Here is a 56,853-nt window from a genome sequence, read left to right as displayed (position 1 = left end):
AAGGGCTGAGCCGCCAGTTCGGATATGGCTTGTTCGATCTCGACAGCGTTCATGCGCCGACACTAGGCCGGGTGCTGGCAATACCGCAAGATTGCGCTGAGGTGAGCTGGGCTGCGATTGCGGAACCTTGGCCGGAGTTCTTTCCGATCAACGGCCGATATCGTGGGCGAACGGGAGCCAGATCACGGTCAGGACTGGCTAATTGGGCAATCGGCAAAGGTCTTGCACTACAGTCCGCCGAAGTAACGACACGCGAAGCCGCCGATAATCTGCGAAATGGCTCGACAGTTTGCGGATACTCGGCCTAGATTTGGATCAGTTCTCAGCGGGAGCTTTGATGGGGCACTACGAGGATTTCAAGCGCTTGCTTGCCGCCATTGAAGCATATCGCGCGGATGCCAGCATTCCCGTCGATGCTGCACAGATCGATGCGGCTTGCGCGCGAATTCTGACCCATGATCCCTTTGATGAAACTGCCATAGAATGGAAGCGGATTGCTGAACTGGTGAAGGAGCTCAACGGCGGCGAATGGCCGGCAAGCGGTTGATGATCCACCCTTCGCTGCTATCCTTTCGGCTATGCCTCAAGGAATCGACCAGCTCTATCGGACCGCGATCGAGAAGCTCGCCAAGAGCGCTGATGCCAATATCGAGCATCTGCGCCGCGCGGTGATCCGGGGCGACGGTGTACCCCTTGAGCCCGACCCACGCCTTCTCGCCGAGGGTTCAGGGAAAGGCGCGGATTGGGGCGAATATGCGTTCGGCGAGCTTCGCGCATTTGGCTTCATTGTGGCCGATGTGGCGAGGTTTGTGTGGTATCGGCCGACAAAGAACGAGATGTGGGAGCGGCAAGCAGTTCTGGCCGGGATTGAGGCAACGGCTATCGTCAGACTGGTCTCGATGGACCGTTCCCCTGCCGTCCCTGAGATCCTCAAGCGGCTAGAAGCCTTCGAGCGGACTGCGGCGTCCGGCAAAGCGCTTGCCTCACTCCTCGCGCACCAGAAGCTGATGGTCAGCGTCGTCGCAGCAACAGGCGAGGTCCCCACGCTTGAGGAATATGCAAAGCGCGCTAGCGTTGCACAGGTCTATGCCCGGGCGGCGACCCTTGAACTGACCGATATCGAGGGCATGACCACGTCAGCCCGAACCATGGTCCAGTTGCTTTGTGAGGGCGCTTCGCGCGATTGCGCTGCCGCTGCGACTGCCATGCGGATCCACCCGCGGCAGCCCGCCTTTGCGAGCTGACAGGTGAGCACTCCTACAATGGATGCGCGGCTGCGCCGGCATCGCTCAAGGGACCAAGCAGCGGCCGTCCCGCCTTCGTGCTCCCCGTATACGTCGGCAGCCCGCTGACCTGAGGCTCGATGGCCTGCAGCGCGTGATATTGGGCACCCTTTGGAAATTCTTTGCGCTCCATCTGCTCGATCAACTTGTGGAGCGCCGGCGCGGTTGCGTCGAAGAAGAAGCGGCTCGCTTTCCGTACGCCATCAAGATCACCCGCACGCGCCGCGACCAGATAGCTGTCCGCAGCTTCAACCAGGAAACCCGTGCGCTCGGCATAGATGTCCGAGAGCCAGAGCAACCTGAAAAAGGCCTGCGGGATGAACTGCTCGACCAGCTCGGACAAGGTGCTCTGCGGTCCTCCCAGAATGATCGTGGCGAAAGACATGGCCCCCAGAAAGAACGCCTCATCCTCCACGGCATGGCTGCGGACGTCCTTCTCAAGGCTCTCGGCGACCGCCTGCAACCGCGCACCGCCTGCCAATGCCAGACGAAGAGCACCGATCTCGACAATTGCTCCCAGCGCAAGGCGCCATTCTTCGATCTGCTCTCTCGTGAAGGTCGAGACGACGTAGGCACGGCCACGCTTGGTGAGATAGCCACCCACGCCCAACGACACGAGCAAATGGCGCGCCATCGTCAACGACACGCCGGTATGCGCGACAATGTCGTCGGCGGTCATCGAAGTGCCGGGCGGCAAGTCGCCCAGCATGATCCGCTCACGCAGCTCGATATAGGTCGCGTCTATCTTCGACAGCATGACTTCCCCACGGCCCGCCAGCGATGGCGCTTGCCGCTCTCTATGGGTTTCAACTTAGCATAACGCCTGCAGATTGCAGCAATGCACAGCGCCAGCACTTGCCATTTTTCGCTCCCGATCCTTTTCTCCATTCGTTGCCATTGGGTTCGCCCAGTGGTATGTAAAGTTTGGAGAAATACGATGGATGAGCAAGATCAGTGGCGATTTGCTGACTTTTCAAAGCGGGCTTATCCTGACGATCCCACCGGTACTGGCGATCCCGATTTTACGAGATCAAACACCCCTGCGTTCGAGCCGCATTCATTAGATCCTGGGGGTGCGGGTGGTCGCTTTGGAGCCTGGATCATCATCCTGGTATCGATCGTTTTTGTCGTCATTGGGGCACTTAGCTGGTAGCCCTTCGGTGCAATTCGACCCTGAGTTTCTCCGTGACACAGCCTTCTAGCGTTGATCGCGATCATAGAAGCGCTCGTCAAAGCGTTCATCAGCTCCACCCTGACCTGAACGCCCCTTGTCAAAGTCTCTGCGTCGATCGCCAAAGCGATCGCCATTAGCCTCGTAACGCTCCCTCAAGCTCGTCTCCCCTTCGGCTATGCGAGCACCAATCGAACCATCTGCTGACCCATCAGTGAGATTGCGCGGGCCTGGCGCGGAGCGCTGCGGCGTTCTGGCTCGGAGGTCTGCTTCACTGAAACTTCCCGGTCCAGCAACGTTGCCCGTCAGCGTGCCTCTGTCCGGGATCAGATCGTTGAATGGTGCGACCCTCTGATCGTAATAGTCAGAGATGATCTCGCGCGCGACAAGCTCATAGGCGGCCTGCTCTTGCGGACTGTAGTCGGTGCGAGCAAGGCTGGGAGCAGTGATCCCGAGTTCGGCTGCTTTTTCCTGATAACGGCTTGCCACGATCTGGCTCATGTCGAAGGCGAGATTGGCGCCATACCCCTCCCGTGTTGAGGTGCTGTCGGTGAGTGACGTCACCAGCTCATCAATTTGGGCGATCCGCTGATCGATGCGCCGGATCTCTTCGAGTGCGCGCTCACGTGAGTAGGCGTTCTCGGAATAGCCCTCGCTCCGGCTGAAGTTTCCACTTTGCGCATAGCTGCCACTGTCTTGCGTGGCATTTGAACCATTCGAGCGGTTGTCCGATGTCGAGGAATCAAAACCTTGTGCTTCGCTCCGCTCGTTACTCCGATTGACCAGGTCAGAACGCTGGCGGCTACCGCTGATGCCCGCCTGGACCCCTCCATTTGCACCCACACTACCCTTGCCTCCAGGTCCGCCATCGCCACCTCGAGTGCCGGCAACGCTGCCGGACAGCCCAACGCTGCCGCTGCGGCTTGTCTCGAGACGATCAATGTTGGTTTGCTGATCTCCCCTCGACCGCGTGACACGGTCGCTTTCGCTGACGGTGTCTCTGGCATCCAGCGACTGATTGTCGAACCGCTGCAGGTTCTCGCCCGAGCGATACCCGACGAGCTCTCGCTTCCGCTGGAATTGCGCACCCCGCTTGTTTGCCGCGTCGACGCGCGGTCAAGGAAGGCAACCGCACGCGACCGTTCTTCTGAAAGCGTATTCCGCGCCGTCTCGAGTTCAGAGAGGGTCTGCTGCCGTTCGGCATTGGCGAACTGGCTCAGCGATGCGCCGAACGCCAGGCGACTCATGCCCGGCGACGTGTCGAAGACGCTTGCGCCATCCGTCATGGTCTTCGTCGTCGTCCCGTTCGCATTGACCGTGGAGACGACCGGTGCCCCGCCGGTGAAGGATGGCGCGGCATTCCATTGTTCGGACTGCCGGTTGAAGCTCGACAGGTTCATGAAGCTCTCATTCCCGTAGGAATAGTTGCCGGTCGTCCGCTCGACCGCAGCAGCTTCGGCTGCCGCCTGCGCCGGTGCCAACATCGAGGTCGCCTGCGACGACACCGCCATCGCCCCTTTCGCCATCCCGGCCGCAAGGAAGGGGATCGACATCATCAGGAAGCCCGCGATCGTCGCGGTATCGGCGTTGACCGCATCGACCCCCGCCATGCCGGCCATCGTTATGCCGCCGGGCGCGGTCGCGTTCAGGGAGTCGGATGCGCGGTCCATGATGAACATGTGCAGGACGACATAGAGGGGGCCCCACGCCGCAAGATAGAAGAACCCCGTGAAGTAGCCTTTGAGCGCCATCGTCCCGGTCCGCGGCATGAGAAACAACGGAAAGATGACCGGAAACATGGCGTAGAAGACCACCGTCAGGACGATGTTGAGCAGCGGCACCCATGTCATCGCCTGCTGCGCGATCGAGGTATAGGTGTTGCGTGCCTGCTCCTCCGCCCGAAGCATTGCAAACGTATCGCCATCGGCCGCTCCAAGGTTGGCACGCGCCTCAAGAAAGGCGTTCACCAACGAACGCTGCTGAAAGATCTGCTGGGCAGTCTGCGAGCTGCCGTGGAACTGGTTTGCTATGACGGGCAGGTCAGAGACCAGCTTCGCCCTTGCCAGCGCCGGGGTAAGGCCCGGGAACAGCTTACGCCCCTCCTGTTGCAGACCCAGCTCGGTGTAAGCTGCGATGCCCGTCTGCAGCTCGGTGTAGGCATTCTGGCATGTGACGATGGTGGGCGGCCCGCCCGCAGGCAGAAACTTCATGGCGCGCGCAGGAGACCCCGGCCCCATGTCCGCAAGAATGTTGTTCGAGTTGGCGATGGTGTCGAACGAGGTGTGCCCCAACAGAATGTCGTAGAACAGGCACTGCTTGAAAATACTCACCGAGGTTCGCGCTGATGCGCGGATCCCGGATGTGGAAGTCGCGGGTGCGGTCCCAAAGCCGGGCCCCGTAGATCGTCCCGTTGGTCGACATCTGCAAGGCATTAGGCATCACGAAGACCGTCTCGGCCGTGCGTGTCAGCCAGTCACCGGCCTGGCTGCTGACCGAGGCAATCATGGCCAGACCAATGGGCACGTTGGCAACGGTCGCCGGCGCAAGCGAAGGGTTGAGCCGATCGGTGATCCGGACCGAAGTCACAGGAACGACCAGCACGCCATAGATCAGCGTCGCGCCTAGGAACCAGTTGAACCAGGCACGCCAGTCGAGACTGAAGGCCACGATCAAGAGAGTGTAGATGAGCCCGATCACCATCACGACGCGCAGCAGGGCGCGAAAGCCCCCTCCCCGGTCCAGGCGCTGACTGCGTTGAAGACATTGACGAGATACTCGCCCCCGCCGATCGTGAAGATCTCCATCATCTCTCGCCCCTCCTGCCCCGCGCCGGACCTATTGCAGGCCCTGATTGGAGAGGGACGTGCTGAACCGCAGCGCAGCCGACATCTGGGGTGAAAGGTTGTTGCGGAGCGTACCCTCAAGGAAGACCGCGCGCTGGACGACGTGCTGGGTCCGCTCAAGGCGGAGGTTCATGCCTTGCGAATAGGTATCGAGCACCTGACGGACCGAGACGATCTGCGCCCGCCACTGTGACAACGCTTCCTCATTGGCGTTCTGGAAAGAGCCGACACCGCGCGAGGCGTAGCCGTAGTATTGCTGCGCCAACGCATCGAGCAGGTCCATCGCGACGATCTCGGCAAGATCATTCATGTCGTTGGCGGTCATGCCGCCGAGCGTTGCGGCCGCGTTGACGGAGATGATCTTGTAGAGAGGGATGGTGGTGGCCCCGAGCAAACCGATCTCATCAGGCGTGAGAGCAGCGTTACTGCGCACTTTGCCGTTCATGCTCTCGATCATCGCCCGCACCCGCGGCTTGAGGGCCTGCGAGGCAGATACAGACATGCTCTGCGTGGTGGGGTTGAGGCACTTGTCGCTCGTGTCGCACTTCAGCATCGTGACCGAGCCCCCGCCATCGAGCAGCGCCGTCAGCAGTGCCCGGTCTCCCTGCCCGACGAACTGGTAGCCGCGTTTGCCGCTGGCATCGCCGTCCTGGTAGAAGATGACCGTGCCCACGAAGGTCATCAGGTATTCGCGGAAGTTCACCGAGAAACTGGGGTAGCTCTGCTTCAGCATCTCCCAGGTGAAATTGTAGCTCGCCGCAGGAATGCTGGGGTCCTTGTTGGCCCTGAGCGTCGCCTCGCGCTGGCCGCCGGTGCCGCATTCATGCCGGCCCTTTGCCCAGTCCGAAAAAAGCCCCTGACTGTTTCCGATGGACTTGCAGATCTCCGAGGACATGCGATCGGACTTGCCCCACAGGCCGCCGACGAGGTTTTGCGCGGTCTCGCAGCTGTTCATGTTGAACTGGTTCATCTGCTGCGCCTTCTGGGCCATTTCCTCGATCGTGGCGGAGATCTGCGGACTGATCGACTTGATCGCGAGCTGGAACGCGAACCCCAGCGCATTGTTGGCTGTCGCCTTGAGCATCGCCACAATCTCGTCCGAGTTGATGAACGAGAAGGAGCCCGAGAAGACATCGATGCCGCCACAGCCGGCCTTGACCGAGGGCAACTGGAGATTGACCGGGTTGACGCTTCTTTGCGGGAAGCGGGTCCAAATGTTGCCGCCGAATAGTAGCCAGCAGACTGACCCTGGTAGGCGACCGGCCCGGTGGCGTTCGCAGCTGCCCCCATGTCATTGAAGAAGCTGTTGAGCTCCGAACCTACATTCGCGTGAACGGGGCCAGCGGCCATGCTGGCAACGGCCAGCGCCGATAAGGCAATGCCCGCACGCCTTAGGATCGGCGCGAGCAGTCGGGTCCCTAAGGCTTTTGTGGGCTTGTGTGCCATCAGTAGTCGCTCCCCGGCTCGATCTTGGTCAGATAGAAGATGCGCTGCATGACCTCGTCGGCCGCCATCACGCCGTAACCGATAGGAATGGGCTGCTTTGTCTGGGTGTCGAACAGAACGAGAGCAGGGACGGTCCCGCCCTGCAGGCCCATGCGCTGGTACTGGCCGCTGTCGACCACGAAGTTGGGAAACGCTTCATTAGGCCCGCCGTCCATTGAGACTGCCAGAACCTCGAGGCCGTAGCTGTCGGACAGGGCCCGCATAACCGGCGAGAATGTCCGGCAGGCAGAGCACGACGAGGAGTAGAAATAGAAAACGCCGTAACGCTCGGTGAGCGCGGCCATCGAGCCCTCGCGCTGCTGGCGCCGATCGGTCAGCCAGGTCTGTTTGGCGAGGGTCGAGACCGGGCGCTCGAGCGTGTAATCGAGCTCGGGGTTCTGCCAGATTGCCCGGCTCCAGACGTCGGCAAAGGTTGAAGCACGATCGAGCTGCTCGCGCTGGAAGCGGATGTAGTTGACGATGTTCTCCGAGGTCGGCTCGAGGATCGCACGCGCCTTGAGCTCATCGAGCTGCCGGGTAATGGTCGCCATCCGGTCGACAGCAGCCGGGCTTTGCGCAGGCTGCTGCTGTGTCCGCTCCCGTTCCTTGCGCTTCGCCTCTTCCGAGTTGCAGTAGAACCAGGTGCCAAGCTTGCGCTCATCGCAATAGAAGGCGTCGCGTTCCGCTGTCGGTGCGCTTTGCGCCAACAGAGGAGCGCCAACCGCCAGGCCAAGCGCAGTCAGGACCTGGGTTGTCAGGACAAGGGCAGCGGGTTTTGTCATGGGCATTGTCCTTTCCCAAGTTCGAGCATCTGGAGAAGGAAAGCGGTCTTGAAGAGACCGCGGCCGCAGTCGATCATGCGGATCATTCCGCCCGACAACGTTGTGGTTGCCGCAATCCCGGCTGCAGTCAGGCAGAAGGTGAACTCACCCCGGCCAGACCGGCGCAACCAGTTCTTGTCGAGCAGCCTGGCGATCGAACCTGCGACCTCGCTGCGGGTTGCTGGACGCAGGAACCAGTCCTCAATCCGCTCGAGCAGTTCCGCCTCGGTGCGCGCAAGATCGCGACCTATCGCGACAGCAATCGCCAGATCGAGGACTTGGGCGGGCGGGAATGAATGTTCTCTCCCAAATGGCAGGACCGTGGCACCCGTCATGATCAGGTTCCTCCGTGAGCGGTGTAGTAGCTCTCTATTTTTTGCTGGATCTGGATCGACAGGTCGATCTCGCTGGGCAACTTCGCCGCATCAGTGAACTCGGCATAAACCTCCCGGAAGTCCATCCGGCTGAGATCAAGCTGCTGGAACTGCGCGACCAGGAAACCCTCGCAGTCAGGCTCCTTTGGCGTTCCCCACTGCATCCCGAGCTGGGCCTTGCCCTGCTCATTGAGAATCCTGACGAGCTTGCTCCCGTAGCAGCAGTAGGACTGCTTGCGGGTCACGCAGACGCCGAGCACGCGGGCTGAACAATATGTGCCGACATAGTGGCACAGACCTGCATCATCACGCTTGTCGACCTCGCGGTCCTCGCGGCCGCACACGAATGGTGTAAGAAGCGGTACCCCTTTGCCGCTGCAGCAGTTCGAGAGGCCAAAAATCTTCCGGGTGCAGCGCAGATGCTCACCGCTGAAGATCTTCAGTCGGTCGGGATCGAACCCGTCGCGAAGCTCGCCCAAGACATTCATGGCGACCATGGCGTCCTTGAACTCGGTCGACGCCTCGCGCGTCACCTGCGTGCATTCACCGTCGATGCAATAGAGATCCCCGGCGCAGACATAGGCAGATGGCGCCGGGGTTCCTGCTCCAGGAATAGCGCATTGGTACCAACGATCATGGACGTTGCAGGTGACGCCATCGGGATCGAAGCTCAGGCACTCGTCATGGCTGAACGTACAATCAGCGCGCGCCTCGAGCGCACCGCAGTCATTGGCAGGGGCCACACCCTGACATTGATAGGTCCGCTGCCACTCCCAGCAGCTTCGCGTCACCGAAAGACCGTTGATCACGCGCGTCTCGCCAGGCGCTGTGCAAACCTCGCTTGCAAGCGTGCATGTGGCATCACTTGTCGCACTCTGGCAGGCGCCATCATCGATGGTTTCGCTGACAATTCGAGCGCTGCTGCGTTCAATCCCGCCGGGTACGCCGCTCAAAGGGGCGGGGCATTGCCAGAACTGCCTGAAGATTGGCTCCCCCGGTTCCGCGCACCACTTGCGGCCATTGTCTTCTGCCACCCATTGCAGGCACCTCTGACCGATACGAACGCTTCGGTCGAACGTGCAGGCACTGGAACCAGGGGCTTGGACAAGCGCTGCACACATCTGATCACGACCGGCGAACTCGTCCGTCTCGCAGCCGTACTCCCAGTAGCGCCGTCCCTCGGTCTGAACCCGTAGCGATGCATTGCAGGTACGGGGCTGGTCGAAGGGCTGTGAACCGGTGTTGCAGCTTTCAAGATATGAGGTCGTGCCGGTCCCGCCCCCAGGCAGGGGCGTGCAGGTTTTAGTCTCCCCGCCGACCCCCGATCCAGCGCCGAGATATTTGTCCGGGTTGCCTTCGATCGCCGAGGCAGAAGACAGATCAATGGTTGCAGGATCAAAGACCTTCCGATGCGGGGCAACGACCGTCCGGTACTGCTCCTGATAGCGCTGGGCTTCACCGGCTGCCGTCAGGCCAATCGGATCATCCGAATAGCGCTGCGCTGGAATGTCCGTGCCGCCAAAGCCCGGGACATTGGCTTCGTTGCCAGCTTTCAGAATGCTTGTCGAAGTCCTGTCGCGCACACTGCGTGCCATCGCCTCGGCATCGCCGCGCGCTTCGCCCGATGTCATCTGAGCATGGGCCAAATGGCCGGAAACGGCCAAAGCGAGACAGACAAGCCAGAGGCGAGACGCGCTCACTGCGCCGATCTCATGTTCGCGAGCGCGACGCGCGACACCGCCGCGCCTGGGCCATTGGCCGCAGCAAAAGTCTCGAGCACATAAGCTACGCTCACATTCCCGGCTATCCGGTCATGCGGCGGCGGCGCGGCAACACAGTCAAGCTGATCACAAGGCTCGAAGTCGGTCGAGAGCGCCACGAAAGTCGGCACCCGTTCGACTGCCAGCGAGCGGAACAGCCTCGGGTCAATTGCCACATTGCTGGCCCGGCCTGATCGACGACCTTGCGGATACCGCTGACAAAACCCTGAGGATTGCCAGTGGAAAAGCCTCGGAAAACCACAACACCGCCGGCCTTGGTCGTGTCCTCGATGAGCCGCGCCAGCGCATCTTCGGGCATCGAAAGGCTGACAAAGGCAACAAACAGCGGCGCGCCCTTTGGCTGCGCATTCCCGGCCTTTGCGCCTGTCACGATCGCGTCGAAATCGATCGGCCCCTTGACCCCGGCGACACCCGAGACATCAAGATCCTGAACGGCCGCATTGGCTCCATCTATGACGCTTTGCGCCTCGCGCGTATGCACCTCGCTCCTGGCGGTGGCGAAGTCGAACAACCCTTGCGCATCATTTTGGAAAGCTTGCCCCCGGGCCTCAATCGCCTGAATGTCGAGCCCATCGACGCTCTGGGCGAAGACCGCCATGGCACAGCCTGCCAAACCAAGGCCTGCAAGAACGAAGATGAGCTTGGCGCGCACGGTCTCTTCCCCGCTAGAGTAGAGTAAGACGTGGGCGCGGCGCGGTGTCTCCACCGCCCGTTTCCCACGCCTTCTCTCCGAACCGGACTTGCACCTTTCGTTGTGCATCCGGCTCTCCAGAAGCCTTGGCGAACTCGGGTTTCTTCATCCATTTGAGATCGAACCTCCGAACAGGCACGTAGCTCATCAAGAACTGCTCTGTGCCGCCTTCGGCCCAGACCGAGTTGCCCGGATGAGCGGTGCTCGGTCTGCGCCACGATGCGATTTTCCGTCCGGGGACACGCTTGTGTTTGGCCCGCAGCCACAGCCAGAGGCGTTGGCGCACATGCCAGTCGAGACTGGCAAGAATGCGCTTGGCCCCCACGCAGTAGCGGTAATAGGCGGACCATCCCCGGAGGTATGGATTGAGTTCCTGAAGCATGGCCGTGAGTGAACGCCGAAGCGTCTGCCGCCGGGCCAGTTGATTTACCCGTATGCGGAAGCCGTTGATCGGCTCGCGCGGGATTTCGATGCGGGCATGAAGCCCGTACCGCTTGTCCCACTTGAGCCGCACGCGGCATCCCAAGAACCGACAGCCCTTGGTCAGCGCAGTGATGCGCGTCTTTTCGGGCGAGAGCGTCAGACCCATCGCCTCGTGCAGGTAAGTCGCCAGCGCCTGCTTTTCGGCAAGAGCGTCAGCTTCCGTCCCCGACACGAAGATAAGGAAGTCGTCGGCATAGCGGACAGGGTAGAAGACCGTTCGACCGGCCTTGCGATCCTTGTCGCGCTTGATCGCCGCGAGCCTGATCCCATCGGATTTCAGCTCCGGGCTTTCGGGGCGGCGCACCCAGTCCCGATACCGTTCCTCGATCACGCTGAGCGCGATGTTGGCCAGTAGCGGTGAGAGCACGCCGCCTTGAGGCGTGCCGGTGTCGGTGGGGCTGTACGTGACATGCTCCAAGACTCCGGCCTTGAGGAACTGCACGATCAACCGGTTCACCTTGGGGTCCGCGACGCCGTGGCGAACGCGTTCCATCAGGGGATGATGACCGATGTTGTCAAAGCAGGCCTCAATGTCGCCTTCGATTACCCATTGGTACGGCGCATTGTGTCGGTAGCCATCTGCCGCAGGCTTACCCCGCGACTGGATGGTCACACGGATATGTTCGAGACAGGCCTGACTGCCGCGTCCGGGCCGGAACCCGTATGAGACAGGCCAGAACCGGGCCTCGAAGATCGGCTCCAGAACTTGTTTGACCGCGCACTGCACCACGCGATCCCTGACCGTAGGGATACCAAGGGGTCGGAACTTCCCCGGTTTGCCCGGCTTTGGAATCCACTTCCTTCGTGCAGGAGACGGACGATAATCGCCCGCCCGGAGCTCCTCGCGGAGTTCATGAAGGAATCTGTCGACACCAATCCCGGCGGCAATTTTCTCTACGGTCGCCCCGTCGATCCCCGGAGTGCGCTTGCCGCGATTACCGGCAATCGTCCTCCAGGCCATGTACAAGTTGCGGGGATCGGTCACCCAATTCCACAAGTCGCAGTATGGTTCTTCGGGGTTTTCCCGACTCCACTGGTAGAGCTTTCTCTGAACGCCGAGGAGCCAAGCCTGTGGGGCTTGATTACCAGAGTCCACTGGTAGTTCCTCCGTCATGACAGCCCACCGACTTCCTGCCCGCCTTCGCCATGTGGACGGCTTTCCCGTCCTCGGACTACTACGCAGGCTCCGCCCCACCAGCGCCCATCCCCGGTCTCCGCGGCTAGCCTACTCCGAAGCAGGCGGACGATGATGGTTCCCGTGTTCCGGCGATCAACCTTGGACCCGTAGGTGCGACGCTTAACCCCTTGCGGCTCGGGCGTGCGGGCAAGAAAGGACGACCCGCACACGAATGCTTTGCAAGCATTCACCAGAAGGCAGCACAACAAACCAACCGGTTCACACCGCGATCTCCCCACCCGTCAGGTGATCGGGAGTTCAACTGTAAATAAAGAGGCTTTAGACACGTCATTCGCTTGTATCTCACCTTAGGCCCTGTGGTAGCCCGACCTGCGGCTGACGGGCCGCATCCGGTACATTTCAGGTCTCCTGCTCTGAGGCCGACCGCCGGAACGTGGCAAACCTTGGAGACCCCCTTCCGCCCCGACTCCTTCCGCCGGGTGGGGTGGCATCGCAGCCACCGGTCGATCGTCAGCAAGACGATCGAAAGGAACATGATGCTGAATTACATACATATTTCCTTTCTGCGCCGTCACGGCGCTCGCACGCAGCAGTTGCGCTTGCGCCAAAGGAGGAAGCCGACGTCCTCTCCTTTGACCGGATAGACCTGGCCTGCCTTGGGCAGCAGCGTAGTCGCGCCGATGGGCGAACAGGCCTCGCGCCCGCTCACCATTGCCGTGGGATTCACCTGCTGCAGGCGATACTGGCTCTTCTTGAGGATCGGCATGATGTACTTCGAGCACAGCGCCTTTGGCCCGCTTGTGCCCCAGGCGAGGCCCTGCCGATGCATCTTGTAGACCATCCGCTCGGCAGCAAGCCGGGCAGATTGCTTGATGCCGATATTGGCACCGATGTTGCCGTTCATGGGGTACATCGGACCCTGACAGCCAGAGCACCAGAACAGCTCGTCCATCGGCAGCTTTGCACTTGCTGAAATGCAATCGGCCGAGCAGGCGGCCTGCGCCAACGGCGAGGTGAAAAGGGCGGCTTCGGGGTTCAGCAGCGTGGTGAGTTCATCATCCTGCCAAAGCGGGTCGATCTCGCTCATATAGGCGACATCGAACGAACTCGCCTCAAGGCAGAGGAAATCGGTGACCACCTCAAGCCAGTAAAGCAGCGGATAGATGTAGTAGTGAACGTGGTATTTGGCGCTGTTCTGCGCCTGACCGCCGACCTGCGAGGAATCGGAGGCGTAGCCATTGCCAATCGAAAAGCCGGGATCAAGTTTGATTCCTCCCAGATTTGGGAAGCACCAGGGCTTGGTCGACACATCCACAAGCCGCACCGGCTCCCAGAAACCAACCGCCAGACCGATGCGAGGGACAGGCGTGCCGCAAGCACAGATAGGAAGAGCGGGGTTTTTCGTGTCGGCGCGGGAAGATGGCCAAATCTTGAGCGAACCAAGCGAAAGCGGGAACATGCAACCCCAGCAGACATCGGTGACGGGATTGACGAAACTGCCCGAACATCGGCCCGAGCCCGCGGCGAGCCCCTGAGCAGCTGCAGGCGGTGTCAGCGCAAGAGCGCAGAGCGCCGCAAGAGGGGCAAGGAGGCTACGCAGCATCATCGTCCGCCCTGCCCCGCATGAGCCAGGCATCGTCTGCCGCATTCTTCGCCTTCAACCAGAGCCAGCCCTGAACGATGACAAAGGTGAAGGTGGCGCCCAGCCAGGGAAACGCCAGGGGTCGTGCCAGCGTGCGAAGTTCGCCAAAAAAGAGCACTGTTGCGGCGAGCACCGCGCAGCCCATGATCACCCGAACGCGAGCGCCGCGCAGCGTCGGGGTTTCGGGGGCCGCGAGCGGCACAGGCAAAAGATCACGCCACCCGGTCATGTCGGCTGACCCTTGCGGCGGATCACATGCTCGGTGACGAGCAGCAAATCGCCCTTGCGCTCGACAACGGCGGGCGTGTGGAGGATCCCGAAATGCGTCGTCAGACGCCCGTCTTGGTCGAAGTAGAAGCGCCGGCGATGCGTTTGCATCTGGGTGAACGGCGAGCCGTCGACGAAGATGATCTTGGCCGCTTCTTCGCCTCCCCGCTGCATGGCCCATGCGAGCTCTGCAGAATCGTTGCCGTTGATGAAGACGAGCTTCTTCGAAAGGCCCGACAGGGCCAGCGGATTGACGCGCTGACCTGCAACCGCAATGAGATTGCCCCTGTGGTCACGAATGTCGTTCTCCACCACGATGGCTGGATCGAATTCCCAACTGCGAACTTCGGTTGCAGCTGCAATGCCGGCAACCGGCACAGGCTGCATCACCCGCTGCTTGACCTTGTCCGCGAACTGCCGGTTGAGCGCGTCGAGCTTGCCACTCGCTTGCGCGGCATCGAGGCGGGTCTTGATCACGGCCAGGAGGTCAGGCTCGATGACGGGCCAGGTCTGACCCATCTGACCGTGATCGACGCCCGCGCGAATGGGCGACAGGGGCGTGCCTGCACCGATCGCGAACGGCGCCAGCAGCGCAAGAAGAACCCCACGCTTCACAGGATTGCCCTTCCGGTGCCGACCAGTCGGTCGCGGCAGACAAAGCCGATATGCGCGTAGCGGCTGTCGAACCCGTCCATGTGCGGGGTCGCGGCAAAAATGCACCCCTTTGGCACTATACCCAGCGGGCCTTTCTGGAGCGGGTCGCCGCGCTTGGTTGCCGGCTTCAACGATGCGACCCGCTGACCATTGACGAGGACGTCTGCACCGTGCCGCGTCACGACATCTCCCGGCAGACCGACCGCGATCTTCGCAAAGGGAGGAGGGTTGGTGCCGAAGTACTTGGCCGTCATCCAGTCATGGCCTGGATGAAAGATCACGTAGTCACCACGCTTCGGAAAGCTGCCGCTTTCGACGAGGAAGGCCCAGTTCGGAAGTGAGTCCGAAGCATTGATCATCAGGGCGTGCGTTCCGCTCCACCGGGCAAGTGCGCTGAACCCCATCGCGAGGGCGCTCAGCGCGGCGATGGCTGCGAGCTTCTGCGCCAGCGACAGGCGCTTGGACTCAGTGCGCTCCACCGCCCTGCCCTCCGCCATTCGCGGCCATGAAGGCCTGCATCTCGGATTCGACCCGGGCGGCATTCGCTGCGGAGCCCTTTGGTCTCACTCCCGATCCCATGCCTTGCATCGCTTGGGCAGGCGTCGGCCGCGGGACCTTGGCATAGACGGCAGCCTTCACGCTTTGCGTCACGTCCGGCACGTTGCCGCCAACGATGGCCTCGTGAACCAGCACGACCTTGCCGCTTTTGGAGAGGCTGGCGACCGTTTCATCAAGTGCAGCCATGAAGACGGCCGTCTCACGTGCAGCCGTGGTTTCGTCCGCACTCGAACGGGACTGCGCCTGAAGATATTCGCCGATGATCCCCTGAAGCTGCAGCTGGACGAACTCCTGCCTCGAGTCCGGCGACGATGCGATATTCCGTGTCACCCAGGCGCCCCAGATGAACATGGTGATGCCGGCTGCAAGCAAGACCAGTTCCCGCGGCGACATGCCAGCAAACCGGCGTTGCAGTAGCGAACCGGCCGGCTTTCGTGCCGGGGCCGCTGCCGGAGGCAGCTCATCAAACAGGTCTCTCATTGGTCTTCTCCCGTGAGGTCCGTGATGGGGATGAAGGCAGCGCGAAGGCTCGCGCGGCGAAAGAAGGCGGTCAGCGCAAGAACGATGACGAAGATCGCCAGCACGATGGCTTCGAACTCACCCCGGCGGGCGGCGCCCGCAGCGGAAAACCGGGATGCAAGATTGCCGAGTTGCAACATCAAGCCTGCGAAGGTGAAGCCGCCGAGGGCCAAGAACACGAGCAGCCCTGCACCGATCGCCGCAAGCAGGGTTGTTGCGCCCCACCCTGCAAGGCGTAAGGCCACAAACAGCGCATCCTGGCCGCGCTGGACAAAATCGGCCCTTTGTTGGGGACGAGACAACGCCATCATTCCGCCGCCTCCGCCTGCTGGTACCCTTCGGGAAATGCGACGGCCTCGATCGCGTCGTGCATCGGCAGCCCGCGCTCGATGTAAGCCTCGATCCGCGCGAAGACGTCAGGGCTCGATGAGTAGAGTGCTGCGGAATAGCGGTCGAGGACGAGCCGTCCGATGCTTTCGGTATCGGGTCCGCGGATGAAGATGTCCGAATAATCGGTGCCATTGCGCTTTAATGAGCGCAGGAGCGCCTCTGTGAGATTGTCCATCTCGAAGCGATCCGAATTGCGGAAGTCCGAGATGGTCTCGCCCTTCTGCTGGAGGATCAGGAACCAGTCAGAGTTTTCGAGCGCCGCTCGCGACCCTTCTGACTTGTAGTAATCGTGGATCGACTGCGTGGCCGTAATCAGCGCGCCGCCATATTTGCGGCACGTGCGCGAATAGGTCTCGACGAAGTCGGCCATCGCCCCACCCTTGAGCATCTGCCAGGCCTCATCGATGATCAAAGGCTTCGGCGTCGCGCGGTCCATCCGGCGCATGACCTGCGAGGCAATGAACATGATCGACGTGAGCACAACGCCGCGCAGCTCCTCGCGGGTCGCAAGGTCAGAGAGCTCGAAAACCGTCAGATCAGCGGACAGGTCGAGATTGGCATCGCCCAGAAAGAAGCGGCCGAAAGTGCCCTTTGCCGCGAATGGCAGGAGAGAGGTCGCCAGATCATAGGCACAAGGGTGCTGGGCCTGCCCGAGCGCGGCAATCACATGGTCGACAGTCCCGTCACGGCCATGCTCTTCCCAAACGAGATTGACCGCCTGGTCGATAAGCCCCCGCTCGGTGTCGTTGAGCCGGGTCTCGTTGCGCGCCATCTGCGCGATGATTGATTTGAGCATCGCGAGGCAATCGACCAGATAGTCGTCGTCTTCGCGCGCCAGATGCTCATCGATCATCCGGAACGGGTTGATCGAGATCCCGGAGGACAGTTTGAACTCGGTGAACGTGCCGCCTAGAGCCTTCGCCATATGCTCGAAGCTACGGCCATCATCGATCACGATGGTCTTGGCCCCAACCCCTGCAAAGCTCGCGGTCAGATCCTGAAGGAGGACCGACTTGCCAGAACCGGACTTGCCCGCGATCGCAACATTGTGGTTGCCAGCGGTGTTCTGGAACGGCGACCAGAACTGTGGCTGACCGCGCCTTCCGATGAACAGCAGATGGGGAATGTTGCCCCCGACATACTCTCCCTGGATCGGCGCGATGGCTGCGACATTGGCCGAGCGCATCGTCCGCAGGCGCTTCATGCGCTTCAGATCATGGTCGAGCCCGTCGGCAAGCAGCAGCGGGAAGTGCGCCATGAAAGCGGGCAACTGAATATGGGTCTCGTCGATCAGATCCCATCCTGTGGCCTTGTAGAGCGCTTTGAGTGTGCGCTCGCAGGGCTCGCCCCGGCCCTTGGGCGCAATGATCGAGACGGCGTAGTAGCAGGATACCAGCTTCTCGCCCTGCTTGACCCTGTCGGCCACGAACTGCCATTCGGCGGCCTCGGTCCGCAGCTTAGGAACGAGCTTGACGCCCTTGCCATCAGCCAGCGACGTCGTTCGTGCGAACTTGTATCCCGCCCTTGCTTCGGAGGATTCCGGGCCCGGGATGATCCCGCAGACCGTCTGGAGCACTGGACAGGGAAGACTGAGCTTGGGATTGAAAATGTCGCCAATGATCTTCTGGGTATCCCAGGGTGCCCAGCGATCGGGGAAGCCTCGCACTGTCATGGTACGGACGTCGAACCTCTCGGGCACAAAGTCCTTCAGCTCCGGGACACCCGATGCGACGGCGCCCGTCGGCCTCAGCGATTGGGCATGGAGGACAAGGCGGTCCTTCTCGACGTGCGTGACCAGATCGCGCCGGACACATTGCTCGTTGATCGGATCGAACCGGTTGTAGTCGGGGACCTCGTCGCCCGCACCGTTCGACGGCGCAAGGATCTCGTCGAACAGGCGGATGAGATCGATCGGCGCGAACTGCCGGACCGGGACATTGATCGATTCCAGCGCCGAAATGATCCCGTCTTGCATCGTAACGAGGTCATCATTGGTGAGATTGGACCCCTGCCCAATGCCCACCGACATCACGACACGGAAATTGCGCACGAAAAACGGTCCGTCGCTCGCAAGCGTTGACCAGGCACCACCGAGCAGTTTGTCGAGGCGGTGGCGCGCAAGTGTCCGGAAGACGCCCGAAGCCGTGAAGCGGGGCAGCGCCCAGGCCTGCAGCATCTCAGCTACCCTGGGACTTGAGAAATTGGTCACGCTGAACCGCGTTCCGGGCTGAAGAATATCGGAGAAGATCGTGCCGATGATCTCACTGACCCGGTCATTCGCGCCCACAAGCGGTGCGAGCCCGAGAATGAAGCCTTTCGAACGGACCTGGTGAAATATGCGCTTCTCCTCGTCGAAAGAGCGATAACCCAGAAAGTGCGACAGCATCGGAACATCGGGCGCGCGGGCGCTGCGCTCCGGCTTGCGGCTGTCTCCCACGACGAGATCGACGATCGAGCCGAACATCGCGCCTCACTCCACCACGCCGCTAAAGGCGGCAGGCTTGGACCGAGCGCGGGATCCCTTGGCAGAAAGCCGCTGCGCAACCTCCGCCTGAATCTGGGCGATCGGATTCTCCGCGTCGGCCGCGGCAACCTCAGTCTCAACCGCACCCTTGCCAGGATCGGCCTTTGCCTCGCGCCCTTCCGACAAGACCGCCAGCACGGGTGGAGCGCTTTCGGCTGCGGCAAGAAGGCCGCGACTGCGCGCAGCCTTGGGACCCCGCCGGGCAATCTGCTCCATCGCATCCCCGCGCCCGGGAAGCAGCGCTTCGGTGCTCACGACCCGGCGCGCATGCGCCGTCCCGCTCGCATCGGTAAAACCAGGGAAGACGACAGAGAGCTGATAGCGCGGCGCGCTGCGAGCCACAGGCGCTGTGCTCACCAGATGCGTGTCATGGACAGGTGCATCGATCCCGTCGTCCATCCGGAAGGGTCCGGCAGGATTGAGAAGGTCGGTCGAGCTGGTTTCCTCGATCCGCGCAAGCGCACTATCGTCGATCACGGACGATGGCGCGCAGATGCCGTCGGGCGCGTTGCAGCGGAAATTCGCACTGACATTGGTGCCAAGCGTCGAGCAACCCGACAGAAGGCCCCCGAAAGCGGCAACGACCACAGCAGCGTGCGGGCGCAGATTCTTGTGCGTCATGATGCTTTCCCTTCGATCCAGCTCAGCAGGAAGTCGCGCGGGCGGTAGCCATGGAGCACCGCACCATCTTCGCGGACGATGACAGGCGTGCCGCTGAAACCGTGCTGCCTTGCGAAGGCCTCGTTGGCATCAAGCCCGCTGGTGTCACACGACCCTGCCGAGGTGACCGCCCCGCCCTCGTAGGCCTGGGTTACTGCCCGGCGCCGGTCGGGCGCGCAGATCACGGCTTCTGAGATCGGCCTTGTGCCGAGAACCGAGATCGGACGCTCGATCACCTTGACGTTGAGGGTCCCGAGCGTCTCATGAAGACGCTTGCAGTAGCCGCAGCGAAAGTCGCTGAAGACCGTGATGGTTCTGGTTCCCCGGCCCATCGCGATGCTGCCGTTCTTCGGCAGGGAAGCAAGGGCTGCAGGATCGACCCGGGAGTCGCCTTGGGCCGGTGCTGCAGACGGCGAACCACTTGCGCCTGCCTTGGGCGCGGCCTCGGTTTCGTCGCCTGCCCCGGCACCACCGACAAGCATGTCAGGATTCATCTCGAGGAGACGAGCGGCCGTAAGGTCCTGCTTGGTCTCCATGTCGTAGACGCGTCCGATAATAAGGTAGCGCGCGCTATGGTCGATATAGAACAGGTTTTGGCGCGCCTGAACCTCGCAGACGCCGTCGATGGACTTGCAGTCAATTGATGTGATCTCGGTTTTGGGCAAACGCTTCGTGAGCGCCGCCTGGATCGACGCCGGGTCACTCGCGGCCGAGGCATGAGCAACGGCCGCGATCGCAGCAAGACCACTGGCAGCCAGACCCGCAGCTGACGCGATCTGCCAGTTTTTCCATTTGCGCTCCATGGTGATCCCCTCAGTTTCTGATGAAGGTGCCGTCGAGGAAGACGACCTCGACCGCTGCCCCGGTGGGCATTTCGACAACCGGCTGATATTGCTCGGCGCGCTCGATGAGATATTCGGAGACCGTCATGCCGGCCTGTTGGCCGCCACCGCCCAGGGCGCGCAGCCCGATTTCGCCGGCACCCGGAGTCTGACGTCCATCGCCTGCGATGATCGGCTGATTGAACCCTTCATTGAGCGCGTTACCGACGCCGCTCACGAGACCCGCCAAGAAGGCCTGGGTGGTCAGTGAGCCTTCGCGGCTGACAACGCGGCCGCGCACGCCCACTTTGCCGCCGAACGCGATGAACCCCTTGACCTCCGATACCGCGAAGCGGCCGCCCGGCTGTGCGCAGGTCATGCGCTGTAGTTTCACATAGACCTTCTCCGAGGAGAGGTCCCCGTAGGCTGCGCCGTTGACCATGCAGCCCTGCACCCGGGTGGCGAGCAGCTTCCCATCCCCATAGACCGAGCGCGCTGGCCCGGTAATCCGGAGGAGGACGGGGAGCGGATCGCTCTGGCTGCGCGTGTTGGTCGTTGCATCAACGCCCACCACCACCGTTGCCTTGGCGATCGAATTCGGGGGCAGATAGTTGGGCGAGTCCGTATAAACGGCGGGCGACTTTGTCGGATCGATGCGCGAAGCAGTACCGCTCGCGGATGTGAACGACACCATCTGGACGTCGCTCCCGCGGCGCACGGGCGGTGCTTCTGAGGCTCCTGCCTCCTGCGGCGCCGGCACGCCCATCTCGCGGGCCGCTGCCACAGGTCCTGGTGCGGTGGGGCGCCCATTGCCCCGCTGGACCTGCTGTCGCAGCTGCTCGTTTTCGCGCTCATAGGCTTCAAGGACACGCTGGCCGTCACGGGCCATGGCCGCATTCTCGCCGCGCAGCGCCTCGATCTCCGATTGCATCTGGGCGAACTGGGCGCCCTGCGCCTCAAGACCCTTGAGGCGCACGTCGGTCGAGTTCATCTCGCCCTCGTACATGGCGACCCATTCCTGATCGACGCGCTGCCGGTTCAGGAGTGCATCGGTCGAGACGGTTGTCTTGGCCCCTTTCTCCGTTGCCTCCTCGATGGTCTCTTCGGTGTCGAGGACGTACATTGCCCCTGCCACTGCAATCACGCCGGCAAGACCGAACATGAGCATCTTTTGGCGCTTCTGGGTCAGTGAGTTCTCGGCAATGGCACCGGTCGCATCGAGGGTGTCATGTTCCTCAGCCTCGCTTGCATCGAGGTCCTTGGGTTTGCGCTTGAGGAATTCCATCTGACTTACCCTCCTGAGGGAACGACGACGTAAGCGGCGGTGGCCCGGCCGCTGGCGAGGTTGGGATTGGAAATGCTGACTGCGATGGCACCGTCTCCGGCGATGATCTCTTCCTTGAGCGTCATCGGCTCAGCACCGTTGTTCTCGATACGCAGGACCTTCCCGGTCATGGTGGGGCTGCGATATTCGCTGACCAGCTGGACCTTGAGATCGCCGACATTGACGGGAGCGCGAGCAGCATCGCTGATCTCGAAACCTGCGATGCGGCGCTGCTCGAACATGGCCCGGACGAGCGAGACCGCACGATCATCGAGCGTTGCAGATGCCTCCATGGATTGCAGCGCACCCTGAGGATTTTCGAGATCGGCATTGGCTACGAAGACCTGAAGCGCCGCTTCGCCCGACACTTCGCAGTCGAACTTGTAGACGAAGCCTCGGCGCGTGGTCCCGAAGAAGGAGATCTTGCGCTTGGAATAGCCGTCCGGAACGGAGAGATAGATGTCCCCGCGGGTCGGCTCATGCACGATCGAGAAGTCTTCCTGCGGAACACCCGTCTGGACACGCGAGACCGAGACGAACTGGTCATCCTTGAGCGAAATGCGAGTAAGGTCCGACTTCGACGCCTTGCAGCGCACCTCGCCATTGTCGGCTGCGAGAATATGCTCGTCGGCCAGAGCCGGGACGGCGGTCAAAGCGAGCGCGCCACCGACCATAACGACCCCGCACAGGCGCAGGAGCTGGCAATCGAGACGGGAGGCCAGGACGCTGCCGGTTGCAATCAGCAACGAAGGCACAATCGGGTTCATTGTTCCTGCTCCTTCTTGACGACCACGCCAAAGCCCTTGAGGCGGAGCGAGACGCCGGTGTGCTGCCAATGGAATTCGAAGATCTTGTGCTCGCGGCGGACGTCGCGCGAACCGACGATCGTGTGGAGCACGCCGCCGACCTGACTGGTCAGGTTCTCGGGGTCCGTGCGGATCCAGTCGATCGTGATGAACTGAGTGACCTGCGAGTCCTGCTGCTCATCGATGATCTTGAGAAGGTTGGCCTTGAGCGGGCCCCGCGCCTCCGGGGCGGCAATCGCAATGAGGCCATCGAGCCAATACTGCAGGTTCTCAGGCGACCGATTGAGCGCGAGCTGCGCAGTGTCGCGGGTCACAGCCTCGAGATATTCGGGGCTCACCGCCGCTGAGCTCAGCACCATTTCGCTGGGAAGAATGGGCTGGAGGACAACCTCCCGGTCTCGCGTCGTTGCGGCGGCGAACATCACCAGCACCAGAGCACCGAGAACGATGCAGGTTAGAGCCAGAATGTTGCGCTGCTTGAGCGTCCGCTGCGAAGCCTCGTGTGCGAATGAAAGTTCCATGTCAGCCCGCCATCACACGTAAGTGGGAAGGCGGAGCGACCTTCAGACCGAAGAATTCGCCCGGCAGATGCCAATAGGCAAAATGCAGGACCCAATACATCGATCGCCCAGCTTTGAGTTTGCGGTACCCAAGCCATGCAGCAACGGCCAGAAACAGGCCTATGACGACATGCTGCGCGAGAATTCCCCAGGTGAACGGGATCACCAGCACAAGGAATTCATCAAGCGACCAGAACCCGATCAGTTCGGGATCGTCGAGATGCTTTGGAATTGAATACTTGTCCAAAGATCGTCTCCGCCAGAAAGGTTTGCTGCTATTCCCGTGCGGGTGATGGAGCAGCGCCCCCGTTCGCGTTGATCCGTGCTCTCGCTCAGATCGTCGCCGTGACTGTGGAAGTGACGATCGGCACGCCGGTCCCAGCACCGACCCCGACGCCGACGGGGATCGCGACCTGGCCGAGCGAGAAACGCCCGCTGGCCATGGCGACGATGCCGCCCGCGAGCGACAACACGGTGATGATCCGTCCGCCCGACCCCTGAAGGAAGCCAGTGAACCGCGTGAGCGCCGTATTGAACGTGGCATCGGTGCCGGCCATGGCCGCTTCGATACCGAAGATGCTCATGGCGGTGGCGGCAGCAAAGGCGACGGCGAGCGTCCCTCCTGCCTGCTTGAGATCGTGGACCTTCATTGTCTTCCCCTTCTGGTTGACCAAATGACGCAGGGCGTCGTCACCAAAGGGGCCGCAGGCGAAACCTTTTCTCAATCACTGTTGTGTAGGGCGAAGTCGGAGAAGCCCGCGAATCACTGTTTTTGATGCCGGGTGGTCCGGTTTTTGATACCGGGTGGGTCGATTTTTGGCACCACGTGGTCATGGATTCATGACCAGGGTGGCATGCTGGTAATACCACGTGGTCCTGAATCCATGACCACGTGGATCTGTTTTTCAAACCACTGGTCCGAATCGTTGCAGCGGCTCGGCGAGGAGATCTGGAACCAACGCCAAGGGGCCCCGATCAGTAGCGAACAATGGCGGGAGGAGACGCAATGGCCAGCGAAAAGGAGGTCGTCCACGAACTGCTGGTGAGTAAGGAGGCATTCGCGATCATTGCCGAGGCCATCAAGTGGCTGACCATAGAAAAACTGAAATTCCAGCGCCTTAGGGACGTGATCACGGATGTGATCCGCGCGCCGGATTTATCCAATCAGGAATTGATCGCAGCATTCAACCGACACCGGCCGTGCGACGGGCGGGTCAGGATTTATCTAAGATTGAGCGGTGCCCTGAATGCGGAATTCGACGCCCTCAAAGCCCGACTCGCAGAGGTCACAGGCGACCAGTGCGGCGTACGTGAGACGGTAGTCTTCTGCGCGCTTGCCATTAGCCAGCGCCAAATTTCTCTTGCCAAAGCCGCCTTTTAGAATTCACATCATGCAACTGCATAGGGAGAATTGACGGAGGCAAGGATGGGTCAGGGGGCGCACCCAAACCAGCGGAAGAGCTGTCATCAGTTGCAAGCTGAGTACGCCGATTTGATCAGGGACCAGATGAGCCGGCAGGGGGTCAGTCTGCGTCGGCTTGTGGATGAGGGGATCATCAAGAGCAGCCACCGCAGTGGCCTGTTCGAGCGCATCGCTGATGGCAGTATGTCGACGGCCGAGTTTAACCGACTCAACGAAAGGCTTGCCATCGATCCTGTCAGAGCTGCGATCGCCGTCCACTGCTTTGTCAGCCCGGAGTCTTATGAGGACCCCTGCTGCGAAACATCTGCCCATCTCGCCATTGCCCTTGCGCTCCAGCTCTCCGAGGAGATGGCCGCATGCAATGGGACTTTCGAGCCCATTCGCGAAGCCTTATGCCACGGCATAGCGCAGCGCACATCCAGCGCCATTGTAAGGCATCACGCAGCGCTGGAGGCGCGGCGACAGGATCCTGCGCTCTTTGATCGCTCTTTCGGCTGACCCAGCAAAAGCTGCGCCCGCCGAGCACGCCCCAGTAGTAGGAGCTTCGCCGACCCGTCGATGATATGGTAACGTGACTCGGAGCATGATGGCCGCGAAGCTCTTTTAGAGCGGCAATCTGCTCAAAGATCGGGGATACGTCTGACGGTGAAGCAAGAAGCGCTGATTGCCTGGACATCGCTCTATATTGCGGTCGGGATCATGGCACTGATCTGCGCCGCACTTTCGACCATCGTGACCCTCAATGACTGGCGAACTGGCCGATGGGCTCCGCCTCGCGCCAGCACGCTCGACAAGGCATTGCTAATTCCGAAGCTATGGCTGCGCTGGCAAGCCAACTATCTCACCGGCACACCGGTGATTCTGGCCATCAGCCTGTACTATGCCTCCAGTATCGGCTTCTCAGTTTTCTGGGACATCTGATCCTCCAGCGAAGGCAAGAAGACGCACCGCTCTGAACGGGTTCTCGCCTCCGAGCCGTGCAAATGAGACGGGCGCTGCGCCGCTCCCGCCAAGAGAGGCAAGAATGGTTCGAACATAGCTGCGGGTCTCGGTGAAGGGCGGAATTCCGCCATGCTTGTCGACGTTGCCCGGACCCGCATTGTACGCAGCCAAAGCAAGATGCCACGAGCCATACCGATCGAGCTGCTCCCGCAGGTAACGCGCTCCCCCCCGGAGGTTTTCGACAGGGTCCCAAGGATCTGAAACGCCAAGATAGCTTGCAGTCCCCGGCATCAGCTGTGCCATGCCCATCGCCCCGGCAGGACTGCGCGCAAAAGGCTGGTAGCGGCTTTCATGAGCAACGAGCGCGTCAAACAGTCGAACTGGAACTCCGGCTTCGCAGGCGGCTGCAGCGACGCGGCGGAAATAGAGACGGCGCCGCGATTGGGCCAACTCGGACAGGTCATAGCGCGGAAAGTAGCCTCCAGAGAGGCAATCGGGATCTGGCCCGAGGATCGATGCGTTCACCCGCGTGGGAAACACGGCAGGGCTTCCGCGTCTCATCCATGACGGGATGTAGAACAATGGCGTCGCGGAACTGACAGGGGTGTTGGCCTCTGCCGTAAAAGAAGTCGCCTCACTCCCGGGAACGGGCTGCTTGGCCTCCGGCTGTGCGGTCGGGCTTTTGGCAGCCACTCCTGGCACGAGGAGCGCGAATTCGGAATATGTGCTGCGAGAGAAGTCTTGAAGTTTAGCCTCTTGAGCGCTGGCTTGAGAACTGAGCGCGACAAGCGCTGTGCTGAGGTAGAATTTCATAACCACACCTTTCGGCATGGCTTGGGAACCGCAGATCAACGCTAGTCTGTGTGCAATCCTAGGGCAAGTGTTGGCTGCTTTGCCCACAAACTCTCTAGCCCGCATCATTCATGAGCCCGCCGCTCTGGCTAGTTCTGGGCTCGGCATGCCGTTGGCGGCTTGACCTGGGTGAGCGTCTACGACGGCGTTTTCACTGTCGCAGAACCAATGGCTTTGATGAGGGCTCTGGCTTTCGGTGACACTGTCGCGCTGACTGCGTGGGCGCAGGCTGGTGGCGTGGGCGGAGGATCGCTGGCGAGTTGGGTCTTCTGGCGCTTGATCAAGTTCTCGGTCTGGCCGAGTGCGTCGTACAGCGTAACCGCCGGCGGCGTCGCGGGATAGCTGGTGCAGTAGATGTCGATGATCGCAACCATCGCCTTCGCCAGTTTGCGCGTGGTTGGGGCATTCTCCGAGCGGCTCATGGTCGGTTGGCTCGCAAGCCCGGCACCTCAACCCGGCAGCTTGTCCAGCGCCAGGCGGGACCTGGCTCATCGCGCAGGCCATCGAGATCGCAAGCCTCCTCCTAGCCGCAAGCGATCGCGAACATCCGGGCGCGCAACATGTCGGGCAGCGCGTGGATCGTCCCGCCTGGATCATGAGGGTCGGCAATGCAAGCCGCAAGCCGACGGCAGATGCCCATTGTGCGCTCGGCCTGTGCCAGTAGCAGGACGCTGCCGTCCGAGGTCAGTCGACATCGTCAAACACGGTTGAGACTGTCCTGCTGCGCACCGCTGAGAATCGGACTGGGGTTTGCGATATCGTCGTTCATGGCGGGTGTGGCCTGTAGCATTTTTTGCCCAGCGGCAGGTTCGGCTTAGACACCCAGTTCCCAACTCAGATCATAGGCTTATGCCACTCCCGCCAACCCTGCATGCCCTCCGCAGTGAATAAGACGGGCTAAAAGCGGTTGAACAAGTTCTCCAGCCATTCCTGGCGGCCTGACTTGGGCTGCGGCTTAAGATCGCGGCTGATTGCCAGATCTGCAACCGAGGCAAGCGAAGCGCCCGGTGCATGGATCGCCTGACCCAATTCGCCATCCCATCCGGCGTAACGTGCTTTGCGAAAAGCATCGACCTGACCATCGGCGGTGATGGCCTCTGCCTTGATCAGCGCATGGGCGATGGTGTCGATCCCGCCGATATGGCCATGGAACAGGTCGGCAGCGTCGATGCTCTGGCGGCGCACTTTCGCGTCGAAATTGAAGCCGCCTGTCGTGAAACCGCCTGCTCGGATGATTTCCAGCATGGCCAAGGTCAGTTCCTCGACCGAGTTGGGGAACTGGTCGGTGTCCCAGCCATTCTGGTGATCGCCGCGATTGGCATCGATCGAACCGAAGATGCCCAGCGCGCGGGCCACGGCGATCTCGTGCTCGAACGTGTGGCCGCCCAGCGTGGCGTGGTTGGCCTCGATGTTGACGCGGACCTCGTTTTCCAGTCCGAAGCGCTTGAGGAAGCCATAAACGGTCTGCGTGTCGAAATCGTATTGGTGCTTGGTCGGCTCGTGCGGCTTGGGTTCGATCAGGATCGTGCCGGAAAAGCCGATCTTGTGCTTGTGCTCGACCACGAGGCTGAGGAACCGGCCGAAGTTCTCCAGTTCGATGCCGATGTCGGTGTTAAGAATGGTGTCATAGCCCTCGCGCCCGCCCCACAGCACGTAGTTTGCGCCGCCAAGGCGATGTGTGGCCTCCAGCGCATCGCGCACTTGCAGCGCGGCCCGGGCATAGACTTCGGGATCGGGATTGGTGGCGTCGCCCGCCATATAGCGCGGGTGGCCAAACAGGTTGGCCGTGCCCCACAGCAGCTTGCGGCCATGCTGCGCCTGAAGGGCTTCGAGATGATCGACCGCCTCGGCAAAGCTGGAGCGAAATGCGCCGACGTCCTCGGCATCTGCCATCACGTCGACATCGTGGAAGCAATAGTAGGGCACATCGAGCTTTTCGACGAAGGCCAGCGCTGCCTCGCGCTTGGCCCGCGCGGCCACGGCATCATTGGGCCCGGCATGCCACGGACGGCTGAAGGTGCCTGCGCCGAACACATCACTGCCCGGCCAGCAGAACGTGTGCCAGAAGCACACGGCCACGCGCAGATGATCCTCCATGCGCTTGCCCAGAACCACGCGGTCCTTGTCATACCAGCGATAGGCGAGATCGTTGACGCTTTCGGGGCCTTCGTAGCGGATGGTGTCGAACGGCGCGAAATAGTCTGCTGACATGGGGCTTACTCCTGGATTTGGGAAATGAGGGGATAGGCGGCGCGGAAGCGGGCCAGCTTGGGGGCCAGCGCTTCGGCAAGCATGGGATCGGGTGCGATCACGTGGCTGATTGGCGGGCGAACGCAGACCTCGGCCACGCTGGCACCGGTCACCGCGATCTGCGCGAGCCGCGCTGCACCCAGCGCAGGGCCGACTTCGCCGCCTTCGAGGTAGACAAGCTCCACGCCCAGCGCTGCGGCGATGATCCGCCCCCAATAGGTTGATCGCGCGCCGCCGCCGATCACCAAGAGCGTCGAAACTGTGGTCCCGGCTTCGCGCAGCGCGTCCAGCCCGTCGGCATGGGCAAAGGCCACACCTTCAAGCACGGCGGCGGCCAGCTTGCCCGCATCGGTCTCGTTGCCAAGACCAAGGAAAGCCCCGCGCACATGCGGATCGTTATGCGGCGTGCGCTCGCCCGAAAGATAGGGCAGGAACAGCTCCGGCCCGGCGGCTGGTCCGGCCTGTTCGGCTAAGGCGAAGAACGCGGCGGGCCCGTCGATACCGGCCAGCCTTGCCGCCCAATCGATGCACGAAGCGGCGGAAAGATGCACGCTCATCTGGTGCCACATGCCCGGCACCGCATGGCAAAAAGCATGGACCGCGCGCGCCGGATTGGGCCGAAACGCGCCGGTGGCAACAAAGATCACCCCCGATGTGCCAAGCGAAAGGAACGCATCGCCATCGCCGATCACGCCCACGCCGACCGCCCCGGCTGCGTTGTCGCTGCCGCCTGCCGCCACGGGGACCGTTCCCATACCCCACCGGGCTGCAACTTCGCGGCGCAAGCGGCCGGTAGCTTGCGTGCCCTCAAACAGCTTGGGCATGTGATGCTGCGAAAGCCCGCAGGCGCCAAGCATCGCATTGCTCCACTGCCGCGCTGCCACATCAAGCCATAGTGTTCCGGCGCTGTCTGCCATGTCGCTGGCCTTGTCACCGGTCATGCGCAGCCGGACATAATCCTTGGGCAGAAGCACGCTGCGCACTTGCGCGAAGATCGCCGGCTCATGCCTGCGCACCCACGTCAGCTTGGGAGCGGTGAAGCCGGGCATCGGGATATTGCCGGTTATGCGGCGTGTGGCAGGCTCGCGCTGCTCCAGTTCAGTGCATTCGGCAAAGCTGCGGCCGTCGTTCCACAGGATCGCAGGGCGCAGCGGCCGGTCATCAGCGCCGAGCAGCGTCGCCCCGTGCATCTGCCCGGCAAGGCCGATGCCTTCCACCCGGGCGCGGAGTGCGGGATCGAGCGCCAGCACGGCGGCCTCGGTTGCCGCCCACCAGTCGTCCGCATCCTGTTCGGACCACAGCGGCGCAGGACGTGAGACCGCGAGCGGCGCAGTTGCCTGCGCCACCACCGTTCCGGCTTCCGAAACGATGACCGCTTTCACGCCGGACGTGCCGACGTCGACGCCCATGAACACTGCACCGCACTCCCATGCCACTTTCTATGCATCACGGTAGCGCTACCAGCAGGCGACTGGCAAGTGGGCAATCCTTTGATTCAGGCGTGTGCTTCAAGCGCTTGAATCACACGCCTGAATCACGCGCCTGAATCACGCGCCTGCACTTGTCGTGCCAAGGCTCCGGTTCTAGGCGGAGAGAGCCATGGACAAGCAGAGACGCAAACCTCGATTCGGCACGCGCGGGCCGACCGTGGCCGACGTCGCCCGCCATGCCGGGGTTTCGCCGATGACGGTTAGCCGCGTGATCAATTGCGAGCCCAATGTGCTGCCTGCCACACGCGAAAAGGTAGCCGCGGCGATTTCCGCTCTTGGTTATGTGCCCAATCCCGCGGCCCGCAGCCTGGCCGGCGGGCAACAACTCCGGATCGCACTGCTCCATGCAAACCCCAGCGCGGCCTATCTCAGCGCGTTCCTGATGGGGAGCCTCGCGCAGGCCAGCCTGATCGACGCGCAACTCGTGGTGGAACATTGCGAGATCGCCGAACGCCCGGCCGATCTTGTCCAGCGGCTGTTGGGACACCGCGTCGATGCCGTGCTCGTGCCGCCGCCTCTGTGCGACGATGCCCGGCTTCTGGCCGCGCTGAACTCTGCCGGTTTGCCCATTGCACAGATTGCCACTGGTCGCCCGGTCAGTTTCGCCCACGCCCTGACGATTGATGATGAGGCGGCAGCCCATGCCATGACCAACCACCTCATCGCACGCGGCCATCGCCGGATCGGGTTCATCGCGGGGGCCACCAACCAGACGGCCAGCGCCTTGCGCTGTGCCGGATATCAGCGGGCGCTCAAGGAGGCCGGTCTGGCGCCAGACGAGGCCCTGATCGCTCCGGGCGAGTTTACATATCGCTCGGGTCTGGCCGCGACCGAAGCCCTGCTGGCGCTCCCCGAGCGGCCCACTGCGATCTTTGCCAGCAACGATGACATGGCCGCCGCGGCCATTGCCGTGGCGCATCGACACCGGCTGGATGTGCCCGGCGATCTTTCTGTATGCGGGTTCGATGATAACGCTATGGCAACCACCGTCTGGCCCGAGATCACCACGATCCATCAGCCGGTTGCCGCCATGGCACGGCAGGCGACCACACTGCTGGCCGAGACGGTGCGCAGCCGCTCTGCCGCACGGACGGATGCAGTCCAGCACGTCGCGCTGGACTATTGCCTCGTGCACCGCGCCTCTGACGGGCAACCGCCGCGCTCTTGACGCTCCTCAAACACCTGAGGCATGGTAGCGCTCACAAAACCATGACGCATGGGGCGGGATGAGATGGCGACAAGCACCGGCAAGCAGGGCAACCTGACATTCATCTGTCTGATCGTGGCTGTGGCCACCATCGGCGGGTTCATGTTCGGCTATGACTCGGGCGCGATCAACGGCACGCAGGAAGGCTTGCGGCAAACCTTCGGCCTCACTGACACCGCACTCGGCCTGACAGTCAGCGCGCTCCTGCCCGGCTGTGCTTTGGGCGCATTCATGGCCGGGCGCTTTGCCGACGTGTTCGGTCGCCGCAAAGTGATGATGCTGGCCGCCATGCTGTTTATCCTGAGTGCGCTGGGATCAGGCGCGGCGCATTCGGCGCTGGTGCTGGCCGTGGCCCGCTTCCTGGCCGGGGCCGCAGTTGGTGCGGCGAGTGTGCTTTCACCCGCCTATATCAGCGAAGTCACCCCGGCGCATATCCGGGGCCGGCTGTCGAGCGCGCAGCAGGTGATGATCATTTCCGGCCTGACCGGCGCGTTTCTGGCCAACTACTATCTTGCGCAGGCAGCCGGTTCATCGCTCGGGGTTTTCTGGGGCGGATTCCCGGCGTGGCGCTGGATGTTCTGGGTGCAAGCCGCGCCTGCACTGCTGTTTTTGGTGACACTGCTGCTCATTCCCGAAAGCCCCCGCTTTCTGGTCGCCAAAGGGCGCCACGATGAAGCGGAGCAAGTGCTGATCCGGCTGCTTGGGGCGAGCGCCGCAAAAGCCAAGCTGGCCGAGATTACCGCATCGCTCACTGCCGACCATGCTCCGAGCCTGGCCGACATTCGCAAAGCGGGAGCCAGTTCCTCCTGGGCCTGGCGGCCGATCGTGTGGGTGGGCATCGGGCTTGCCGTGTTCCAGCAACTCGTCGGCATCAACATCGTGTTCTACTATGGCGCGGTGCTGTGGCAGGCGGTGGGGTTCAGCGAGGCGGACGCGCTCAAGATCAATATTCTTTCCGGCGCGGTCTCGATTCTGGCCTGCATCGTCTCGATCCTGCTGATTGATCGCCTCGGCCGTCGTCCGCTGCTGCTCATCGGTTCGCTGGGCATGACGGCTACCTTGGGCACTCTGTCGTGGTGCTTTGCACAGGCCAGCTTTGCCGATGGCCACCTGCTGCTGCCCGCAGGCATTGGCACGATCGCCTTGATTGCCGCCAATGCCTATGTGGTGTTCTTCAATCTCAGCTGGGGCCCGGTCATGTGGGTCATGCTGGGTGAAATGTTCCCCAACCAGATGCGCGGTTCGGCGCTGGCGGTGGCGGGTGCCGCACAATGGATCGCCAACTTTGCTGTCAGTTCCAGCTTTCCGTGGCTCTCGAAGAATATCGGCCTGCCGGTAACCTACGGTGCCTACACCGCCTTCGCCTTGCTCTCGTTCCTGTTCGTGCGCCGCTTTGTGCAAGAGACCAGAGGCATCGAGCTTGAGGCCATGCAGGGCTGAGGTGCGCGGGGGTGATCGACGTCCGGCGCGAAGCGGCAGGCAAGCTCGCCGACGGCACGCCGATCGAGGCGGTTACCTTGACCAATGCCAGCGGCGTTTCCGCGCGTATCCTGACGTATGGAGCCACGCTGCAGGCGCTGATCGCACCTGATGCCGATGGCGGTCTGGCCGATATCGTTCTCGGCCATGACAGTGTCGAGGGTTACGAGCAGAACCGCGCATTCCTTGGCAGCACGATCGGCCCATATGCCAACCGCATAGCCGGGGGGACGTTCACGATCGACGGCCTTGCTTACCGGCTGTCCCGAAACGATGGCCAGAACACCTTGCATGGAGGTCATGCAGGCTTCGATCAGGCGGTGTGGGACATCGCCGCCATCATTCAGGGCGAGACGGGCGCGGTCACTCTCACGCATGCAAGCCCAGATGGCGAGGGCGGATTTCCCGGCACTGTGCAGGCAGCGGTCACGTACGCGCTTGACCAGGTTGGCGACCTCACCATCGCCATGCGTGCCACAACCACGCAGCCTACGGTGATTGCCCTGACAAACCACGCGCTGTTCAATCTGGCAGGAGCAGGCGCGCTGCAAGGGGCGATGCTGCACCGGCTGACCATCCCCGCAGGGGTCTTCACTCCGGTCGATCCAACTTGCATACCCACGGGCGAACTGCGTCCGGTTGATGGGACAGTGTTTGATTTCCGCCGGGGCAGGCTTTTGGCTGAGGGTCTTCGGGACGGTCGCGATCCGCAGATCGTCATCGGACGCGGCTATGATCACAACTTCGTGCTAGACAAGGGCACCACTGCCGAGCCGCAATTGGCTGCCGTGCTGGAAGACCCGGGATCGGGCCGAAAGCTGGAGGTGCTGACCACCGAACCGGGCCTACAACTATACACGGGCAATGCCTATGACGGGCGAATTCTTGGCAAGGCCGGTCAACTCTATCGCATGGGTGACGGCATCGCGCTTGAACCGCAAAGATTTCCCGATACGCCCAATCGCCCGGCGTTCGGCTCGGCCCGGCTCGATCCTGGCCAGACCTATCTTCACACGATGATCTATCGCCTTTCAGCAGGCGCGCCACAGCGCGCGAACCCGGTGATTCTTTGAGAGCCTGATCCGAAACGTGAGTTTCGAATCAGGCTCCAAGAGGTTGGCCTTTGAGGGGCTGGGGCTGCCTTCGTCACGACGACGAAGCCCCGCCCCCTCTCAAGGATGTGCCGTTCGAACAGGCGGCGAACCATGAGTTTGCCGCCCGCTTACCGGCCTCGTTTCTGCCTCAGAACTTGACGCCGACCGTCGCATACCATTCACGCGGCCGGTTGTAGGAGGCTGTCGTGAAGGGAAGAGCGCCCGCCTCGAAGCCGGACACGATGATGCGCTTGTTGGTCAGATTCTCGACGCCGACACGCAGGCTCCAGCCGTCTGCATTCTGATAGAAGACCGATGAATTCATCAGGACAAACGGCGACTGTGAAATCTGCGCCGTGTTGAACACATCGTTCTCCACCCTGCCGCTGTACGATCCGTTGACATTGAACGACAGGGCCGAGGAAATCTTCGCATTTGCGGCAAGGCTGGCGGTCCACTTTGGCGCATTTTGCAGCCTCGTCGCCTTGGTGATTTTTTGTCCGAAGCGGTTCACAAGCAAAGGTGCCGTTGCCGGATCGAACGATGAATAGTGCGCGTCGAGATAGCCCAAGGTCGCAGTCAGCGAGAGCCAGTCTGCTGGCAAAGCTTCGAGTTCTGCTTCGACACCGTTGATCTGCGCACTTGCCACATTTTCGTTTGACGGGCTGACGCCGCGCTGCACAACAATCTGGATGTTGTTGTACTTGTTAAAGAACGCAGCGACGTTGAACCTCACGCGGTTATCGAGGAACTTTGATTTGAACCCGACCTCGATGTTGTTGGAGGTTTCTTCCCCAAATTCGAGGCTACGCAGAACGTTGGGGTCGTTCGGATTCGCAGCCGCGATCAGCGCCGGGCTGAAGAACGTCGTCAGACGCGTGGTGAAGCCACCCGATTTGAAACCTTGCGAGTACGTCGTATACACGAAGACATCGTCGTTGACCTGATAGTTCAGGCCGGCACGGATCGACGTGTTGTTGAAATCCTTGCTCCTGCGCTGGCCCGTATCAAGAAACCGGGGGTCGCTGGGGCGGGGCAGATCGGCCAGGTTCAGGCCAAAGGTCGAGAACGCGGTGTTGAGGTTCTGCTGGTTCAGAAACAGCGTCTTCCGGTCCTGATTGTACCGGATACCGAACTGCGCCGTCAATTTGGGCGTGATATGGATATTGCCTTCGCCGAACAGCGCATAGGACCGCGTGTCGTGATCAAAACCGCCCGCTGCCTGAATCAAGCCGCCAGCAATTGGGACATTGTCCGACTGGAAGCCGTCTTCATAGAAGTAGAAGGCGCCAGCGGTTAGATCCACGAGCGAGCCGAGCTTGGCGTTGAGCTGCAATTCCTGGCTGTACTGCTTGGTCTTCATGACAAATGACGTCTGGTCGAACACCAAAGGTGAGCCATCGAGGTCCAGACCAAATCGGCCGCTCAGCTGACGGTAGGCCGAAATGGACTTGATGCTGATGGAATCGGTGGCCTTGTACTCCAGCGTTGCCGAGACACCGCCGCTGTCGATGTTCGAGAAGTTCGCTCCGGTCGCGTATGTGGTGTCGATGTTTCCGGTGATGAATTGGCCGGTATACTGGAGGTCGGGGCGTGCGCCGTTCGCATTGGCGCCAGCAGGAAGAAAGGGCGTGGTCGCGCACAAAGGGATTGGGGCGCCGGCGATGCAGGCGTTGTAGAGACCGCCGAGGCCGGAATTGGGATTAACCTCGACCAGGGTGGTGGGATTGGCTGCATCGCGCCGCGAGGAATAGTCCCCTGCGATCGTGACGGTAAGCCGGTCGCTGGGTGTCCAGTAGAGCTTGCCGCGAAGGGTTCCACCCGATTTCGCGCCGGGCTTTCCGCCTGCATTCTTGTCCGATACGAGTAGCTGATCGAGCGGCGTGCCGCCGCCGCCAAGGCCGGTGCCACCAGGAAATGCGATACGCTGCTGATAGCCATCGCGCTTGCCGATGTCGAAAGCAAAGCTGGCGGCGATGTTCTCACCAAGCGGGGCATTGATGACGCCGCGCGCCTCCATCCGGTTGCGCTGGCCGAAGGTGGCTTCGCCCTTGAAGCCAAAGTTCCTGCCGGGCGTGCTGGTGATCACGTTGACCGCGCCGCCGATCGAATTGCGCCCGAACAGCGTGCCCTGGGGGCCCTTGAGCACTTCAACCCGGTCGATATCAAGCAGTTCGAGAACCGCACCTGGCGCGCGCGCGATATAGACGCCATCAACATAGAGCCCGACGCCGGGATCGGTGTTCAAGGCAAAATCGCTCTGCCCTACGCCGCGAACGAACGCCTGAAATGTGTCCGCACCGGCAAAGCTCGATGAGGTGTCAAACACCACGTTAGGTGTGAAATTGGCGATATCAGCGTTGTTCACGATGCCGCGGTTGGAAAGCGCTGTTTCGGTGAAGGCTGAAACCGTAACCGGGGTCGATTGCAGATTCTCCGACTTCTTTCGCGCGGTAACGACGATTTCTTCAAGACCTGCGCTCGCCTGCTTTTCAGCAGTTTCCTGCGCCAGCGCCGGTGCGGTCAACAAGGGCATTGCGCCTGCCAGAAGCGCACTGACCAAAGCCACCTTGCTCGTCATTTTATGCATTTTCTCTCTCCCTTCCCTATTATCGGGCCTTTGTCGGATTTGCTGATCCGCACTGGTTTGGGCGCTGCGCCCAGAGACCCGAACGTTCGTTTCGAACCCGCCTGTGCTTGCGCAATGCACACTCGGCACAGGGGTATTGTAGTTATCACGATAAGTTACCGCAAGATGCTTATTGTGATAACCGGTTGCAGGATTGGCGGATCGCAACTCAGGCGAGCGGGGCCAGCGCCTGCACCAGGCCTGTTCGGGATAGGCGTTACCGCTGCCTCATTCCCCCGGACCAACCAGAATGTATTTGATCTCGAGATAGTCTTCGATGCCGTACTTGGAACCCTCGCGCCCCAGGCCGGATTCCTTGATTCCTCCAAACGGCGCGATTTCGGTCGAGATGATCCCTTCGTTGATCCCCACCATGCCGTATTCCAGTGCAGCAGAAACCCGCATCGACCGGGCGAGATTGCGCGTGAAGAAGTAGGCGGCAAGGCCATATTCGGTTGCGTTCGCCATCGCGATGGCTTCCTCCTCGCTGCGAAACCGGAACAGCGTGGCAACCGGGCCAAAGATTTCCTCCCGGCTGATTTCCATTCCCATGTCCACATCCAGCAGCACGGCGGGCGTGATGAAGTTTGCGCCAGCAGGGTGGAGCGTACCGCCCACCGCCAGGCTTGCCCCTTCCTCTATGGCACCGGCGATGAGGCGCAGGACTCTTTGGGCAGCTTGCCGGTTGATGAGCGGACCGACTTCAACACCCGCATCGTGCGCGGCACCTACCTGCAACTGCGCTACACGACGGACGAGGCAGTCAGCGAATTCATCGTAGATCGTATCCTGCACCAGAATGCGGTTCGAACACACGCAGGTCTGCCCGGCATTGCGAAACTTGGACGCCAGAGCGGCCTCGATCGCAAGATCGAGGTTTGCGTCGTCGAACACGATCAGCGGAGCATTGCCGCCAAGCTCCAGCGAGGTTTTCTTGACCGTCGAAGCGCACTGCGCGAGCAGCAGTTTGCCAACACGGGTTGATCCGGTGAACGTGAACTTGCGCACCAGGGGACTGCCGGTAAGTTGCGCCCCGATGGCCGCAGCATGGGTCCCGGTCACTACGTTCAGCACACCGGCTGGGACGCCCGCGCGCACCGCCAGAACCGCCAGAGCAAGTGCGGACAGCGGCGTTTCTTCGGAAGGTTTGAGCACGACCGTGCAGCCAGCAGCCAGAGCAGGCGCGACTTTGCGGGTGATCATCGCATTGGGGAAATTCCACGGTGTGATCGCCGCGACCACGCCAACAGGCTCTTTCACCGTAAGGATCTGCCGACCCGGCATGTGCGTTGGCACAACATCCCCATAGATCCGCTTGGCTTCCTCGGCGAACCATTCGATGAAGGTCGCGCCATAGGCGATTTCCTTGAGCGCCTCGCCAAACGGCTTGCCCTGCTCGGCCGCCAGAATGCGCGCGAGATCGTCCGCGTTCGCAACGATCAGATCGTGCCAGGTGCGCAGGATCGCCGACCTCTCCTTCGCCAACCGCCCCCGCCATGCGGGCAGCGCCTGGGCTGCGGCGGCGATAGCCTGCCGCACTTCCTCGCCAGAGAGATCCGCCACCTCCGCCACGATCGCACCGGTTGCCGGATTCGAGACCGGGAAACGGCCCCCTGATGCTGCCTGATGCCAGCCTCCGCCGATAAAGGCATCGCTTGCAAGCAGGGTGGGATCTTCAAGTTTAAGGTTCAAGGGCATCGCTGATTTGCTCTCGTTCGAATGACGGGTGACGAGCTGGCCGTGGGCCGCACCCCATGTCCAGTCGGCGCCTGCAAAGACGCCGCAGAAGGCCGCTTACCTTGCCCGAATAAAATTACCATGATAAATAAATTGCAGTTCGATGCGGCAGGCTGTTTGATAGACGACAGCCGTTGGTGGCGAGCGACAAGATCGCCCTTGCCTGAGCGCAAGGAGCGGAGAGGGAAGAGGGAAATCAGATGGGCATTTCAAGGCGCGGATTGCTGAAGATCGGCACATGCCTCTCCGGCGTGATGGCGGCAGGCCCCGCACTGGCTCTATCGCGGGAACTCTACCGCGATCCCGCTGCCCCGATTGAAGCCCGCGTCAAAGACCTTGTGAGCCGTATGACGCTGGATGAGAAAATCGCCCAGTTACGCAGCCTGTGGTTCGGGAAGAGCGAGATACTGGGCGGCGATGGCACGCTGCTGCCCGCCAAGGCAAAGAAGGCAATTGAATTCGGCATTGGCCAGATCGCCCGCCCGGGAGACTGGGCCGGCACGAGCAAGTTTGGCAAGGTGATGTTCCGGTCTCCGGAATCGGCCATGTCGGTCGCCAACGATATCCAGCGCTTCCATGTCGAGCAGACCCGCCTTGGCATCCCAACACTATTTCACGAGGAAGCCGCACACGGCCTCATGGCGTCGGAAGCCACGATCTTCCCGAGCCCGCCAGCACTTGGCAGCACATGGGATCGCCAACTGGTCGAACAGGTGTTTACCGTGGCGGCGCGCGAGGCCCGATTGCGCGGGGCGCATGTTGCATTGTGCCCGGTGATCGATCTGGCGCGCGATCCAAGGTTCGGCCGGGTGGAGGAATTTTTCGGAGAAGACCCCCGCCATGTCGCGGAGATGGGCAAGGCAGCCGTGTTCGGCTTGCAAGGCCGCAAGCGCCCGATCGCGCGGGACAGGGTCTATGCCACGCTGAAGCATTTCATTCATGGCACGCCCGCTGCGGGGCTGAACATTGCGCCTTTCGAGGTCGGGGAGCGGACCTTGCGCTCAACCTACCTCTTGCCATTCGAGCATGTGATCCGCGATGCCGATCCCGCCATTGTCATGCCGTCCTACAATCTGGTCGCCGGTGTTCCGGCCCATGCCAACAAGGAACTGCTGATCAAGACCGGGCGCGGGCGTCTGGGCTTCAAGGGCGCCTATTTCAGTGACTATATGGCAGTGACGAATCTCGCTTCCCAGCATCACATGGCCGCCAACGATGAAGACGCGGCGGTGATCGCGATCAACGCGGGTATTGACGCCGAATTGCCCGATGGAACAGCCTACGCCCACCTTGCAATGCAGGTTCGAAGCGGCCGCGTATCGGAAGCGCGCATTGATGAGGCGGTGGGCCATGTGCTGCGATTGAAATTCGAAGCGGGCCTGTTTGAAACGCCGTATGTCGATCCGAAGATGGCGGCGCGCGCCACCAACACCGCTGCCGACATCCGGCTTGCGCGGCTTGCCGCGCAAAAGGCGGTCGTCCTGCTCAGGAACGATGGCGTTCTGCCGCTCGATCCCAAGGCGGCGATGCGACTTGCGGTCATCGGGCCGAACGCGAACGAGCCCATGTTCGGCGGGTATTCCGGCACAAACAGCAAATCCGTGGGCGTACTGGATGGCCTGCGAGCGGCTGCTGGCGAAAGGATTGAAATCGCGTACCACGAGGGTGTCCGCATCCTGAAGCCCGATCCGGCTGGCGAGATCTTTGCGATGCCGGTGCCGGAAGACCCGGCAGCCAATGCGGCGAGGATTGCCGAGGCGGTATCGCTGGCCAAGCGATCCGACATGGTGCTGCTTGTTCTGGGTGACCGGCCCGAAATCACGCGCGAGGCGATCATGGCAAACGCGCCCGGCGATCGCAACACGCTCGACCTGTTTGGTGACCAGAATGCGCTGGTGGAGGCCATGCTCCAAACCGGCAAGCCGATCATCGCGCTGTTGCTCAATGGCCGGGCCCTGACTGTCAACACACTGGCCGAGAGAGCCAATGCCCTGATCGAAGGATGGTATCTGGGCCAGGAGGGAGGCCATGCAATTGCCGACATCATTTTCGGCAAGGCGAACCCCGGCGGCAAACTTGCCGTCACATTCCCGCGCGCAGTCGGCGATATCCCGATCAGCTATGATCATCAGGCCACGGCCGAGGTAAACCGATACGTTGAAGGTGAGCACAAGCCGCTCTTCCCGTTCGGATTTGGCCTGAGCTACACGCGCTTCGAGTGCTCGCCGCCCCGCCTTTCGAGGAGCACCATTGCGCCATCGGACAATTTCAACGTTGAAGTTGATGTTGCAAACACCGGAACCCGCGCGGGCGACGAAGTCGTGCAGCTATACATCCATGATCTGGTGAGCTCGGTTCCGCGGCCCGTTCTGGAGCTGAAAGGGTTCGAGCGGATCACGCTGCAACCGGGCGAACGCCGGACTGTCTCTTTTGCGCTGGGGCCGGATGATCTGGCGTTCTGGGATATCGATATGCAGTGGCGGGTGGAGCCGGGCGAATTCGCCGTCCACACGGGCAACAGTTCGGCCGACCTGAAATCCGCCCAGTTGACTGTATCGTGATGTGTAAGCGAAGTCGCCACCCCACCTTGCAGGCCTGAAGTACAACGCCGAGTCTCCGCGCCCTGACGGGTTGGAGGTCGCTGGTGCTATGATGATGTCATGTGATGATGCTGGCACTAAGAGGGTGGAGCGTTTCGAGGTCTTCACCGGCGCTGGTCGGCGGCGGGATTGGCCGTCGGAGGTCAAGGCATCGATTGTTGCCGAGAGCTTCACTGGTCTTGAGACGGTTTGCTCAGTCGCGCGGCGGCACGGCGTTAGCCCGTCGCAGCTTTTCGCTTGGCGCCGGTTGCTGCGGCAGCAGTTGGTGGAGCAAGGGGCGGCAGTACCGACGGTGTCGGCGTTTGTTCCCGCCGTGGTGACGATCGATGAGGCTAAACCGGCGGTTCAGCAGCGCACGAAGAAGCGGCGACGCTCCAAGACGAGTGCGGTCGAGCTGGAGATCGACGGCGTGGCCGTGAAGATCAGCCGCGGCGCCGATGCCGGAGTGATTGCTGCGGTAATCGAAGCGCTCAAGGCCACCCGATGATCGGACCTGGTGCTGGTGCGAAGGTCATGGTCGCTACACGTCCTGTAGACTTCCGCAAGGGACCCGACGCATTGGCTGCGCTGGTCGGTGCCGAGTACGGCGGCGATGCCTATTCTGGTGTGATCTACGTGTTCCGGGCCAAGCGTAGCGACCGGATCAAGCTCGTCTGGTGGGATGGCACCGGGCTGTGCCTGATGGCCAAGAAGCTGGAGTCCGGCGGGTTCAAGTGGCCGGGTATCCAGGACGGCGTAATGCGGCTGACGTCGGCGCAGCTGGGGGCTTTGCTCGAGGGTTTGGACTGGCGCCGGGTGCATGGCGGACGCCGTCCTATCGCCCCGCAGATTGCCGGTTGACGGGACTTTCTGCGAGTGATTCACTCCTTCCATGCTCATGGAAGCGGACCTTCCCAACGATGTCGAAGCGCTTCGCGCGCTTGTCCTTGAACAGTCCCGCACACTGGCAGAAGAACGCGCGGCAAGGGCCGATCTTGCTCTCGCCAAGGGCGAGGCCGATGCAGAGATCGAGCGGCTGCAGTCGATCATCGATGCCTTCATGCGCCACCGTTTCGGGCGCAAGTCTGAGCAGCTTGATCCAGACCAGCTTCAACTCGGCCTCGAGGATGTCGAGGCAGCGCTCGGCGAGGCGCGTGCTGCACGCGAAGCGGTAATCACGAAGGCTGGCGGCGAACGGCCGCGCAAGGCCAACCGCGGTGCACTGCCGGCGCATCTCGAGCGGATCGAGCAGATTGTCGACGTGGATGATCGAGCCTGCCCCTGCTGCGGCGGCGCGCTCCACCAGATCGGCGAGGACGTTGCTGAGCGCCTCGATGTTGTGCCGACAACCTTCCGCGTTCTGGTCACGCGCCGCCCGCGCTATGATTGCCGCTCGTGCGAGGGTGTGGTCGTTCAGGCGCCAGCCCCGGCGCGGATCGTCGAGGGTGGCATTCCGACCGAGGCTCTGATCGCCCAGGTGCTGGTCGCCAAGTACGCCGACCATGTCCCGCTCTACCGGCAGGCTCAGATCTATGCCCGCCAAGGCCTCCAACTTGATCGGTCCACTCTGGCGGATTGGGTGGGGCGAGCGGCATGGTATCTGCGTCCCTTGCGGGATCGCATCCTTGAAGAGCTACGAGGATCTCAGCGATTGTTCGCTGATGAGACGACTGCCCCGGTGCTCGATCCCGGACGTGGCCGGACCAAGACTGGCCAGATCTGGGCCTATGCCCGCGACGATCGGCCATGGGGCGGTGATGATCCTCCACTGGTCGCCTACGTCTATGCCCCCGACCGCAAGAGCGAACGTGCCGAAGCGCACCTGGGAAGCTATTCCGGCATCCTGCAGGTCGACGGCTACAGCGGTTATGCCGCGCTCGCCAGGCGTAGTCAGCAGCTCAGCCTCGCCTTCTGCTGGTCGTACGTGCGGCGCAAGTTCTACGAACTGGCGGGTAGCTCGCCGGTCGCGACCGAGGTCCTGCGCAGGATCGCCATGCTCTACGCGATCGAGAGCGAGGTTCGCGGCACCTCGGCGGAGCAGCGCCGCGCCGCGCGCGCCGAACAGGCCCGCATCATCGTCGATGACCTGCACAGCTACCTTGAGGCGCGGCTCCGGCAAGTCAGTGCCAAGAGCAAGCTCGCCGACGCCATCCGCTACGCACTCAACCGCTGGACTGGACTGTCGCTGTTCCTCCACGACGGCCGCGTTGAGCTGGATTCCAACACCGTCGAGCGTTCGATCCGACCACTCGCCCTCAATCGCAAGAATGCGCTCTTCGCGGGTTCCGACGAAGGCGGTGCCAATTGGGCGGTGATCGCCACGCTCATCGAGAACTGCAAGCTCGCCGGCATCAACCCGCACACCTGGCTGACCGCAACGCTGACCAGCCTCGCCAACGGCCACCCGACTTCGCGGATCGACGAGCTACTGCCCCACGCTCAAGTGGCCTGAGAACACCGCTTACCGTGATGTGAGATGGTGGAGGCCTTTAGCCTGACGAGGGCGACGCCTCCGCCTCCTCAACCAAACCTTCAGAGCTTGGGAACTTGCGCCTGCCGGTAGAGCCAGCGCCGCATCGCAAGACCGGCCTTGTCCGAACTGAGCGAGACCTCATACATGTCGTCTTCGCCCGTTTCGGCGATCAGCTTTTCGATGGCGGTGAGGCCCGTCACATCTTCCATGAAGGCCACTTCGAGCTGCTTGTTCATGAACGCCGTTACAGCCGGATCGTGCACGGCGAAATTGCGGCCATGATGAATGAAATAATGGGTTGAGGTTGCCGTTTCCGGTGTCGGCAGATGCGCAGTAATGATCTGGGTATCCGGACGTTCGCTTTCGGGAACGTCCAGACCATAGAAGACACCGTTGACGGTATGGGCCGATGGGCCAACGAACGTCGATGTGGTGATCCGCGCCGCGTCGCGGCCGGTGAGGCCGGTAGGCTCTGCCCAGACTGGGGGCAAACGGGTCGGGACGACCGAGCGCTTCAGCCGGAAGTGACCTTTCTCCTCGTCGATGTGAACTTCGTAGGGCGCTGTCGCAAAATCTGGCGTGCCAAAGCTGTTGGCGTGCAGGAACGAGAGATGCGTGAGATCGAGCAGATTCTCGTGCAAGGCAATGTAGCTTGCCGGAAGGTGATAGTACTGCTGGCTCGCAGGCCAGCTTTCACTCGCAACCCAATCGCCCAGCGGCAGATCGGCGGCGGGTTCGCCATCGCCCATCCAGATCCACACCAGCGGGCCTTGTTCGCGCAGCGCATAGGCGCGCACCCCAACCCCGCGTGGACATTGTTCACGCAGGGAAGGCGCTTCCACACAATCCCCTGCGGCATCATAGCGCATGCCATGATAGCCGCAGATAATGGTGTCCCCATCCAGCCTGCTCTGGCTCAAAGGAAATGACCGGTGGACGCAGCGGTCCGACATGGCGACCGGTTTTCCGCTCTCGGTTCGATAGAACACGAGCGGCCGGCCCAGCAGCGTCCGTGCACGCAGCGCGCGGCCGAACTCCGGGGCATAGCCCGCGACATACCAGCAATCGAAAACAAACGGAGTCTTGCGCGTAGCAAGCCGGGCTTCGGCCTTGCGCGATGCGGCAATCAGTTTTTCGGCCATTTGTGTCATGGTGTGAGCATCACCTTCAATTGGGCATGACAAAGATCGGCGCGCTATCCCAATGCTCGTCGGCTTTGCCGTTCCTGATGCGGAACATGTCGAACCAGGTAGTGGTATAGGTCCTTCCGGGCTGCTTCGGGTGCGGCAGCGTCGATACCAGTGCGACTGTCACAATATCGCCCTGCGCAATGACCTGGACGACTGGTGCGGAAAGCCGTGCCGGAACAGGTTTCGGCTTGATCCCCATGCCCTGGAAGAAGCTGACGACATTCGCCCGGCCGGAAGCCACGTTGGGATTGTGCTGGATGTAGCGTTCGGTCAGATAGAGACTGGCCTTGTCCCAATGCCCCGCCTCGAGCAGGTCTTTCATGATGTGATAGATCACCTGCTTGTTAGCACGCAGCTTCGGGTTCTTGTCTGTAAACAGCGCCTCGACATTGGAGGCTGGTACGACGGCTTCCTGAGCCTGCGATGCCGCAGGGAGAGCGCCCAGCACCAGCGCAAAAAAAGTGGCGACAAGCTTTGGCATTTTGGGAGCCTTCCGGAGTTTATCACGCTCTGTGACGAGCATCAGAACTGCTCGCGCTCGGCATTCGGCTCGTTGGCAAAGAAGAGCCGCTCGGCCTGCTCGGGATCGTTCACCATCCGGCATTGGGCATCGATGATCATCGTCTCGCGCCGTTTCAGCGTATAGGGCTTCCAGCGCACCTGCCCTTTGGCGGAAGGGATGCTGTTGCGGGCAAAATTCGCCCACATCTCGCCCATGTTGCTCGCGGTTTTCAGGCGGTCAGGGCGTTTGGGACCGAAGCGCACGGCGGTATCAAACTTCATGGCGATGTCCGATGCGTGGGGCGAACCTTCGGGATAGGTCGTTCCTGGCACAAAGTCGGGCGAGCGATAATCGAGGATGTAGGAATAGATCGGTGCCGCCTTTTGCGCGGCCTTGCGTTCAGACAGCTTGACCGCATTGGCTCGCCAGGGCTTCGCCGTGGTGATCGCGATATAGAGCTGCGATGGCGTGGCCTTGGGGCGCGCCTTGCGAAACGCGTCGATCCAGGCCGAAGTGCGTTCGCCGAGCAGATTGGACAGGCGTGAGCGAAGCCCCGCTTCATCGAGATTGAACGCGCTCTTGTCCCCCTGAAAGAAGAACACGGTCTCATCCTTGCAGCTGCCGACAATCAGCGGCTTGTTTGCCGAAATCGCTGGCGCCCCTATGCTGAACGGTTCTTCGGGCAGGATCGTGCCATCAATAAAGGGCCAGACCATGATCTCGGGCTGCGCACCGGCCGGAGTACCCGGAGGAGGAACCGTGCCGGGTGAAAGATAGGGCGCATTGCCCAATTGTGCCTTGAGGATCTGGGCAGCAGGTGCAGTCAGCAGCGCACGCGGATCGGTGATGCCCATCCGACGCATGACTTCGCGCGTCATCGCGGTTGCGTCATCGGGAGTCTTGCCGCCCGGGCCAATCGCGCTTTCGATCGAAGCCTTGTGGAAATAGGGAGCGGCAGAGGGCATGGCATAGAGCGCGGTGGTCTTGCCACCGCCGCCGCTTTCGCCAAAGATCATGACATTGCCGGGATCGCCCCCGAACTCGGCAATATTGGCGTTGACCCACGCCAGCGCGGCAACAATGTCCTGCAAGCCCTGATTGCCCGCATATTCGGGCCCGAGAAGCTGGCCAAGATAGAGATACCCCATCAGGCCAAGCCGGTGGTTCGATTGCACGACCACGACATCATGTTTGCGCGCCAGCGTGCCGCCATCCTGCCAGGGCGCGCCGCCCGAACCGATCACAAAGCCGCCGCCATGCTGGTAGACCATGACTGGGCGCTTCTTGCCATCCAGCGCGGGGGTCCAGATATTGAGGAACAGGCAATCTTCGGCCGGTGCCGGCTCATTGTTGCCGAAATCGCCGCGCGGAGCCTGAATGGAGGGCGCGCCTAACCGGGTAGCATCCCGCACGCCGATCCAAGGAACCGGCGCAGTCGGAGCCTTAAACCGCCGATCTGGTCCTGATACGGCCCCCCCATACGGGACGCCGCGAAACTCGAGGATGCCGTCCACTGCCGCCCCGCGCAATTTGCCCTGTGCGCAGGTCGCAATAGGCGCATCGGGCGCGGCACCGCGCAGAATGGCTGGTGCCGCCAGCAATGGCCCGGCCATGCCAATCGACTGAAGCATATGGCGGCGCGTAAACATATCAAACTCCTCGTTAAGTTCGGACCAATGCCAACAAGGCTTGCGATCCCTTTGCCAGCAGCCCGATATCGGTTCCGATGGAGATGAAGCGAAACCCCTCGGCAGCGCGGCTGCGGGCGTCTTCGGGGGACAGGGCGAATATCCCGGCGGGTTTGCCAGCGGCATCGATCCGCGTCTTGGCGTGGGCGATGGCCGCCTGCACGTCCGGATGGAGCGGATTGCCGAGATGCCCCATCGAAGCCGCCAGATCAGCTGGACCGATGAACAGGGCATCGATCCCGTCAACTGCTGCGATGCTGTCGATCTGTTCGAGCGCGGTTACGCTTTCTATCTGGCCGATGACCGTCACCCTTTCATGCGCCTTGGCAAGATAGGCCGTGTCCGCCCCGAAGCCCGAAGCCCGGCTGGTGGCACTGGCGACACCGCGCGAGCCAAGCGGCGGGAAACGGGTTGCCGAAACAATGGCCTGCGCATGGCTTGCACTATCCACCATCGGCACCAGCAGGGTCAAAAAGCCGATATCGAGATACTGTTTGATCGCAACAGGTTCGCCCAAAGGCACGCGCGCGATGGCTTCCACCGCAAAGGGCGCGACTGCTTGCAACTGGGCGAGGAGCGTCTGCGCCGTATTGGGGGAATGCTCCCCATCGATCAGCAACCAATCGAACCCTGCGCGCGCGCAGATTTCAGCGGTGTAGCTGTTGGCCAATGCCTGCCAAAGGCCGAACAGCGGCTCTGTGCCTGCCAGGGCCTGCTTGAACCGGCTCATACAAACCGCACCGAGATTGCCCCAAGCGGGCCGTAGTCAACGTGGAAACTGTCACCCGCCCGGGCGAAGATCGGAGCGGTGAAGCTGCCGCCAAGGATGATCTGGCCGGGTTCCAGCATTTCACCATGCGGCGCCATCTTGTTGGCGAGCCATGCCGGGCCGTTGGCCGGGTGATTGAGGACGGCCGCGGCGACACCCGATTCCTCGATCACGCCATTGCGGTAAAGCAGCGCGCTGACCCAGCGCAGATCGACCGCATCGGGCTTCACCGGGCGCCCGCCCAGCACAATTCCGGCATTGGCGGCGTTGTCCGAAATCGTGTCGAACACCTTGCGCGTCACGCCGGTGGCCTTGTCGATGCGCTCGATGCGGGCATCGATGATTTCGATGGCCGGAGTCACATAATCGGTTGCGGCAAGCACGTCATAGATCGTGCAGTTCGGCCCTTTGAGCGGCGCCTTCAGGATGAATGCCAGCTCGACCTCGACGCGCGGTTCGATGAAGCGGCTGATCGGGATATCATGCCCGTCAAGGAACAGCATATCATCCAGCAAAGTGCCAAAATCGGGTTCCGTGACGTTGGAGGAACGTTGCATCGCCCGGCTGGTGAGGCCGATCTTGTGGCCGATCACCTTGCGTCCGGCAGCAAGCTTCTGCTTCACCCACGCCCGGCTGATGGCATAGCCATCTTCCAGATCCATTCCCGGATGCTCCAGCGAGAACTGCCCGATCTGGGTGCGCGTCCGTTCGGCTTCATCAAGGCGCGCGGCAAGGTTCTCGATTGTCGGTTGGTCAAGCGGCATCAGTCGGTCCCGGCCAGGCGTTTGTGAATGCTGTTGTGCTTCCAGCCCTCTGTCTCTTTGACATAGAGCGAAAGCGCGAGGGGGCGGCGGTCGAACATGCCGCCCAAATGATCGCGCAGGCGGGCAAAGAGGGCGTCAAAGTACCGCTGGCGGAATTCGGCGCTGCGCCCCGCGCCCATTTTCACATCGACATTGATGAACGCGTCTTCTGGCCCTGCATTGTCGGCAATCACATAATGATCCACCCGGTATGCCCGCACCCGAATGCCGCCGACCGGGAAGACCCCGTCGGACCGATCCTTCATGTCCGCTGCCAACATTTCCATCAGCGCCCGGACATCCAGTTCGCCTTCGAGATTGGCCGTCCATTCGATTGTAACGTGCGCCATCAGATCACCGCCATCAGATCACTGCCATCGTGGCAACTGTGCAGCCAACCGCAAAAATCGGAATGGGCTGATAGAAGTGCAGCGTGCCTTTCCCGCGCGCAGCAGCTGCGGCGGCAATGAAAGTGCGGATTTCGAACCCGCCTTGCCCGGCATCGCGGTAGGTGTCGGCATCGCGGTAATCGAGCAGCCGATCCTTGTCATTCGCCAGCCAGCGATCCAGGAAATCGCGGTCCCACGCCTCGTTGATACGTCCGCTATCGGGCGTTGCGGGCCAGTGGGAGATTCCCCCGGTTGCGATCAAGACTATGCGTTCAGGTACCGCATCGGCTGCGCGCCGGATCGCTTCGCCAAACGCCCATGCGCGGTGAAGCGGGGTGAGCGGCGGCCCCTGACAATTGATGTTGGCCGGGATGATCGTCAACTCGTTGCGGGGATCCAGGAAGTGCAAGGGCACCATGATCCCGTGATCAAACTGCCATTCCTCGCAATAGGCGACATCGACGGATTGCAGCATCTCGCTCACCATCCGCTTGCCAAGATCGGGATTGCCGCGCTGGGTGCGCCGGGGAATGTTCAGCCACTCGGGATCCTCGATCGGTCCTGTATAGCTTTCTCCCATGCCGATGGCGAAGGCAGGCATGTTGTTCATGAAGAAATTGGCGAAATGCTCCGCTGCAAGAATGATGACAGCGTCGGGCCTGGCAGCCTCGAGTTGCAGCCGCAGGCCGTCCATCGCGGCATAAAGAGCATCCCGCTGTTCAGCCGGGGCAAGCTGAGCGCGCCCGGTGATGCCGGGGCCGTGACTGCAAACGGCGGTGAAAACAAGGCTCATACGCCTGCAACCTTTTCGTCAGCCGTGGTGGTCATGGCGTAGATCCCGTCACGAACTGGCCCATACCGGGTGACACCATCGCGCATCATTTGCAGATAATCAGCCCAGGCGATCCCGCACAGCGGCGCAAAATGCATCAGAATCTGGCCGTTGACGCCAAGCACGTAGAGCAGGCCGATATCGTGTGACAGGAAAGCGTCCCGTTCCTCGTCTGTCAGCTGGTAGCCGCGTGCCAGGCCTTCGGGATCGCTCACGAACCGGGCCTTGGCTGCATCATCGCGATTCAGCACATAGAGGAGCTTGGAGAGCTGATAGAGGCTCATGCTGGCACCAGATGGTTCACGAGGCGTCCGATGCCTTCGATCTGCGTCACCACGGTATCGCCAGCAGCGCAGAAATGAACGCCCTGCGGCGTGCCGGTCAGGATCATGTCACCCGGCATCAAGGTGGTGTGTTCCGACAGGTAGGATACTAGCCCCGCAACCCCCAGGATCATGTCAGCCGTTGATCCCTGCTGCACCGTCGCACCGTTGACCTTGGTGATCATCGTGAGGGACTGCGGATCTGCGATATCTGCCGCATCGACAATCCAAGGGCCGATCGGCGTGGTGGCATCGCGGTTCTTGACCCGCGCATTGGGGCGATAGAAATTCTCCAGGTACTCCCGGATCGCATAGTCGTTGGCGATGGTATAGCCCGAGACATGGTCGAGGCCGTCGGCCACCGGAACGTTGCGGGCAGGCTTGCCGATGATGGCCACCAGTTCGCATTCGGGGTGCATCTGGTTTGCGTCTGCCGGGCGAGGTGTATCCCCCTCATGCCCGACAAAGCAGTTGCCGCCCTTCATGAAGATTAGCGGCGCATCGAGCTTGGGCGCAAAACCAAGCTCCTTGTTGTGATCGGCATAGTTGAGGCCGAGCGCATAGACTGCTGCACCGGCAACGATGGGCGGCAGCCACTGGGCCTCCGCGATTGCGATCTTCTGGCCACATGGCAACAGGAGTGACTGCTCGTCCGCAGTCACTTCGGCCCAGATGTCGCGCCCGCGATAATAGATTCTGGCGCGCTTCATGGGAGCCGTCCCGTGCGTTCGAGTTGCAATGAAGGCAGGCCTTGCGCCTTGACGACCAGTTCCTCGCCCGGTGCGGCCACCGGCGCATCCCCGGGCAGGCCGACGAGAAGGACATCGCCCGCCCGCAAGGTCATGAAGCCGGACAGCTCCGCAAGAAGCATGGCTGGCGATCGGTGCAGGCGGTCAAACCCCCATTGATGAACAAGCTGGCTTTCGCGGTATGTTTTGAGCTGTTCAGGAAAGACCGGGGCCGCCCAATCTCCCAGGGCCAGAAAGCCATCGGCATTCTTGTACGCGATCGCGGGCCGGTAATAGCTGGACTGTGGCAGCGAGATATCGAGGCATATGGCAATTGCCCCTACACAATCGAGCGCATTGTCCGGCGTTCGGCCAGTTGCATCGCGCGCCATCAGCAACGCCAAGGTTGGCGCGCAAACTAGCGTCTCGGCGGGATGTGCAACCACACTGCGCGCGAGCGATGCGCGCGGCTTCATGTAGACTACCGGCGCACGCGGCGCAGCGAGGTAGGGCTTCTCGTCAAACTCGGGAGAAATCCGGTCAAGCTCCTGCCTGTCGTTAAGCGCAACCCCATAGATGTGTCCGGCCACGCTCATCGGACTGTCCTCTTGTCAGAACCGGATGACCCGATAAGTAAGGCACACTGACAAAATACGACTGGAACCTGATGTCGCGTAAGATTTCGCACGGCTTGCCGCGCTACACAGAGTCCATCGCCGGCAGCCTGCTTGCGGCGCGTGAAGCTGTCATGGCTCCCATCCGCCCGCATCTCAGAGCCTCCAACGTGACGGAGCAGCAATGGCGTGTGCTGCGGGTTCTCGCCGATGCCACGTCCCTTGATGCGCGCGGCATTGCCGAGGCTGCCTTGCTTTATGCGCCGACGGTAACACGGATTCTGAAGGAACTTGGCGAACGGAAGCTGATCATCCGGCATATCGATCCGGTGGACGGCAGGCGTTCGATCATTTCCATCACAGAGGAAGGACTTTCGCTGGTTCACGACACGGCGAAGCACACGCGGACCCTGATTGATGCGTACATCGAAGAGTTTGGGCGCGAGCGGCTCGAGGCGTTCCGCCTTGAAGCAAAGGCGCTGGCCGCCGCCCTTGCGAAGTTCAAACCCGGAGACTGACCGCCAACGTTCCATGCGCATCAAACCCCAAGCCGAGGCACTTTGTGGGTTCCGCGTGCCAGGGCGATGTTCTTGGTCTCCATGTAGAAATCGAAGCTCCAATCGCCGCCGTCGCGGCCGATGCCGCTGGCTTTCGTGCCGCCGAAAGGTGCGGGGAGATGGCGGACATTCTCGCTGTTCACCCAGACCATGCCGACATCGAGCGCTTCGGACACACGGAGCGCCCGTCCGACGTCGCTGGTCCAGAGATACCCGGCGAGACCATATTGGACATCGTTCGCCTTGCTGACGGCATCTGCTTCGTCGGTAAACGGAATCGCCGTCAACACGGGTCCAAAGATCTCTTCTTGTGCTATGCGCATTGATTGTTCGGCATTGGTGAACAGGGTGGGCGGGTAAAAGAACCCCTTCGCGCCTTCGAACGGTGCGCCCCCCGCCGCGATCGTCGCGCCTTCCTGCCTTGCAATTTCAGCGTAGCGGGCCACTTTGGCGAAATGGCGGGGATGGATCAATGGACCGACTTCGGTCGCGGGATCGAACGGATCACCAACCTTCAGATTCTTGACCCGCTCGGCGAGCTTGGCGACGAAGCTATCGTAGATCGTGCTTTGCACCAGAAGGCGCGAGGATGACGTGCAGCGCTGGCCATTGAGCGAGTAGATCATGAAAATGGCGGCATCGAGCGCAGAATCGAGATCGGCATCATCGAACACGATCACCGGATTCTTGCCGCCGAGTTCGAAATGCACGCGCTTCAAGGTTTCCGAGCCCTGGCGCATGATGGCGGAACCAGTGGAGGATTCGCCGACGAAGGCAACGGCCTTGATCGAGGGGTGTTCGGTCAGGCGCTTTCCGGTCGTCTCACCAAGCCCGTTCACCGAATTGAACACACCGGCGGGCAGGCCTGCTTCATGCGCGATCTCGACGAGCAGGCGGGCCGAATAGGGCGACCATTCGGCGGGTTTGTGGACGACCGTGCAGCCGGCCGCGAGGGCGGGCGCGATCTTCCAAGTCGAAAGCATGAACGGCGTGTTCCACGGCGTGATGACAGCGACAGGGCCGATCGGCTTGCGCGATGTGTAGTTGAGATGATCGGCGCTGGGCAGGGCTTGCCCATCGGCGGCTGAAGGAGCCCGGTCGGCAAAGAAGCGGAAATTCTCTGCACCGCGAATTGCCGCCTTCGACATGAAGCGCCAGCATTGCCCGGCATCAATGCATTCGACGGCCGCAATCCTGTCGGCGTTGGCAGTGATGAGATCGGCCGCCCGGTTCAGGACTTTGCGGCGTTCTTCACCTGACTTTGCCGCCCATTTTGGGAAAGCATCGCGCGCAGCGGCAACGGCTTCTTCAACTTGGTCTTGAGTAGCGTCTGAGCATTGTCCGAGTGTTTCGCCAGTACCAGGTTCAAGAATATCGAATGGGGTGCCCAAGGCTGGCGACACACGCCCATTGATGTAGTGACCCAATGTGCCGGGACCGAAGGATTGGACAGCCGCTAGCGCCAAATCGCGTTTATCAGACATCTTTGAATGATTCTCCAGATCAATGGCAACGGGTGCAGCGACAAGGGGGGCAGGTTCAGTCATGGATCACGTGCAGAGACACAAATTCTTCAAGTCCATGCTGCCCGAACTCGACGCCAAATCCTGAGGCCTTAACTCCGCCAAAAGGCGTGTCGGGCCTAATGCCGCCATGCTTGTTGACCCACGCAGTGCCACACTCAAGTCGCATTGCAAGGTCGCGCGCGCGTGGGATGTCCGATGACCAGATTGATCCGCCCAGCCCCACATCAACGGCGTTGGCCTGATCAATTGCGGTATCGATGTCGCTATACCGTATGATAGGCAAAGCCGGGCCAAACTGCTCCTCATCGACCAATGACATTCCCGGCATGGCGTTGGCGACGAGCGTTACCGGATAGAAAAGGCCGTCACCGCCACTGGGCGCACCACCATTCAGAATACGCGCACCTGCGGCTGCTGCCTCGTCAACGAGCCGCGTGACCTTATCGAACTGCATCCGGTTTTGGATTGGGCCGAGGAGACTATCTTCATCTGTGCCCGCGCCTGTTTTGATCGTTGCTGCATAGGCGACCAACTCATCACAGACAGCTTCGTAGATTGCGTCATGCACAAACAGCCGCTTCAAAGCGGCGCAGGTCTGGCCATTGTTTACAAACGCACCCCAAAAAAGCCCCTCGGCAATGGCTTTGGGGTCAGCATCAGCCAACACAATCCCCGCATCATTTCCGCCAAGTTCAAGGGTGAGCCGCTTCAGCGTCGGCGCAGCACTGGCCATGACGCGGCGACCGGTGTTGCAAGACCCCGTAAAGCAGATCTTTGCCACATCGGGATGCGATGTCAGGAGTGGGCCGATTTCGTCTGAACCCGCGACGACATTCAAAACCCCAGGTGGCAAGGCATTTTGCAGCAGTTCAACCATACGCAACGTCGACAATGGCGTGTAAGGCGAGGGCTTTAGCACGACGGTGTTGCCTGTGCGGATTGCGGGCATGACGTGCCAAATCGCGATCATCAGCGGCCAGTTCCAAGGCGTAATTGACGCGACCACGCCAAGCGGCTTGCGATGGATTGCGATATGGGCGTCGGCATCGTCCTGCACAAATTCGACCGGCAACTTCAAGCCGGCGGTATGCCGGGTCCAGGCAGCAGCACCGCCCAGTTCAAAGCGCGAGCCCATGCCGTTCAGCGGCTTGCCCTGCTCGGCGGTTAATATCCTGGCGAGTTCTTCGGCATGGTGATCGAGAAGGTCGGCACAGGCTAACACAGCGGCGCACCGCTCTGCGTCAGTGGTTTGGGACCACGCAAGAAACGCAGCCTTGGCAGAAGCGACGGCCGCTTCAACAGCAGCAGCGTCGGCAACGGCGATCGTTCCTGCCAAACCGCCTGTGGCCGGATTCAGGACTTCAAGGGACCGTTCCCCCAACATTGCCATGCCATCAATGATGGTGCCAGCCATAGGCATCGCGACTCTCTCCGCACTTGAATTATCATTGCACCAATAAATTATCATGATAAATGATGCAAGGCTGAGTTGGCCGGTCGGCGAAGATCGACTGCGGAGCCCGAGATGGCGCAAGGCCTATGGAGGATGGTTTGACCGAGCATTCGCTGAAGCGCGGAGACAGGAAGGCATTGGCCATATGGATGGGCGTCGCCATGGCATGTGCGACGGGAATGCTTTTGTCCGCCTGCAAATCGGGCCCTGACAGCACGATTGGCTCCCTCGCGCAGGCCAAGCCCGGCGAATGGGCGAGGCATGGATTTGGACTTTCAGAGCAGCGCTTCAGTCCGCTTGAACAGATCAACACCGAAACAGTAAAAGGTCTCAGCCTCGCCTGGTATGCCGATCTCGATACCAACAGGGGTCAGGAATCGACCCCCCTGATGGTTGATGGCATCCTTTATACCACGTCGGCATGGTCAAAGGTGGAGGCGTTTGAGGCGATCAGCGGGAAGCTGCTGTGGAGTTTCGATCCGAAGGTCCCCGGTGAAGCGGGCGTCAAAGGCTGCTGCGATGTCGTCAACCGCGGTGTTGCCATCGAAGGCGGGCGCGTGTTCCTCGGCAGCTTTGATGGGCGGCTCATTGCGCTGGACGCGAAGACCGGGAAGCAGTTGTGGTCAGTACAGACGGTCGATCCATTGCAGCCCTATACGATCACGGGCGCGCCAAGGCTGGTCAAGGGCAAGGTCCTCATCGGCAATGGCGGCGCTGAGTACAATGTCCGCGGATATGTCAGCGCCTATGACATGGAAACCGGCAAGCTCGCCTGGCGCTTCTACACCGTGCCCGGAAAGGCCGGAGTCAAGGATGGGGCGGCATCTGATACCATTCTCGAAAAGCTGGCTGGCCCCACATGGAAAGGCAAACCGGACTATGTCGGCGGCGGCGGGACCGTGTGGGACTCGATGGCCTATGATCCCGAACTGGATCTGCTCTACATCGGCGTCGGCAATGCTGCGCCCTGGAATCAGGCCATCCGTTCACCCGGCGGCGGCGACAATCTGTTTGTCGCGTCCATTGTGGCCTTGCGGCCGGATACCGGTGAATATGTCTGGCACTATCAGGAAACGCCGGGCGACCAGTGGGACTATACCGCCACCCAGCACATGATCCTTGCCGATCTGATGATCGACGGCAAACCTCGCAAAGTCCTGATGCAAGCGCCAAAGAATGGCTTCTTCTATGTCATCGACCGGACCAACGGCGCGCTGATTTCCGCAGACGGCTATGTCCAGCAAAGCTGGACCACGGGAGTCGATCCGGCAACGGGCAGGCCCAAGGTTGTGCCGGATGCCTATTATGCCAAGACAGGAAAGCCCTGGATTTCCACGCCGGGTTTCCTCGGGGGTCATAACTGGCACCCGATGGCGTTCAGCCCGCAAACGGGGCTGGTCTATATCCCGGCAAACGAGATTGCGACGCCCTACATCAACGACGAAAACTTCAAATTCAGACAGCAATCGGCCAATCTGGGGATTGATCTGGCAAAGGCGACCATGCCCGCTGATCGCAACATCGTGAACGCGGTCAAGGCCGGTTTGAAAGGGCGCATTGTCGCGTGGGATCCGGTCAAGCGCAGTGCAGCCTGGACTGTGGAACTCGGCGGACCGTGGAACGGCGGATTGCTGGCAACAGCTGGCGGATTGCTTTTCCAGGGGACAGCCGCAGGTGACTTTGTTGCCTATAATGCGCGCAATGGTGCCAAACTGTGGTCGTTTCCTGCGCAAAGCGGCATCGTTGCGCCGCCGATCACCTGGTCACAGGGCGGCAAGCAATATGTTTCCGTCGTGGTAGGTTGGGGCGGGGTCTATCCGCTCCTGCTTGGCGAACTGGCGAAGAAGAGCAATGACCGGCCAAATCGCAGTCGGGTGCTCACTTTCGTAATCGGCGGAACAGCAAAGCTGCCCGAACAGGATATGAACCGTATGGCCATGCAGGAACCGCCGGCACCATTCGGAACGCCAGCTCAAATTGAACAGGGCCGTATCGCTTATGCGCAAAGCTGTGGGGGATGTCACGGCGATGGCGTCAGGTCTGGCGGCGTGCTCCCCGAATTGCGGGCCTCCGCTGTGGCGGGAGATAGCGCTGCCTGGCGGTCTGTCGTGATTGATGGGGTGCTTGCAGCCAATGGCATGGTCGGTTTTTCGAAGGATCTGACGATCGCCGATGCCGAAGCAGTGCGGGCCTATGTCGTCGCGCGTGCCAACGAAGACTGGCAGAAACGGTAAATCATGGGAACGGCAGACATGACGATGAAGCGGTTGAGGATCATCATGCTGTGCGGCAGCGCGGCCTTCGCAAGTGCGGTGTCGCACGCCGAGGCAAAGCATGCCAGCGGCTCAGAGGCTGCTCCCGAAGCTCGCGCTGAAGCCACGGTTAAGGCGATGACGGAGGCCGAGAAGACGATCCTGACGTATAGCATCATGCCCTTGCCTTTCGGTAATGACCCGCCCCCTGTTCCCGCTGATTCGATCTCCGGCGCAGGTTATACCAGTGGCATTGCGCGGCTCGGGGTGCCGTCCC

The 56,853-nt window shown here is 61.5% G+C and carries 54 protein-coding genes and 5 pseudogenes (2 of these 59 running past the window's edge); 16 read left to right on the top strand and 43 right to left on the bottom strand.

Translation table 11 applies throughout. From position 1 onward, the window contains the following. Positions 1-53, bottom strand: a pseudogene (locus tag R9J51_RS23280) (class I SAM-dependent DNA methyltransferase); its annotated part reaches 2,254 nt to the left of the window's first position; the annotation flags it as partial. Positions 54-337: 284 nt separating this feature from the next. Between R9J51_RS23280 and R9J51_RS23275 the strand changes: the two are divergent. Both R9J51_RS23275 and R9J51_RS23270 read left to right on the top strand, forming a co-directional pair. Beyond that, entirely contained in the window at positions 338-547 is a 210-nt protein-coding gene (locus tag R9J51_RS23275; protein ID WP_179506821.1) for a hypothetical protein, read from the top strand. Between the two features lie 31 nt (positions 548-578). Beyond that, positions 579-1,244 carry a hypothetical protein gene (locus R9J51_RS23270; protein ID WP_179506820.1) on the top strand — a complete coding sequence of 222 codons (666 nt, stop codon included), beginning with the start codon at positions 579-581 and terminating at the stop codon, positions 1,242-1,244. Between the two features lie 13 nt (positions 1,245-1,257). On the opposite strand, the gene R9J51_RS23265 is transcribed toward R9J51_RS23270, so the two are convergent. Beyond that, positions 1,258-2,040, bottom strand: coding sequence for a GntR family transcriptional regulator (locus R9J51_RS23265; protein ID WP_179506819.1), 783 nt, complete (start codon positions 2,038-2,040; stop codon positions 1,258-1,260). A 180-nt stretch (positions 2,041-2,220) separates the two neighbouring features. Between R9J51_RS23265 and R9J51_RS23260 the strand changes: the two genes are divergently transcribed. Then, positions 2,221-2,436: a hypothetical protein gene (locus R9J51_RS23260; RefSeq protein WP_179506818.1), complete on the top strand. Its 216-nt coding sequence runs from the start codon at positions 2,221-2,223 to the stop codon at positions 2,434-2,436. Between the two features lie 45 nt (positions 2,437-2,481). Here the strand turns inward: R9J51_RS23260 and R9J51_RS23255 are convergent, their stop codons facing one another. The 23 genes and pseudogenes from R9J51_RS23255 to R9J51_RS23145 all read right to left on the bottom strand — a co-directional run bounded on the left by R9J51_RS23255 (position 2,482) and on the right by R9J51_RS23145 (position 23,379). After that, positions 2,482-3,018: a hypothetical protein gene (locus tag R9J51_RS23255; protein WP_432788089.1), complete on the bottom strand. Its 537-nt coding sequence runs from the start codon at positions 3,016-3,018 to the stop codon at positions 2,482-2,484. Further along, complete coding sequence (locus R9J51_RS23250; RefSeq protein ID WP_432788088.1) at positions 3,015-4,784, bottom strand: conjugal transfer protein TraG N-terminal domain-containing protein; 1,770 nt, start codon at positions 4,782-4,784, stop codon at positions 3,015-3,017. Before R9J51_RS23250 ends, R9J51_RS23255 begins: the two co-directional genes overlap by 4 nt. Before the next feature lie 52 nt (positions 4,785-4,836). Then, positions 4,837-5,154: pseudogene (locus R9J51_RS23245) on the bottom strand (conjugal transfer protein TraG N-terminal domain-containing protein); the annotation flags it as partial. Positions 5,155-5,289: 135 nt separating this feature from the next. Further along, positions 5,290-6,465 carry a conjugal transfer protein TraH gene (locus tag R9J51_RS23240; protein ID WP_432788087.1) on the bottom strand — a complete coding sequence of 392 codons (1,176 nt, stop codon included), beginning with the start codon at positions 6,463-6,465 and terminating at the stop codon, positions 5,290-5,292. 277 nt (positions 6,466-6,742) lie between these two features. Next, on the bottom strand, positions 6,743-7,570 hold the full coding sequence (gene traF / locus R9J51_RS23235) for a conjugal transfer protein TraF (RefSeq protein ID WP_179506815.1): 828 nt from the start codon (positions 7,568-7,570) through the stop codon (positions 6,743-6,745). Next, on the bottom strand, positions 7,561-7,938 hold the full coding sequence (locus R9J51_RS23230; RefSeq protein ID WP_179506814.1) for a hypothetical protein: 378 nt from the start codon (positions 7,936-7,938) through the stop codon (positions 7,561-7,563). The genes traF and R9J51_RS23230 overlap by 10 nt, the downstream gene beginning before the upstream one ends. 2 nt (positions 7,939-7,940) lie before the next feature. Further along, positions 7,941-9,608 (bottom strand): conjugal transfer protein TraN, encoded by a 1,668-nt coding sequence (locus R9J51_RS23225; RefSeq protein ID WP_179506813.1) that lies wholly within the window; start codon positions 9,606-9,608, stop codon positions 7,941-7,943. A 65-nt stretch (positions 9,609-9,673) separates the two neighbouring features. Beyond that, positions 9,674-10,056: pseudogene (gene trbC / locus R9J51_RS23220) on the bottom strand (type-F conjugative transfer system pilin assembly protein TrbC). A gap of 367 nt (positions 10,057-10,423) precedes the next feature. Beyond that, positions 10,424-11,917, bottom strand: a complete 1,494-nt coding sequence (ltrA, locus tag R9J51_RS23215) for a group II intron reverse transcriptase/maturase (protein ID WP_432787888.1) — start codon at positions 11,915-11,917, stop codon at positions 10,424-10,426. Positions 11,918-12,641: 724 nt separating this feature from the next. After that, entirely contained in the window at positions 12,642-13,673 is a 1,032-nt protein-coding gene (gene traU / locus R9J51_RS23210) for a conjugal transfer pilus assembly protein TraU (protein WP_179506853.1), read from the bottom strand. Further along, entirely contained in the window at positions 13,663-13,941 is a 279-nt protein-coding gene (locus tag R9J51_RS23205) for a hypothetical protein (RefSeq protein ID WP_179506811.1), read from the bottom strand. The genes traU and R9J51_RS23205 overlap by 11 nt, the downstream gene beginning before the upstream one ends. Then, the gene (traW, locus tag R9J51_RS23200; RefSeq protein WP_432788086.1) at positions 13,938-14,594 is read right to left on the bottom strand and encodes a type-F conjugative transfer system protein TraW; all 657 of its coding nucleotides are present in this window, start codon (positions 14,592-14,594) and stop codon (positions 13,938-13,940) included. Before traW ends, R9J51_RS23205 begins: the two co-directional genes overlap by 4 nt. After that, a complete protein-coding gene (locus R9J51_RS23195; protein WP_432788085.1) occupies positions 14,591-15,112 on the bottom strand; it encodes a S26 family signal peptidase in 522 nt (173 codons plus the stop codon). The genes traW and R9J51_RS23195 overlap by 4 nt, the downstream gene beginning before the upstream one ends. Continuing rightward, a complete protein-coding gene (locus tag R9J51_RS23190) occupies positions 15,099-15,671 on the bottom strand; it encodes a TrbI F-type domain-containing protein (RefSeq protein ID WP_179506809.1) in 573 nt (190 codons plus the stop codon). Before R9J51_RS23190 ends, R9J51_RS23195 begins: the two co-directional genes overlap by 14 nt. After that, positions 15,668-16,021, bottom strand: coding sequence for a hypothetical protein (locus R9J51_RS23185; RefSeq protein ID WP_179506808.1), 354 nt, complete (start codon positions 16,019-16,021; stop codon positions 15,668-15,670). Before R9J51_RS23185 ends, R9J51_RS23190 begins: the two co-directional genes overlap by 4 nt. Continuing rightward, positions 16,018-18,564 (bottom strand): type IV secretion system protein TraC, encoded by a 2,547-nt coding sequence (gene traC / locus R9J51_RS23180; protein ID WP_179506807.1) that lies wholly within the window; start codon positions 18,562-18,564, stop codon positions 16,018-16,020. Before traC ends, R9J51_RS23185 begins: the two co-directional genes overlap by 4 nt. 6 nt (positions 18,565-18,570) lie before the next feature. Next, complete coding sequence (locus tag R9J51_RS23175; RefSeq protein WP_179506806.1) at positions 18,571-19,245, bottom strand: hypothetical protein; 675 nt, start codon at positions 19,243-19,245, stop codon at positions 18,571-18,573. Continuing rightward, entirely contained in the window at positions 19,242-20,087 is an 846-nt protein-coding gene (locus R9J51_RS23170; RefSeq protein WP_179506805.1) for a DsbC family protein, read from the bottom strand. The genes R9J51_RS23175 and R9J51_RS23170 overlap by 4 nt, the downstream gene beginning before the upstream one ends. A 10-nt stretch (positions 20,088-20,097) precedes the next feature. Further along, on the bottom strand, positions 20,098-21,390 hold the full coding sequence (locus tag R9J51_RS23165; RefSeq protein ID WP_179506804.1) for a TrbI/VirB10 family protein: 1,293 nt from the start codon (positions 21,388-21,390) through the stop codon (positions 20,098-20,100). A 5-nt stretch (positions 21,391-21,395) separates the two neighbouring features. Then, positions 21,396-22,196 carry a type-F conjugative transfer system secretin TraK gene (locus tag R9J51_RS23160; protein ID WP_179506803.1) on the bottom strand — a complete coding sequence of 267 codons (801 nt, stop codon included), beginning with the start codon at positions 22,194-22,196 and terminating at the stop codon, positions 21,396-21,398. Continuing rightward, a complete protein-coding gene (locus tag R9J51_RS23155) occupies positions 22,193-22,756 on the bottom strand; it encodes a type IV conjugative transfer system protein TraE (RefSeq protein ID WP_179506802.1) in 564 nt (187 codons plus the stop codon). The genes R9J51_RS23160 and R9J51_RS23155 overlap by 4 nt, the downstream gene beginning before the upstream one ends. 1 nt (position 22,757) lies before the next feature. Further along, positions 22,758-23,042, bottom strand: coding sequence for a type IV conjugative transfer system protein TraL (gene traL, locus R9J51_RS23150; RefSeq protein WP_147161338.1), 285 nt, complete (start codon positions 23,040-23,042; stop codon positions 22,758-22,760). An 85-nt stretch (positions 23,043-23,127) separates the two neighbouring features. Next, positions 23,128-23,379 (bottom strand): hypothetical protein, encoded by a 252-nt coding sequence (locus tag R9J51_RS23145; RefSeq protein ID WP_432788106.1) that lies wholly within the window; start codon positions 23,377-23,379, stop codon positions 23,128-23,130. 422 nt (positions 23,380-23,801) lie between these two features. Here R9J51_RS23145 and R9J51_RS23140 point away from each other — a divergent pair, with 422 nt between their 5' ends. From R9J51_RS23140 to R9J51_RS23130, 3 genes are all read left to right on the top strand, one after another. Continuing rightward, positions 23,802-24,176, top strand: coding sequence for a hypothetical protein (locus R9J51_RS23140; protein ID WP_179506800.1), 375 nt, complete (start codon positions 23,802-23,804; stop codon positions 24,174-24,176). Between the two features lie 45 nt (positions 24,177-24,221). After that, positions 24,222-24,716, top strand: a complete 495-nt coding sequence (locus R9J51_RS23135; RefSeq protein WP_179563136.1) for a hypothetical protein — start codon at positions 24,222-24,224, stop codon at positions 24,714-24,716. Between the two features lie 147 nt (positions 24,717-24,863). After that, positions 24,864-25,139, top strand: a complete 276-nt coding sequence (locus tag R9J51_RS23130) for a hypothetical protein (protein ID WP_179506798.1) — start codon at positions 24,864-24,866, stop codon at positions 25,137-25,139. Here R9J51_RS23130 and R9J51_RS23125 read toward each other — a convergent pair. The 4 genes and pseudogenes from R9J51_RS23125 to xylB form a co-directional block, all read right to left on the bottom strand. Continuing rightward, the gene (locus R9J51_RS23125; RefSeq protein ID WP_179506797.1) at positions 25,119-25,973 is read right to left on the bottom strand and encodes a lytic transglycosylase domain-containing protein; all 855 of its coding nucleotides are present in this window, start codon (positions 25,971-25,973) and stop codon (positions 25,119-25,121) included. The genes R9J51_RS23130 and R9J51_RS23125 overlap by 21 nt on opposite strands. A gap of 350 nt (positions 25,974-26,323) precedes the next feature. Beyond that, positions 26,324-26,802, bottom strand: a pseudogene (locus R9J51_RS23120) (transposase); the annotation flags it as partial. Between the two features lie 107 nt (positions 26,803-26,909). After that, positions 26,910-28,223, bottom strand: a complete 1,314-nt coding sequence (gene xylA, locus R9J51_RS23115; protein WP_179506796.1) for a xylose isomerase — start codon at positions 28,221-28,223, stop codon at positions 26,910-26,912. Positions 28,224-28,228: 5 nt separating this feature from the next. Further along, positions 28,229-29,677, bottom strand: coding sequence for a xylulokinase (gene xylB / locus R9J51_RS23110; protein ID WP_179506795.1), 1,449 nt, complete (start codon positions 29,675-29,677; stop codon positions 28,229-28,231). Between the two features lie 184 nt (positions 29,678-29,861). Between xylB and R9J51_RS23105 the strand changes: the two genes are divergently transcribed. The 3 genes from R9J51_RS23105 (at position 29,862) to R9J51_RS23095 (ending at position 33,511) form a co-directional block, all read left to right on the top strand. Continuing rightward, positions 29,862-30,920, top strand: a complete 1,059-nt coding sequence (locus R9J51_RS23105) for a LacI family DNA-binding transcriptional regulator (RefSeq protein WP_179506794.1) — start codon at positions 29,862-29,864, stop codon at positions 30,918-30,920. A gap of 63 nt (positions 30,921-30,983) precedes the next feature. After that, entirely contained in the window at positions 30,984-32,399 is a 1,416-nt protein-coding gene (locus R9J51_RS23100) for a sugar porter family MFS transporter (protein ID WP_218843830.1), read from the top strand. An 11-nt stretch (positions 32,400-32,410) separates the two neighbouring features. Beyond that, positions 32,411-33,511, top strand: coding sequence for an aldose epimerase family protein (locus R9J51_RS23095; protein ID WP_432788084.1), 1,101 nt, complete (start codon positions 32,411-32,413; stop codon positions 33,509-33,511). Positions 33,512-33,680: 169 nt separating this feature from the next. On the opposite strand, the gene R9J51_RS23090 is transcribed toward R9J51_RS23095, so the two are convergent. Beyond that, positions 33,681-36,122 carry a TonB-dependent receptor gene (locus tag R9J51_RS23090; protein ID WP_179506792.1) on the bottom strand — a complete coding sequence of 814 codons (2,442 nt, stop codon included), beginning with the start codon at positions 36,120-36,122 and terminating at the stop codon, positions 33,681-33,683. Positions 36,123-36,389: 267 nt separating this feature from the next. Continuing rightward, positions 36,390-37,859 carry an NAD-dependent succinate-semialdehyde dehydrogenase gene (locus tag R9J51_RS23085; protein ID WP_179506791.1) on the bottom strand — a complete coding sequence of 490 codons (1,470 nt, stop codon included), beginning with the start codon at positions 37,857-37,859 and terminating at the stop codon, positions 36,390-36,392. Positions 37,860-38,119: 260 nt separating this feature from the next. Between R9J51_RS23085 and R9J51_RS23080 the strand changes: the two genes are divergently transcribed. From R9J51_RS23080 to tnpC, 4 genes are all read left to right on the top strand, one after another. Beyond that, positions 38,120-40,459 (top strand): glycoside hydrolase family 3 N-terminal domain-containing protein, encoded by a 2,340-nt coding sequence (locus R9J51_RS23080; protein WP_432788103.1) that lies wholly within the window; start codon positions 38,120-38,122, stop codon positions 40,457-40,459. A gap of 124 nt (positions 40,460-40,583) precedes the next feature. Next, positions 40,584-40,985, top strand: a complete 402-nt coding sequence (gene tnpA / locus R9J51_RS23075; protein ID WP_432788102.1) for an IS66-like element accessory protein TnpA — start codon at positions 40,584-40,586, stop codon at positions 40,983-40,985. Beyond that, on the top strand, positions 40,982-41,338 hold the full coding sequence (tnpB, locus tag R9J51_RS23070) for an IS66 family insertion sequence element accessory protein TnpB (protein ID WP_179506788.1): 357 nt from the start codon (positions 40,982-40,984) through the stop codon (positions 41,336-41,338). The genes tnpA and tnpB overlap by 4 nt, the downstream gene beginning before the upstream one ends. 31 nt (positions 41,339-41,369) lie before the next feature. Beyond that, positions 41,370-42,929 carry an IS66 family transposase gene (gene tnpC, locus R9J51_RS23065; RefSeq protein WP_179506787.1) on the top strand — a complete coding sequence of 520 codons (1,560 nt, stop codon included), beginning with the start codon at positions 41,370-41,372 and terminating at the stop codon, positions 42,927-42,929. A gap of 80 nt (positions 42,930-43,009) precedes the next feature. Here the strand turns inward: tnpC and R9J51_RS23060 are convergent, their stop codons facing one another. Genes R9J51_RS23060 through R9J51_RS23015 form a run of 10 tightly spaced genes read right to left on the bottom strand, consistent with a single transcriptional unit; the run spans position 43,010 to position 50,770 of the window. Beyond that, complete coding sequence (locus R9J51_RS23060; protein ID WP_179506786.1) at positions 43,010-44,101, bottom strand: Rieske 2Fe-2S domain-containing protein; 1,092 nt, start codon at positions 44,099-44,101, stop codon at positions 43,010-43,012. A gap of 16 nt (positions 44,102-44,117) precedes the next feature. Next, on the bottom strand, positions 44,118-44,621 hold the full coding sequence (locus R9J51_RS23055) for a nuclear transport factor 2 family protein (protein ID WP_179506850.1): 504 nt from the start codon (positions 44,619-44,621) through the stop codon (positions 44,118-44,120). 41 nt (positions 44,622-44,662) lie between these two features. Next, entirely contained in the window at positions 44,663-46,255 is a 1,593-nt protein-coding gene (locus R9J51_RS23050; RefSeq protein ID WP_432788105.1) for a carboxylesterase/lipase family protein, read from the bottom strand. Between the two features lie 49 nt (positions 46,256-46,304). After that, the gene (locus R9J51_RS23045) at positions 46,305-47,060 is read right to left on the bottom strand and encodes an HpcH/HpaI aldolase family protein (RefSeq protein WP_179506785.1); all 756 of its coding nucleotides are present in this window, start codon (positions 47,058-47,060) and stop codon (positions 46,305-46,307) included. Further along, entirely contained in the window at positions 47,057-47,863 is an 807-nt protein-coding gene (gene hpaH, locus R9J51_RS23040; RefSeq protein WP_179506784.1) for a 2-oxo-hept-4-ene-1,7-dioate hydratase, read from the bottom strand. The genes R9J51_RS23045 and hpaH overlap by 4 nt, the downstream gene beginning before the upstream one ends. Next, complete coding sequence (locus R9J51_RS23035) at positions 47,863-48,252, bottom strand: 5-carboxymethyl-2-hydroxymuconate isomerase (protein ID WP_179506783.1); 390 nt, start codon at positions 48,250-48,252, stop codon at positions 47,863-47,865. Before R9J51_RS23035 ends, hpaH begins: the two co-directional genes overlap by 1 nt. A 13-nt stretch (positions 48,253-48,265) precedes the next feature. Further along, positions 48,266-49,084 (bottom strand): extradiol ring-cleavage dioxygenase, encoded by an 819-nt coding sequence (locus R9J51_RS23030; protein ID WP_179506782.1) that lies wholly within the window; start codon positions 49,082-49,084, stop codon positions 48,266-48,268. Continuing rightward, the gene (locus R9J51_RS23025) at positions 49,081-49,407 is read right to left on the bottom strand and encodes an aromatic ring-opening dioxygenase subunit LigA (RefSeq protein ID WP_179506781.1); all 327 of its coding nucleotides are present in this window, start codon (positions 49,405-49,407) and stop codon (positions 49,081-49,083) included. The genes R9J51_RS23030 and R9J51_RS23025 overlap by 4 nt, the downstream gene beginning before the upstream one ends. Then, complete coding sequence (locus R9J51_RS23020; RefSeq protein WP_179506780.1) at positions 49,404-50,156, bottom strand: fumarylacetoacetate hydrolase family protein; 753 nt, start codon at positions 50,154-50,156, stop codon at positions 49,404-49,406. The genes R9J51_RS23025 and R9J51_RS23020 overlap by 4 nt, the downstream gene beginning before the upstream one ends. Next, positions 50,153-50,770 carry a fumarylacetoacetate hydrolase family protein gene (locus tag R9J51_RS23015; RefSeq protein ID WP_179506779.1) on the bottom strand — a complete coding sequence of 206 codons (618 nt, stop codon included), beginning with the start codon at positions 50,768-50,770 and terminating at the stop codon, positions 50,153-50,155. The genes R9J51_RS23020 and R9J51_RS23015 overlap by 4 nt, the downstream gene beginning before the upstream one ends. A gap of 71 nt (positions 50,771-50,841) precedes the next feature. On the opposite strand from R9J51_RS23015, the gene R9J51_RS23010 reads away from it, so the two are divergent. After that, the gene (locus R9J51_RS23010; RefSeq protein ID WP_179506778.1) at positions 50,842-51,306 is read left to right on the top strand and encodes a MarR family transcriptional regulator; all 465 of its coding nucleotides are present in this window, start codon (positions 50,842-50,844) and stop codon (positions 51,304-51,306) included. A gap of 20 nt (positions 51,307-51,326) precedes the next feature. Here the strand turns inward: R9J51_RS23010 and hpaE are convergent, their stop codons facing one another. After that, positions 51,327-52,829: a 5-carboxymethyl-2-hydroxymuconate semialdehyde dehydrogenase gene (gene hpaE, locus R9J51_RS23005; protein ID WP_179506849.1), complete on the bottom strand. Its 1,503-nt coding sequence runs from the start codon at positions 52,827-52,829 to the stop codon at positions 51,327-51,329. 55 nt (positions 52,830-52,884) lie between these two features. Then, on the bottom strand, positions 52,885-54,291 hold the full coding sequence (locus R9J51_RS23000) for an aldehyde dehydrogenase family protein (RefSeq protein WP_179506777.1): 1,407 nt from the start codon (positions 54,289-54,291) through the stop codon (positions 52,885-52,887). A gap of 119 nt (positions 54,292-54,410) precedes the next feature. Here R9J51_RS23000 and R9J51_RS22995 point away from each other — a divergent pair, with 119 nt between their 5' ends. Both R9J51_RS22995 and R9J51_RS22990 read left to right on the top strand, forming a co-directional pair. Further along, positions 54,411-56,558 (top strand): PQQ-dependent dehydrogenase, methanol/ethanol family, encoded by a 2,148-nt coding sequence (locus tag R9J51_RS22995; protein WP_432788101.1) that lies wholly within the window; start codon positions 54,411-54,413, stop codon positions 56,556-56,558. Positions 56,559-56,576: 18 nt separating this feature from the next. Next, positions 56,577-56,853 (top strand): annotated as a pseudogene (locus R9J51_RS22990) (beta-glucosidase); it runs 1,944 nt beyond the window's last position.

It is taken from the genome of Novosphingobium rhizosphaerae, from assembly GCF_050920675.1.
Classification (GTDB): domain Bacteria; phylum Pseudomonadota; class Alphaproteobacteria; order Sphingomonadales; family Sphingomonadaceae; genus Novosphingobium; species Novosphingobium rhizosphaerae.
Note: the sequence above shows the minus strand (reverse complement) of the source record. Positions and strands in the feature narration are given on the sequence as shown.

Bases quoted from the DNA above. Each gene is read 5' to 3' on its own strand.
- R9J51_RS23275 (WP_179506821.1), top strand. From the start codon at position 338: ATGGGGCACTACGAGGATTTCAAGCGCTTGCTTGCCGCCATTGAAGCA.
- R9J51_RS23270 (WP_179506820.1), top strand. From the start codon at position 579: ATGCCTCAAGGAATCGACCAGCTCTATCGGACCGCGATCGAGAAGCTC.
- R9J51_RS23265 (WP_179506819.1), bottom strand. From the start codon at position 2,040: ATGCTGTCGAAGATAGACGCGACCTATATCGAGCTGCGTGAGCGGATC.
- R9J51_RS23260 (WP_179506818.1), top strand. From the start codon at position 2,221: ATGGATGAGCAAGATCAGTGGCGATTTGCTGACTTTTCAAAGCGGGCT.
- traF (WP_179506815.1), bottom strand. From the start codon at position 7,570: ATGCCCATGACAAAACCCGCTGCCCTTGTCCTGACAACCCAGGTCCTG.
- R9J51_RS23230 (WP_179506814.1), bottom strand. From the start codon at position 7,938: ATGACGGGTGCCACGGTCCTGCCATTTGGGAGAGAACATTCATTCCCG.
- R9J51_RS23225 (WP_179506813.1), bottom strand. From the start codon at position 9,608: ATGACATCGGGCGAAGCGCGCGGCGATGCCGAGGCGATGGCACGCAGT.
- traU (WP_179506853.1), bottom strand. From the start codon at position 13,673: ATGCTGCGTAGCCTCCTTGCCCCTCTTGCGGCGCTCTGCGCTCTTGCG.
- R9J51_RS23205 (WP_179506811.1), bottom strand. From the start codon at position 13,941: ATGACCGGGTGGCGTGATCTTTTGCCTGTGCCGCTCGCGGCCCCCGAA.
- R9J51_RS23190 (WP_179506809.1), bottom strand. From the start codon at position 15,671: ATGAGAGACCTGTTTGATGAGCTGCCTCCGGCAGCGGCCCCGGCACGA.
- R9J51_RS23185 (WP_179506808.1), bottom strand. From the start codon at position 16,021: ATGATGGCGTTGTCTCGTCCCCAACAAAGGGCCGATTTTGTCCAGCGC.
- traC (WP_179506807.1), bottom strand. From the start codon at position 18,564: ATGTTCGGCTCGATCGTCGATCTCGTCGTGGGAGACAGCCGCAAGCCG.
- R9J51_RS23175 (WP_179506806.1), bottom strand. From the start codon at position 19,245: ATGACGCACAAGAATCTGCGCCCGCACGCTGCTGTGGTCGTTGCCGCT.
- R9J51_RS23170 (WP_179506805.1), bottom strand. From the start codon at position 20,087: ATGGAGCGCAAATGGAAAAACTGGCAGATCGCGTCAGCTGCGGGTCTG.
- R9J51_RS23165 (WP_179506804.1), bottom strand. From the start codon at position 21,390: ATGGAATTCCTCAAGCGCAAACCCAAGGACCTCGATGCAAGCGAGGCT.
- R9J51_RS23160 (WP_179506803.1), bottom strand. From the start codon at position 22,196: ATGAACCCGATTGTGCCTTCGTTGCTGATTGCAACCGGCAGCGTCCTG.
- R9J51_RS23155 (WP_179506802.1), bottom strand. From the start codon at position 22,756: ATGGAACTTTCATTCGCACACGAGGCTTCGCAGCGGACGCTCAAGCAG.
- R9J51_RS23145 (WP_432788106.1), bottom strand. From the start codon at position 23,379: ATGAGCATCTTCGGTATCGAAGCGGCCATGGCCGGCACCGATGCCACG.
- R9J51_RS23140 (WP_179506800.1), top strand. From the start codon at position 23,802: ATGGCCAGCGAAAAGGAGGTCGTCCACGAACTGCTGGTGAGTAAGGAG.
- R9J51_RS23135 (WP_179563136.1), top strand. From the start codon at position 24,222: ATGGGTCAGGGGGCGCACCCAAACCAGCGGAAGAGCTGTCATCAGTTG.
- R9J51_RS23125 (WP_179506797.1), bottom strand. From the start codon at position 25,973: ATGAAATTCTACCTCAGCACAGCGCTTGTCGCGCTCAGTTCTCAAGCC.
- xylA (WP_179506796.1), bottom strand. From the start codon at position 28,223: ATGTCAGCAGACTATTTCGCGCCGTTCGACACCATCCGCTACGAAGGC.
- R9J51_RS23105 (WP_179506794.1), top strand. From the start codon at position 29,862: ATGGACAAGCAGAGACGCAAACCTCGATTCGGCACGCGCGGGCCGACC.
- R9J51_RS23100 (WP_218843830.1), top strand. From the start codon at position 30,984: ATGGCGACAAGCACCGGCAAGCAGGGCAACCTGACATTCATCTGTCTG.
- R9J51_RS23090 (WP_179506792.1), bottom strand. From the start codon at position 36,122: ATGCATAAAATGACGAGCAAGGTGGCTTTGGTCAGTGCGCTTCTGGCA.
- R9J51_RS23085 (WP_179506791.1), bottom strand. From the start codon at position 37,859: ATGCCCTTGAACCTTAAACTTGAAGATCCCACCCTGCTTGCAAGCGAT.
- tnpB (WP_179506788.1), top strand. From the start codon at position 40,982: ATGATCGGACCTGGTGCTGGTGCGAAGGTCATGGTCGCTACACGTCCT.
- tnpC (WP_179506787.1), top strand. From the start codon at position 41,370: ATGCTCATGGAAGCGGACCTTCCCAACGATGTCGAAGCGCTTCGCGCG.
- R9J51_RS23060 (WP_179506786.1), bottom strand. From the start codon at position 44,101: ATGACACAAATGGCCGAAAAACTGATTGCCGCATCGCGCAAGGCCGAA.
- R9J51_RS23055 (WP_179506850.1), bottom strand. From the start codon at position 44,621: ATGCCAAAGCTTGTCGCCACTTTTTTTGCGCTGGTGCTGGGCGCTCTC.
- R9J51_RS23050 (WP_432788105.1), bottom strand. From the start codon at position 46,255: ATGGCCGGGCCATTGCTGGCGGCACCAGCCATTCTGCGCGGTGCCGCG.
- R9J51_RS23045 (WP_179506785.1), bottom strand. From the start codon at position 47,060: ATGAGCCGGTTCAAGCAGGCCCTGGCAGGCACAGAGCCGCTGTTCGGC.
- hpaH (WP_179506784.1), bottom strand. From the start codon at position 47,863: ATGCCGCTTGACCAACCGACAATCGAGAACCTTGCCGCGCGCCTTGAT.
- R9J51_RS23035 (WP_179506783.1), bottom strand. From the start codon at position 48,252: ATGGCGCACGTTACAATCGAATGGACGGCCAATCTCGAAGGCGAACTG.
- R9J51_RS23030 (WP_179506782.1), bottom strand. From the start codon at position 49,084: ATGAGCCTTGTTTTCACCGCCGTTTGCAGTCACGGCCCCGGCATCACC.
- R9J51_RS23025 (WP_179506781.1), bottom strand. From the start codon at position 49,407: ATGAGCCTCTATCAGCTCTCCAAGCTCCTCTATGTGCTGAATCGCGAT.
- R9J51_RS23020 (WP_179506780.1), bottom strand. From the start codon at position 50,156: ATGAAGCGCGCCAGAATCTATTATCGCGGGCGCGACATCTGGGCCGAA.
- R9J51_RS23015 (WP_179506779.1), bottom strand. From the start codon at position 50,770: ATGAGCGTGGCCGGACACATCTATGGGGTTGCGCTTAACGACAGGCAG.
- R9J51_RS23010 (WP_179506778.1), top strand. From the start codon at position 50,842: ATGTCGCGTAAGATTTCGCACGGCTTGCCGCGCTACACAGAGTCCATC.
- hpaE (WP_179506849.1), bottom strand. From the start codon at position 52,829: ATGTCTGATAAACGCGATTTGGCGCTAGCGGCTGTCCAATCCTTCGGT.
- R9J51_RS23000 (WP_179506777.1), bottom strand. From the start codon at position 54,291: ATGCCTATGGCTGGCACCATCATTGATGGCATGGCAATGTTGGGGGAA.
- R9J51_RS22995 (WP_432788101.1), top strand. From the start codon at position 54,411: ATGGAGGATGGTTTGACCGAGCATTCGCTGAAGCGCGGAGACAGGAAG.